The 57,671-nt window shown below is 66.0% G+C and carries 42 protein-coding genes (1 of these 42 only partly in view); 20 read left to right on the forward strand and 22 right to left on the reverse strand.

The window, feature by feature from the left end:
• The first annotated feature begins 94 nt into the window (after positions 1-94).
• The 5 genes from AC1Z3O_RS14010 (at position 95) to AC1Z3O_RS14030 (ending at position 5,841) form a co-directional block, all read left to right on the forward strand.
• Positions 95-1,300, forward strand: a complete 1,206-nt coding sequence (locus tag AC1Z3O_RS14010) for a CpaE/TadZ family protein (RefSeq protein ID WP_483516314.1) — start codon at positions 95-97, stop codon at positions 1,298-1,300.
• A gap of 25 nt (positions 1,301-1,325) precedes the next feature.
• Positions 1,326-2,687, forward strand: coding sequence for a TadA family conjugal transfer-associated ATPase (locus tag AC1Z3O_RS14015; protein WP_483516315.1), 1,362 nt, complete (start codon positions 1,326-1,328; stop codon positions 2,685-2,687).
• Between the two features lie 57 nt (positions 2,688-2,744).
• On the forward strand, positions 2,745-3,722 hold the full coding sequence (locus AC1Z3O_RS14020) for a type II secretion system F family protein (RefSeq protein ID WP_483516316.1): 978 nt from the start codon (positions 2,745-2,747) through the stop codon (positions 3,720-3,722).
• A gap of 67 nt (positions 3,723-3,789) precedes the next feature.
• A complete protein-coding gene (locus AC1Z3O_RS14025) occupies positions 3,790-4,743 on the forward strand; it encodes a type II secretion system F family protein (RefSeq protein ID WP_483516317.1) in 954 nt (317 codons plus the stop codon).
• 309 nt (positions 4,744-5,052) lie between these two features.
• A complete protein-coding gene (locus tag AC1Z3O_RS14030) occupies positions 5,053-5,841 on the forward strand; it encodes a metallophosphoesterase (protein ID WP_483516318.1) in 789 nt (262 codons plus the stop codon).
• Between the two features lie 167 nt (positions 5,842-6,008).
• Here AC1Z3O_RS14030 and AC1Z3O_RS14035 read toward each other — a convergent pair whose 3' ends face one another.
• From AC1Z3O_RS14035 to AC1Z3O_RS14060, 6 genes are all read right to left on the reverse strand, one after another.
• Positions 6,009-6,470, reverse strand: coding sequence for a TadE/TadG family type IV pilus assembly protein (locus tag AC1Z3O_RS14035; RefSeq protein WP_483516319.1), 462 nt, complete (start codon positions 6,468-6,470; stop codon positions 6,009-6,011).
• Positions 6,463-6,948 (reverse strand): TadE/TadG family type IV pilus assembly protein, encoded by a 486-nt coding sequence (locus tag AC1Z3O_RS14040; RefSeq protein ID WP_483516320.1) that lies wholly within the window; start codon positions 6,946-6,948, stop codon positions 6,463-6,465. The genes AC1Z3O_RS14035 and AC1Z3O_RS14040 overlap by 8 nt, the downstream gene beginning before the upstream one ends.
• An 8-nt stretch (positions 6,949-6,956) precedes the next feature.
• Positions 6,957-8,171 carry a Tad domain-containing protein gene (locus AC1Z3O_RS14045; protein ID WP_483516321.1) on the reverse strand — a complete coding sequence of 405 codons (1,215 nt, stop codon included), beginning with the start codon at positions 8,169-8,171 and terminating at the stop codon, positions 6,957-6,959.
• Positions 8,172-8,460: 289 nt separating this feature from the next.
• Positions 8,461-10,104 carry a chaperonin GroEL gene (gene groL, locus AC1Z3O_RS14050; protein ID WP_483516322.1) on the reverse strand — a complete coding sequence of 548 codons (1,644 nt, stop codon included), beginning with the start codon at positions 10,102-10,104 and terminating at the stop codon, positions 8,461-8,463.
• A 137-nt stretch (positions 10,105-10,241) separates the two neighbouring features.
• Entirely contained in the window at positions 10,242-10,532 is a 291-nt protein-coding gene (gene groES, locus AC1Z3O_RS14055) for a co-chaperone GroES (protein ID WP_483516323.1), read from the reverse strand.
• A gap of 478 nt (positions 10,533-11,010) precedes the next feature.
• On the reverse strand, positions 11,011-12,054 hold the full coding sequence (locus AC1Z3O_RS14060; RefSeq protein ID WP_483517604.1) for an AraC family transcriptional regulator: 1,044 nt from the start codon (positions 12,052-12,054) through the stop codon (positions 11,011-11,013).
• Between the two features lie 238 nt (positions 12,055-12,292).
• Here AC1Z3O_RS14060 and AC1Z3O_RS14065 point away from each other — a divergent pair, with 238 nt between their 5' ends.
• Both AC1Z3O_RS14065 and AC1Z3O_RS14070 read left to right on the forward strand, forming a co-directional pair.
• The gene (locus AC1Z3O_RS14065; RefSeq protein ID WP_483516324.1) at positions 12,293-13,138 is read left to right on the forward strand and encodes a TauD/TfdA dioxygenase family protein; all 846 of its coding nucleotides are present in this window, start codon (positions 12,293-12,295) and stop codon (positions 13,136-13,138) included.
• A 37-nt stretch (positions 13,139-13,175) separates the two neighbouring features.
• Positions 13,176-14,180, forward strand: a complete 1,005-nt coding sequence (locus AC1Z3O_RS14070) for a Bug family tripartite tricarboxylate transporter substrate binding protein (protein ID WP_483516325.1) — start codon at positions 13,176-13,178, stop codon at positions 14,178-14,180.
• Positions 14,181-14,309: 129 nt separating this feature from the next.
• Here AC1Z3O_RS14070 and AC1Z3O_RS14075 read toward each other — a convergent pair whose 3' ends face one another.
• The gene (locus AC1Z3O_RS14075; RefSeq protein ID WP_483516326.1) at positions 14,310-14,879 is read right to left on the reverse strand and encodes an RBBP9/YdeN family alpha/beta hydrolase; all 570 of its coding nucleotides are present in this window, start codon (positions 14,877-14,879) and stop codon (positions 14,310-14,312) included.
• A gap of 277 nt (positions 14,880-15,156) precedes the next feature.
• Complete coding sequence (locus AC1Z3O_RS14080) at positions 15,157-16,317, reverse strand: porin (RefSeq protein ID WP_483516327.1); 1,161 nt, start codon at positions 16,315-16,317, stop codon at positions 15,157-15,159.
• Positions 16,318-16,400: 83 nt separating this feature from the next.
• Between AC1Z3O_RS14080 and AC1Z3O_RS14085 the strand changes: the two genes are divergently transcribed.
• The gene (locus tag AC1Z3O_RS14085) at positions 16,401-16,577 is read left to right on the forward strand and encodes a hypothetical protein (RefSeq protein WP_483516328.1); all 177 of its coding nucleotides are present in this window, start codon (positions 16,401-16,403) and stop codon (positions 16,575-16,577) included.
• 116 nt (positions 16,578-16,693) lie between these two features.
• Here the strand turns inward: AC1Z3O_RS14085 and AC1Z3O_RS14090 are convergent, their stop codons facing one another.
• The 5 genes from AC1Z3O_RS14090 to AC1Z3O_RS14110 form a co-directional block, all read right to left on the reverse strand.
• On the reverse strand, positions 16,694-17,686 hold the full coding sequence (locus AC1Z3O_RS14090; protein WP_483516329.1) for a Bug family tripartite tricarboxylate transporter substrate binding protein: 993 nt from the start codon (positions 17,684-17,686) through the stop codon (positions 16,694-16,696).
• Between the two features lie 223 nt (positions 17,687-17,909).
• Positions 17,910-18,977 carry a beta-keto acid cleavage family enzyme gene (locus AC1Z3O_RS14095; protein ID WP_483516330.1) on the reverse strand — a complete coding sequence of 356 codons (1,068 nt, stop codon included), beginning with the start codon at positions 18,975-18,977 and terminating at the stop codon, positions 17,910-17,912.
• A 75-nt stretch (positions 18,978-19,052) separates the two neighbouring features.
• Positions 19,053-20,033: a quinone oxidoreductase family protein gene (locus tag AC1Z3O_RS14100; protein ID WP_483516331.1), complete on the reverse strand. Its 981-nt coding sequence runs from the start codon at positions 20,031-20,033 to the stop codon at positions 19,053-19,055.
• A gap of 481 nt (positions 20,034-20,514) precedes the next feature.
• Positions 20,515-22,125: an ABC-F family ATP-binding cassette domain-containing protein gene (locus tag AC1Z3O_RS14105; protein WP_483516332.1), complete on the reverse strand. Its 1,611-nt coding sequence runs from the start codon at positions 22,123-22,125 to the stop codon at positions 20,515-20,517.
• Between the two features lie 307 nt (positions 22,126-22,432).
• Positions 22,433-24,226, reverse strand: coding sequence for a cytochrome c biogenesis protein DipZ (locus tag AC1Z3O_RS14110; protein WP_483516333.1), 1,794 nt, complete (start codon positions 24,224-24,226; stop codon positions 22,433-22,435).
• Positions 24,227-24,455: 229 nt separating this feature from the next.
• Between AC1Z3O_RS14110 and AC1Z3O_RS14115 the strand changes: the two genes are divergently transcribed.
• Both AC1Z3O_RS14115 and AC1Z3O_RS14120 read left to right on the forward strand, forming a co-directional pair.
• A complete protein-coding gene (locus AC1Z3O_RS14115) occupies positions 24,456-25,199 on the forward strand; it encodes a response regulator (protein WP_483516334.1) in 744 nt (247 codons plus the stop codon).
• A 65-nt stretch (positions 25,200-25,264) separates the two neighbouring features.
• Positions 25,265-26,500: an ATP-binding protein gene (locus AC1Z3O_RS14120; protein ID WP_483517605.1), complete on the forward strand. Its 1,236-nt coding sequence runs from the start codon at positions 25,265-25,267 to the stop codon at positions 26,498-26,500.
• Between the two features lie 110 nt (positions 26,501-26,610).
• Here AC1Z3O_RS14120 and AC1Z3O_RS14125 read toward each other — a convergent pair whose 3' ends face one another.
• The 3 genes from AC1Z3O_RS14125 to AC1Z3O_RS14135 form a co-directional block, all read right to left on the reverse strand.
• On the reverse strand, positions 26,611-27,735 hold the full coding sequence (locus AC1Z3O_RS14125) for a hypothetical protein (protein WP_483516335.1): 1,125 nt from the start codon (positions 27,733-27,735) through the stop codon (positions 26,611-26,613).
• A gap of 183 nt (positions 27,736-27,918) precedes the next feature.
• A complete protein-coding gene (locus AC1Z3O_RS14130) occupies positions 27,919-29,619 on the reverse strand; it encodes a hypothetical protein (RefSeq protein WP_483516336.1) in 1,701 nt (566 codons plus the stop codon).
• 474 nt (positions 29,620-30,093) lie between these two features.
• Positions 30,094-30,387, reverse strand: coding sequence for an ArsR/SmtB family transcription factor (locus AC1Z3O_RS14135; protein ID WP_483516337.1), 294 nt, complete (start codon positions 30,385-30,387; stop codon positions 30,094-30,096).
• 774 nt (positions 30,388-31,161) lie between these two features.
• On the opposite strand from AC1Z3O_RS14135, the gene AC1Z3O_RS14140 reads away from it, so the two are divergent.
• From AC1Z3O_RS14140 to AC1Z3O_RS14150, 3 genes are read left to right on the forward strand one after another with little or no spacing between them, the layout of a single operon-like run.
• The gene (locus AC1Z3O_RS14140) at positions 31,162-32,670 is read left to right on the forward strand and encodes an efflux transporter outer membrane subunit (protein WP_483516338.1); all 1,509 of its coding nucleotides are present in this window, start codon (positions 31,162-31,164) and stop codon (positions 32,668-32,670) included.
• A gap of 46 nt (positions 32,671-32,716) precedes the next feature.
• Positions 32,717-33,901: an efflux RND transporter periplasmic adaptor subunit gene (locus AC1Z3O_RS14145; protein WP_483516339.1), complete on the forward strand. Its 1,185-nt coding sequence runs from the start codon at positions 32,717-32,719 to the stop codon at positions 33,899-33,901.
• Entirely contained in the window at positions 33,898-37,059 is a 3,162-nt protein-coding gene (locus AC1Z3O_RS14150) for an efflux RND transporter permease subunit (RefSeq protein WP_483516340.1), read from the forward strand. The genes AC1Z3O_RS14145 and AC1Z3O_RS14150 overlap by 4 nt, the downstream gene beginning before the upstream one ends.
• A gap of 24 nt (positions 37,060-37,083) precedes the next feature.
• On the opposite strand, the gene AC1Z3O_RS14155 is transcribed toward AC1Z3O_RS14150, so the two are convergent.
• Positions 37,084-38,472 carry a cytochrome-c peroxidase gene (locus tag AC1Z3O_RS14155; RefSeq protein WP_483516341.1) on the reverse strand — a complete coding sequence of 463 codons (1,389 nt, stop codon included), beginning with the start codon at positions 38,470-38,472 and terminating at the stop codon, positions 37,084-37,086.
• Positions 38,473-38,778: 306 nt separating this feature from the next.
• On the opposite strand from AC1Z3O_RS14155, the gene acpA reads away from it, so the two are divergent.
• Positions 38,779-40,923, forward strand: coding sequence for an acid phosphatase (gene acpA / locus AC1Z3O_RS14160; RefSeq protein ID WP_483516342.1), 2,145 nt, complete (start codon positions 38,779-38,781; stop codon positions 40,921-40,923).
• Positions 40,924-41,047: 124 nt separating this feature from the next.
• Here the strand turns inward: acpA and AC1Z3O_RS14165 are convergent, their stop codons facing one another.
• On the reverse strand, positions 41,048-41,440 hold the full coding sequence (locus AC1Z3O_RS14165) for a cupredoxin domain-containing protein (protein WP_483516343.1): 393 nt from the start codon (positions 41,438-41,440) through the stop codon (positions 41,048-41,050).
• Between the two features lie 111 nt (positions 41,441-41,551).
• Positions 41,552-42,439: a metallophosphoesterase family protein gene (locus tag AC1Z3O_RS14170; protein ID WP_483516344.1), complete on the reverse strand. Its 888-nt coding sequence runs from the start codon at positions 42,437-42,439 to the stop codon at positions 41,552-41,554.
• 183 nt (positions 42,440-42,622) lie between these two features.
• Between AC1Z3O_RS14170 and AC1Z3O_RS14175 the strand changes: the two genes are divergently transcribed.
• On the forward strand, positions 42,623-43,234 hold the full coding sequence (locus AC1Z3O_RS14175; protein WP_483516345.1) for an RNA polymerase sigma factor: 612 nt from the start codon (positions 42,623-42,625) through the stop codon (positions 43,232-43,234).
• Complete coding sequence (locus AC1Z3O_RS14180) at positions 43,221-44,105, forward strand: anti-sigma factor family protein (RefSeq protein ID WP_483516346.1); 885 nt, start codon at positions 43,221-43,223, stop codon at positions 44,103-44,105. Before AC1Z3O_RS14175 ends, AC1Z3O_RS14180 begins: the two co-directional genes overlap by 14 nt.
• Before the next feature lie 110 nt (positions 44,106-44,215).
• Here the strand turns inward: AC1Z3O_RS14180 and AC1Z3O_RS14185 are convergent, their stop codons facing one another.
• The 3 genes from AC1Z3O_RS14185 to AC1Z3O_RS14195 form a co-directional block, all read right to left on the reverse strand.
• On the reverse strand, positions 44,216-45,211 hold the full coding sequence (locus AC1Z3O_RS14185) for an IS110 family RNA-guided transposase (protein WP_483515946.1): 996 nt from the start codon (positions 45,209-45,211) through the stop codon (positions 44,216-44,218).
• Positions 45,212-46,424: 1,213 nt separating this feature from the next.
• The gene (locus AC1Z3O_RS14190) at positions 46,425-48,677 is read right to left on the reverse strand and encodes a xanthine dehydrogenase family protein molybdopterin-binding subunit (RefSeq protein ID WP_483516347.1); all 2,253 of its coding nucleotides are present in this window, start codon (positions 48,675-48,677) and stop codon (positions 46,425-46,427) included.
• 13 nt (positions 48,678-48,690) lie between these two features.
• Entirely contained in the window at positions 48,691-49,149 is a 459-nt protein-coding gene (locus tag AC1Z3O_RS14195) for a (2Fe-2S)-binding protein (protein ID WP_483516348.1), read from the reverse strand.
• Positions 49,150-49,671: 522 nt separating this feature from the next.
• Here AC1Z3O_RS14195 and AC1Z3O_RS14200 point away from each other — a divergent pair.
• From AC1Z3O_RS14200 to AC1Z3O_RS14215, 4 genes are all read left to right on the forward strand, one after another.
• Positions 49,672-52,671 (forward strand): EAL domain-containing protein, encoded by a 3,000-nt coding sequence (locus tag AC1Z3O_RS14200; protein ID WP_483516349.1) that lies wholly within the window; start codon positions 49,672-49,674, stop codon positions 52,669-52,671.
• Between the two features lie 492 nt (positions 52,672-53,163).
• Entirely contained in the window at positions 53,164-54,474 is a 1,311-nt protein-coding gene (locus tag AC1Z3O_RS14205) for a dicarboxylate/amino acid:cation symporter (RefSeq protein ID WP_483516350.1), read from the forward strand.
• A 165-nt stretch (positions 54,475-54,639) separates the two neighbouring features.
• Positions 54,640-56,547: a sensor histidine kinase gene (locus AC1Z3O_RS14210; RefSeq protein WP_483516351.1), complete on the forward strand. Its 1,908-nt coding sequence runs from the start codon at positions 54,640-54,642 to the stop codon at positions 56,545-56,547.
• Positions 56,537-57,671, forward strand: the 5' portion of a protein-coding gene (locus AC1Z3O_RS14215) for a sigma-54-dependent transcriptional regulator (protein ID WP_483516352.1). It continues 203 nt past the right edge of the window; 1,135 of the gene's 1,338 nt are visible here — the first part of the coding sequence; its start codon is at positions 56,537-56,539; its stop codon lies off the right edge, out of view. The genes AC1Z3O_RS14210 and AC1Z3O_RS14215 overlap by 11 nt, the downstream gene beginning before the upstream one ends.

A 57,671-nucleotide genomic window follows, 5' to 3' on the forward strand; every position in this document is an offset into this window, starting at 1 on the left:
CCCCTGCTTCCCACGACTGCCGTGCCGAGCCCGCCTGCCAACCTGCCAATGCGCGAACCGCGAAACGAATGACACTGACCCAGGAGCTCTAGTCATGCTCAACATCCTGATCGCGTCGGAAGACGCCGAGCGGCTCGCAGAAATTTCCCGCATGGTAGCCGCATGCGGCAGCTACCGGATCATGTGCCTGCAGGACGCGCCGGCCAACCTGCCGATGCACGCGGCACAACTGCGCAGCGCGGACGGCCTGGTGATCGACCAGTCTCTGGGCGGGTCCACGCAAATGCTCGGTATCGAGATGCTGCGCCTGCAGCACCCCGACCTGCCCTGCATCCTCGTGAGCCAGGTACACCAGTCCGACGTGCTGATCCGCGCGCTTCGCGCCGGTGTCAGCGACGTCCTCGCGTGGCCATTGGAGCGGGGCCAGTTTTCCGACGCGCTGCGCCGCCTGGAAAGCAACCATACACCGAGGACGCGCGAAGAGGCGAAGATCATCTCCTTCATCTCATCCAAGGGCGGTGCCGGCGTCAGCTTCATCGCCAGCAACCTGGGCCATGTGCTCGGCACGAACGCGCACAAGCGAGTACTGCTGATCGACCTGAACACCCAGTTCAGCGACACCCATTTCATTCTGAGCGACAAGGATCCGCCCGCCACCCTGAGCGAGGTCTGCGCACAGATCGACCGGCTCGACGATGCCTTCCTGGATGCCTGCCTGACGCACGTCGAGGGCAGCTTCGACATCCTCGCGGGCCCGCGCGATCCGATCAGAGCCAGCGAGATCAAGAAGGAGAAGATCGAATACATCCTGTCGCTGGTGGCCGGCAGCTATGACTATGTGCTGATCGACATCGGGCAGGCAATCAGCCAGCTCTCGATCCCCGTGCTCGATCGCAGCGACACGATCTTCATGGTGACGCAGCCCAGCATCGCGCACGCACGCACGGGACGCCGGCTGCTGGACATCTTGCACGGTCTGCACTACCGGGACGAAAAGATCCGCATCCTGCTCAACCGCAGCGGCAGCCGCGACGAGCTGACGCGGGCCAATCTCGAGAACGTATTCGGCACGAAGATCTGCCATACGCTTCCGGACGACCCCGCGGCCGTCGATACCTCGATCAGCCACGGTGTACCCCTGCTGCGCGAGAACAAGCGCTCCGCCATGTGCAAGTCGCTGCTGGCGCTGAGTGAGAGCTTCATGACACATGGGGGAGAACACCGCGCCGCGCAGGAAAGAGCCTTCACATTGAGCAGGTTCTTCCCGAAAGCCAAGCCGTCTTCGCCGAACGTAGCCTGATTCCCCTCGGAAACCGGAGTGCATCATGTCGATCCGCGAACAACTGTCTGTGCCTGAGCACGCGCCCCTCTCCATGAACGGGCATGCGGCCATCCAGCAGACATCCCATAATTCGTCCTACCACGCATTCAAGAAGACCGTGCATGAAGCCGTGCTCGACCGCGTCGATCTCGAACGGCTGGCGCGCTTCCCGCTGGAGCAGGTCCGCCACGAGATCGGCATCCTCGTCAACGGGATCATCGACGAAGAAAAGCTGCTATTGAATGACGCCGAACGCAAGCAGCTCACGGGCGACATCTATGACGAAATGTTCGGCTTCGGCCCGCTCGAACCACTGCTGCGTGACCCCAGCGTATCGGACATCCTGGTCAACACCGCCAGGCAGACCTACGTCGAGCGGCGTGGCAAGCTGGAGCTGACCCAGATCAGCTTCTATGACGATGCCCATCTGATGAAGGTGATCGAGAAGATCGTCTCGCGCGTCGGCCGCCGCATCGATGAAACCAGTCCGATGGTCGACGCCCGCTTGCCGGACGGCTCACGCGTCAACGCGATCATCCCCCCTTCCGCCATCGACGGGCCCCTGCTCTCCATCCGCCGCTTTTCGGTCAATCCGCTGCAGGTCTCGGACCTGGTGTCGCTCAAGAGCCTGACGCCACCGATGGCGCAGTTGCTGCAGGCGCTCTCGAAGGCCAAGGTCAACGTGGTCGTCTCGGGCGGGACCGGCAGCGGCAAGACCACGCTGCTCAACATCCTGTCCGGGTTCATCCCCGAGGACGAGCGTGTGATCACCATCGAAGACGCTGCCGAACTGCAACTGCGCCAGCCCCATGTGCTGCGCCTGGAAACGCGCCCGCCCAATATCGAAGGCAAGGGGGAAATCACCCAGCGCGCCCTGGTGCGTAACGCGCTGCGCATGCGCCCGGACCGCATCATCCTGGGCGAGGTGCGCGGCGGCGAAGCACTCGACATGCTCAATGCGATGAACACCGGGCACGAAGGCTCGCTCACCACCATCCACGCCAACTCCCCGCGCGATGCGCTGACGCGCATGGAGAACATGGTGAGCATGGCCGGCCTCAATCTCCCGCCCAAGGCCATCCGGCAACAGATTGCCTCCGCCATCACGGTCATCGTGCAGGCATCGCGGCTGACCGACGGACGGCGCAAGATCGTCAGCATCCAGGAGATCACCGGCATGGAGGGCGACGTCATCAATGCCCAGGAGATCTTCACCTTCCAGCGCAGCGGCGTGCAGCAGGATGGCACGGTCAAAGGCTACTTCCGCGCCACGGGCGTCTATCCGAAATTCGCCGAGCGGCTGCGCGTGTTCGGCGTAGGGCTGCCGGACGAAACCTTCGATCCCGCCAAGCGCTTCGAGGTCTGAGGCCAGCGCAATCGTCAGCGGCGCCGCAGAAGCGCCGCAAATCCCGGGGGAAAAAAAATGGACTTCGTCTTCTACGCTTTCATGGTCCTGATGTTTGCCGCGGTAGTGCTCTGCATCGAGGGCGCCTACCTGTGGTGGAACAACTACCATGGCCCCACCGCCAAGCGCATCGACGCGCGCATCCGCGCGCTGTCGGCCGGCGGGCAGGTCGGGCAGGAAAAGCTTTCCATCCTGAAGAAGCGCATGCTCAGCGAGTCGCCGCGCGTGCAGCGCTGGCTGATGAGCTTGCCGCGCGTGACCGTGGTGGACCGCTGGCTCGAACAATCCGGCAGTTCATGGTCTGTCGGGCAATTGCTGGGGTACAGCGCCACAATCGCCGTGCTGGCGCTGGCTGCCGCGCCATGGCTGCCGCTGGCGCCCTTGGTAACGGCAGGCGGCGCAGTCATGCTGGGCACGCTTCCCATCGTGTACATCGCAGGGCAACGACGCAAGCGCATGAAGAAGCTGGAGGCGCAGTTGCCCGACGCAGTAGACATGATCAGCCGCGCCTTGCGTGCGGGCCATGCCTTCGCCAGCGCCATCGGCATGGTTGGCCAGGAGCTGAAGGAACCGATGGGTCCTGAGTTCCGCACGACCTTTGAGGAGATCAACTACGGCGTGGCGCTGGACGATGCCATGACCAACCTGGCGGTGCGCGTGCCTGTCAACGATCTGCGCTACTTCGTGATCGCTGTGCTCGTGCAGCGCGAGAGCGGCGGCAATCTTGCCGAGATCCTGGATACCATCGCCAACCTCGTACGCGAGCGGCTCAAGCTGTACGACAAGGTCCGCGTGCTGTCGGCGGAGGGCCGCCTGTCTGCCTGGATTCTCGGCCTGCTGCCTTTCGCCACCGCCGGCATGATCATGCTCGTGAATCCCCGCTTCATGCGCGTCCTGTGGGAAGACCCGATAGGCTTGAAGTTGATATGGGGCGCACTCGGGCTGATGCTGAGCGGCGTGTTCTGGATGCGCAAGATCATCCGCATCCGCGTATGACGCCCGGCCTGCGCATGGCTTGAGAAGAGATAGTCAAAGGTCAAGAGAAGAGATTGGGGAGGCGATCATGCAAGGCATTATTTCCGAGCAGGGCCTGTTGCTGGTCCTCGTATTCGTCGCAGCCTTCGGCACAGCCCTCGGCTTGATGCATCTGTTCTCACCCAACCGGACGCGCGGCCGGCTCGAGCAGGCCACGGCCGGCACGGGCACGGGGAGCGACCTGGACAATGCCTGGGTCGAGAAGCTGGCGGAATGGGCCAAGCCGGTCTCGCGCCTGTCGCTGCCAAAGGAGGGCTGGGAGCAGTCGCCGTTGCATATCCGCTTTATGAATGCCGGCTGGCGCAACGCTTCCGCCGCATCGCTCTACTTCGGCGCAAAGACCTTGCTCACGCTCTCCCTTCCACTGCTGGGCCTGACCCTGCTCAATGGTCGGCCGATGATGCAAGACAAGCACCTGATGTTGGCAGTGCTGGCCATGCTCAGCGCCATCGGCTACTACCTGCCCAATCTCGTGCTGGCACGCAGGGTGGAGTGGCGGACTCGGGCAGTGTTCGAGGAATTCCCTGACGTGATCGACCTGCTCACCGTCTGCGTGGAGGCCGGTCTCGGGCTCGATGGGGCGCTGCTACGGGTATCGGAGGAGCTCGCGCTGCGCTGCCCCGTGCTGGCTGAGGAACTGGACCTGATGCTGCTTGAACTGCGCTCCGGCTTCTCCAAGGAAAAGGCGCTGACCAATCTCGCACTGCGTACCGGCGTGGAGGATGTGGACAAGTTCGCCTCCATGCTGATCCAGGCCGACCGCTTTGGTACCAGCCTCGGGGAGTCCTTGCGGGTGCTGTCCGACATGCTGCGCACCAAACGCAGGATGCGCGCCGAGGAAGCCGCGGCCAAGATCGCCCTGAAGCTGCTGTTCCCGCTGATCTTCTTCATCTTCCCCTCCCTGATGCTGGTGCTGCTCGGTCCGGCTTTCATCCAGATCCACCGCATCCTGCTGCCGACCATGACCGGCCAGGGAGGCTGACATGAAAAGAAAACGCTAGCCAGGCGCTGATGACCCCCGGACCGTCATCCGGCGCGCAGCGCCGGAGCGGTGGTCCTTTTCCCGGACGCGCGCCGGGCTTTCTCATTTGTGCCGACCGTAGTGCCGACCGGCGCCCCCTTCCCCGCTCCCGCCCCCGCGCTTTCGCTTGCCACCGCCGCCCCGTACTCGGCCCCGCCGGTGGCACTGCGGCCGCCGACTCCCCACCCCTTGACCATCGCGGTGTTATTCTGAAAAATTGATGCAGTTCAACGCATCGGCTCCGCCGCAGGAACCGAACGGAGATCCTCGATGAAACTGCGCATTCTCAGCGACCTCCATCTCGAGCATCACACGCCGGCATCGATCCCGGATTGCGCAGCCGACGTGGTGATTCTTGCCGGCGACATCGCCAACGGCCGTGACGGCATCGATTGGGCGGCCCGCCATTTCTCCACGCCCGTGGTGTACGTGCCGGGCAACCATGAGTATTACGAAAACAATATCGGCGCGGTCGATGCGCTGATGGCCGTGGCCAGCACGCAGGCCGGCCACGTGCATCTGCTCAACCACGCGGTGCTGACGCTCACGCCGGCTGGCGAGCCGCCGGTGCGCTTCATCGGCGCCACCTGGTGGACCGACTACGCCCTGTTCGGCATGGACCGGCGCGAGGCTTCGATGCAGGCCTGCGCAGGCGTGATGCTGGACCACAGGCTGATCGAGCTGCAGGAGGCGGATGGCCGCAAGCGGACCTTCACGCCGCAGGATGCGCTGGCCCGCCACGAGGCCGCATCAGACTGGCTGGCCCGGGAGCTGGCCCGGCCATTCGCCGGGCGCACGGTGGTGGTGACACACCACGCGCCCGACCTGGGCAGCCTGGATCCGCGCTTCTCGCACGACCTGGTATCGGGCGGCTTCATTTCGCGACGCCCTGACCTCGTGTCGCACACGAATCTCTGGGTCCATGGCCACACGCACACGGGGTTCGACTACCGCCTCGGCGACAGCCGGGTAGTCTGCAACCCACGCGGCTACGTGCGGCGCAAGACAGGGGAGCTTGAGAATACGGCGTTCGACTGGAACTACACCGTGGAAATCTGAAGCGCCGCGGCGGAAAAACGTAGACACAGGGGGCGCGCGAGCGCCGAACGCGGCGCGTGGCGCCCGACTGCGCCCCGTGGCACGCGTGACGAATGCCCCTTTAGCACCAGTGAGGCGCCCTTGAGGCGCCTACTGGCCTCGGGCTGGTGGCCAGCTCGTGCAGGCGGCTAGGAGCAGACGCTGCTGCTGTCGGGATCCTGCCCCATGATCTCGCGGGGCAGATAGGTCGAGAAGCCCGGCACGGTCAAAGTCGAGAACCCGACGAAGAACGGCGCGACAGAGGTCACGGTCAGGCCGCTCACGCTTACGGCCACGCCCGCGCAATTGGTGGTGTCGCAGGTCGTGCTCACCGCGCCATTGCCGTCATACCACTGGATCGAGACATTGGCGGCGGTCAGGCCCGGCATGATGTTCTGCATGCGGGACAGCACCGACGGCGATCCCTGTGCACAGACCACGGCCTGCCTGGCGCCCCAGCGCGTGGCTTCGGCCACGGCATTCCACGTGTAGAGCACGCGCCCGAACTCCAGGATGCCCAGCAGCACGCTGAAGAAGACAATGGACACGAGGGCGAACTCGACCGCGGTCGTGCCCTGCTGATGCCCGCTCAGCCTATTCAGCCTATTCATAGGATTGCCTCATGGTGACCGAGATGCTGCCGAAGGGAAGCGAAGTCAGCGTGGCCGTGCCCTTCGTGTAGAAACGGGTGAAGGCGAACAGGTCCAGGACCGGGTTGAACGTGTAGCCGCTGATCGTCACCGTCACGGTGTTGATGGCGGGAGTGTTGCCTACGAAGATGTTCGAGGTACAGGCAGGATTGGCCGCGTCGCAGATGGACACCATGCCCGCCGTCAGGCCCGGCACCAGCGGCGTCCCGCTGCCCGTGGGCTTGCCGTAGACCACCAGGTTGGTCGCCGTGGCCTGGGCCGTCGTGCTGCCGGCGGCCTGCGTGCTCAGGTAGCGCGCGGCATCGCGCGCCGCCTTGGCCAGCGTATTGTAGGTGTAGATGGCTCGGCCGAATTCCGTGATGGCAAACGTGATCGCCAGCAGCAGGCACAGGGTGAGGCCGAGCTCGACCACCGCCACGCCTTGTTGTCGTCTTCTCATCTCGCCTCCTATTGCACGAGGGCCGGAATCAGGGGCCCGACGCTGCCGCCGGCGAGACCGTTGGCGGTGCATGGACTGTTGGTCGCGCCCGCATTGCCTCGGTATTCGAACTGCACCGTGGCGGTAGGACTGGTGATCGGCTGCAGCATCAGCATGCAGGCGAAATCCTGGATCTTGCTGGACGAATCGAGCACGGGCACCAGCACCAGACGCCGGTTCATGCCGTACTTATCCATGTCGCCGCCAGGGCCCGCGACGCCGAGATTCTTGTAGCCGCCCGGCATGCTCAGGCCGGTGATCTTGTCGCCATCACTGACCTGGCTGCCTGTGTCGTCATAGTTGGCACGGGCCGTGCGCTTGGTCAGGAAATTGGCCGCCGTGGCATCCGAACCTGTGGCCGGCGTGCCGTTGAAGGCGTTCTGCGGCACGCTGTTCTTCCAGTTTTTCGAGGTATAGGCATAGCCGCTGTAATCCGGCCGCAGCGTGGCGGGATCGCCCTTGTTCTTGTAGATGCCGAAGCGGCCGTTCCACTGGTCATCGACGGACATCTGCGCGCCCGGCGTGCGCAGGGTATCGCCAACCTTGGAGCCGCAATAGCCCACTTCCATCTCGTTCTTGGTGTCGCTGGCACTCTGGGTGCCACTGAGGTTGTACCAGCCCATTTCCCCCGGCGACGCCGTCTTGGTGCCGTCATAGAGGACGTTGACCCACTCGCCGACCTGGAAGCCGTAGTCGGGCTTGCCCTGGCCCGTCTTGGGTATCAGGCCGATCGGGATCGGGCAGGCGCTCTGCGCATGCGTGAGCGTGGCCACGCCGACCGCGGCGACGGCATTGGTCGAGGCGCCGCCGACCAGCGTGATCAGGTAGGCCACGATGCCGCCGGTGGTATGGCTGCACTTGGCGTAGCGTGCATTGGCGGCCGGCGAAAAGGTGGAACTGAAGGCCCCACTCAGGGTATCGCTGAAGGTGATGTCCGCGGCGGCAAGCGAGGCGGAGACCTTCTGGTACGTCACGAAGTTGGCATTGCCCGCCGTCAGGCCGGCACTGGTCGCGCGGGTGAGCGCATCCGACGCGCCGTTGAGTTCCTGCGCGGCGGCCAGGGCGCAGCTGTCCACGGAGGACTGCAACTCCGTCTTCGCGACGAACAGCCCCCCGAGATCGATGACCAGTCCGGCCATGCCGAGCAAGACTGCCAGGATCAGGCCGACGATGGGGAGGACCACCCCGCTTGCTTTCCGTTTGCTGTAGTAGTGCATAGCGCATCGACCATCGAGTATGGGTGGCCGGACGGCCGTCCCGCAGGTATGCATTCACCGGAGGCGGACCGGCCAGCGGCCGGCTGCTTACCGTTATTTGTAGTCGCAGCGCCCCCAGACGAAAACCGACCGAATGGATGATTCAGCACTGAAACGTGGCACACAAGCGGACCGCGCGCACAAACAAAAACCCCCGCGGGTTCGCACCCGCGGGGGTTTTATCAGACAGGCTGCCTAAGCTGGCAGTCCGGCAGATTTACATCATGCCGTCCATGCCGCCCATGCCGCCCATGCCGCCCGGCATTGCCGGAGCCGACTCTTCCTTCGGCGATTCGGCAACGGCGCAGTCGGTGGTCAGCATCAGCGACGCCACCGAAGCGGCGTTCTGCAGCGCGGTGCGGGTCACCTTGGTCGGGTCCAGCACGCCCATTTCCACCAGGTCGCCGTACTCGCCCGAAGCGGCGTTGTAGCCGTAGTTGCCCTTGCCTTCGATGACCTTGGCAACGACGACCGACGACTCTTCACCGGCGTTCAGCACGATCTGGCGCAGCGGCTCTTCCATCGCGCGCAGCACGATCTTGATACCGGCGTTCTGGTCGGCGTTTTCGCCAACCAGGCCAGCGATCGCAGCGCGGGCACGCAGCAGGGCCACGCCGCCGCCGGGGACGATACCTTCTTCCACGGCTGCGCGGGTCGCGTGCAGTGCATCTTCCACGCGGGCCTTCTTTTCCTTCATTTCGACTTCGGTGGCAGCGCCAACCTTGATCACGGCAACACCGCCGGCCAGCTTGGCCACGCGCTCTTGCAGCTTCTCACGGTCGTAGTCCGAGGTCGCTTCTTCGATCTGGGCGCGGATCTGCTTGACGCGCGCTTCGATCGAGGCTGCGTCGCCGGCGCCGTCGATGATGATGGTGTTTTCCTTGCCGATCTCGATGCGCTTGGCTTGGCCCAGGTCCTGCAGGGTCGCCTTTTCCAGCGTCAGGCCGACTTCCTCGGCGATCACGGTGCCGCCGGTCAGGATGGCGATGTCTTCCAGCATGGCCTTGCGGCGGTCGCCGAAGCCCGGAGCCTTGACGGCGGCGGTCTTCAGGATGCCACGGATGTTGTTGACCACCAGGGTCGCCAGGGCTTCGCCTTCGACGTCTTCAGCGATGATCAGCAGCGGGCGGCCAGCCTTGGCCACTTGCTCCAGCACCGGCAGCAGGTCACGGATGTTCGAGACCTTCTTGTCGAACAGCAGAACGAACGGGCTTTCCAGCTGAACAACCTGCTTTTCCTGGTTGTTGATGAAGTACGGCGACAGGTAGCCGCGGTCGAACTGCATGCCTTCCACGACTTCCAGCTCGTCGGCCAGCGACTTGCCGTCTTCGACGGTGATCACGCCTTCCTTGCCGACCTTGTCCATCGCTTCAGCGATGCGCTCGCCGATCGAGGCGTCGCTGTTGGCGGAGATCGCGCCGACCTGGGCGATTTCCTTGCTGGTGGTGGTGGGCTTGCTGATCTTCTTCAGCTCTTCCACGGCAGCGCCGACAGCCTTGTCGATGCCGCGCTTCAGGTCCATCGGGTTCATGCCGGCGGCAACGTACTTCATGCCTTCGCGCACGATCGACTGGGCCAGCACGGTTGCGGTGGTGGTACCGTCACCGGCGTTGTCGCTGGTCTTGGAAGCGACTTCCTTGACCATCTGGGCGCCCATGTTCTGCAGCTTGTCCTTCAGCTCGATTTCCTTGGCCACGGACACGCCGTCCTTGGTCACGGTCGGGCCGCCGAAGCTGCGCTCCAGCACGACGTTGCGGCCCTTGGGGCCCAGGGTCACCTTCACTGCGTTGGCGAGAATGTTCACGCCTTCGACCATCTTGGCACGGGCGGCGTCGCCGAACACTACGTCTTTAGCTGCCATGTTCTGTTACTCCGAATCTTGCAGGGACCTCCCGGAGGGGAGATCGCGAATGTTGGATAAGTCTTGGAGACTCAGGCATCCCGCCTGGGCGGGCATGTCAAAAGCAGGGCCCGGGCGCACGGCGCCCGGCAGCCGCATTACTTGTTGATCACCGCCATGATGTCTTCTTCGCGCATGACCAGCAGTTCCTGGCCTTCGACCTTCACGCCCTGGCCGGCATACTTGCCGAACAGCACACGGTCACCCACCTTGACGTCGAGGGCGATCGAGTTGCCCTTGTCATCCTTCTTGCCGGGGCCAACGGCCAGCACTTCGCCTTGATCGGGCTTCTCGGCGGCATTGTCGGGAATCACGATGCCGGAAGCGGTCTTGGTTTCGTTGTCCAGACGCTTCACGATCACGCGGTCGTGCAGAGGACGCAGATTCATACGGACTCCTTAGTACAAGTGAGCTTTATTTCACAAATTGAGGCCACCAGCAGGGACGGCCAGCAGAATTGGCTCGCCGGAAAGGGCTGTTAGCACTCCCCCCAGACGAGTGCTAATTATAGGGACGGGGGTTTACGTTTTCAAGACAAGGCCTGAATGGGGGTTTTCCCGGGGGGGCTTGTTGCCGAGATCCGCGTGGCCTTGAATTTCGAACCCTCGCGTGACTGGCCCGGCAAGGTCAGCGGCAACAATTATCTATATATATCAGTCGCTTACGACACATCATCAGCCGCCTCAATGGCCACAAAAACCGTCCAGCAAGCCGGCAAGCCAGCACGTGATATCGCACGCGCATGAGCTCGCAACGCGAAGGATACGAGTGAGCTCAAACATTGAGGGGAGCAGCAAGCGAGACATCGCAGCCTGGCGTGATGTCACAATGCCGCCGTCGACATCACAGGGGCAGCTTCGGCCAGAGTTATGCTCTGCTCGCCCGCGAAGGTGCTGCCTGACGGTGCACCGTGCCACTTGCGGCCCGGCTCTCCTTGGGGCTGCAACCGAATTGCGCGTGATACCAGCGCGAGAACCCACTTGGCGCAGAAAAGCCGAGCAAGGTCGCCACCTCGGTCAATGGACGATCGCTCTCGATGACATGGCGCGTCGCGAGTTCCGTGCGGATTTCGCTAACGATCGACGAGAAGCTCTGTCCCCGTTCCGCGAGCCTGCGCTGGACCGTGCGGCACACCACGCCCAGGTGATCGGCGACCTGTTCGACGCTGCAGCGCCCACTGGGCAACAGCAGGAGGATCGTGCGCCGCACGTCCTCAAGCATTGTTGCCTGCTGCAAGACGGCCGACTCGTCTATCAGCTGCTGCGCGTAGCGCGCCATAGCCGGATCGGCCCACGGATTGCGCGCATCGAGATCGGCCTTCGCGCAGATGATGCCGTTGAAGTCACAATCGAATTCGACGTGCGGACCAAAAAACCGTTGGTGCGCAGTCAGGTCACGCGGCGCCGGGTGCTCGAAGCATACGCGCTGCGGCTGCCAGTCGGCCTTGATGAGCTGGCGTATCAACCGCACCATTACCCCGAGCGCCAGCTCAACCCTTTGGCGAGTGGGCTGATGTGCGTTGCCAGCGATCAGCACCTCGCGAATGATGACCCGGCCACCACATTCCTCGACCGCCAGCGACTGCGCACCGTTGAGCATCGGTTGGTAGCGCATCAGCGTGTCAAGGGAGCCGCGCAGCGTCGCCTGGTCGCGGACCAGCATGCCTACCGGCCCAAGATTGGACAACCGGCGCGACTCGGCCATGCTCAAGCCGAAACCCTCGTTGCCCGACAGGGTTGCAGAAGCGTGGAGCAGGCGTCCGAAACGCTCGACCGGAATCATCAGGTCCGGCTCGCGAAGTACGCTCGGACTGATCCCTGCGTCGAACATCATCCGCACCGGATCCAGCCCGGCGGCACGAGCGACCTCGCTGTAGTTGGTGAGCGCTGCGGCGCGGACAAGTAACGACATCGGGAGCTGACCAGGAAGTGACAGCTCATGGTAAATGGCAGTCATGTACTGTCAAGCGGGAATAACCCGCGACGCCTAGCCTCTGCGCCCTCCCCTATGTGATCCAGTGCTTCCTGCGCCAGCGCCGCTGTCGTGAATCGCCAAGTTCGCGGCGCGCTAGGCCAAGCGGGAAGTCTCGCCAGGCAGGATGATTCGATACGGGAATCCGCACATTCACCTGACTGTAGGAGACGTAGCAATGAAGATCAGGCAAATCACCCCCGCCATCGGGGCCGAGATTTCTGGCGTCAACCTCGGCGAGGCGGCGCGCGATCCAGCGCTCTTCGCCGAGATCAGGGCGGCGCTGCTCAAGCACCGGGTCATCTTCTTTCGCAAGCAGGAGATCACGCGTGCCGATCACGTGGCTTTCGCGAGCGGCTTCGGCAAGCTGGAAGACCATCCGGTAGTCGGCAGTGTTCCCGAATACCCGGGCCTGGTGAAGGTCTACCGGAGCGACAACCCGCACAGCTTCGAGAACAGCTATCACTGCGACGGCCTGTGGCGTCCCAATCCGGCCATGGGGGCCGTGCTGCGCTGCCTCGAATGCCCCGAGATCGGCGGTGACACCATCTGGGTGAACATGGTGAAGGCGTACGAGGAGTTGCCCGAGGAGATCAAGGTGAAGATCGACGGCCTGTGCGCCAGGGCAAGCATCGAGCATAGTTTCGGTGCGGTCATGACACCGGAAAACCGCGCAAAGCTGGCCCAGGATCATCCGCCGGTGGAGCATCCGGTGGTACGCATCCATCCAGAGACCGGGGAAAAGATCCTGTTCGTCGGCGCCTCGTTCACGACGCACTTCACCAACTACAGCACGCCGGCCAACGTGCGCCACGGCATCGACAAGTCGCCCGGCGCCTCTCTGCTGCTCAACTACCTGACCAGCCGCGCCACCATTCCCGAGTACCAGGTGCGCTGGGCCTGGCAGGAAGGCGACGTCGCGGTCTGGGACAACCGCAGCACGCAGCACTACGCAGTCAACGACTACTATCCGGCACCGCGCAAGATGGAGCGCGCTGGCATCGTGGGCGATATCCCGTACTGATTCAAGAGCACGATTTCTGGCGTGAAAGGAGACTGCAATGCATTGCTTGACCGGGGCACTTCGCCGGGCAGTTCGCCCGGCCCTGGCGCTTACGCTCGCCTTTGGCTCACTGATGCCGGCCATCGATGCGGCCCAGGCCGCCGAATGGCCAGGCAAGCCTGTGCGGATACTCGTAGGCGCGCCTCCGGGCGGTACCGCGGATATCCTGGCGCGCCTCGTTGCCCGTGAGCTGCAGGGTCCGCTTGGCCAAACTGTCATCGTCGACTACAAGCCTGGCGCGGGCGGCACCATCGCCGTCCAGAGCATGCTGTCTTCGCCGCGAGACGGATACACCTTCCTCCTGATCCAGAAGGGGATCGCTGCGGAAGTGCCTCACGCCATCAAGGTGTCGTATGACCCGTTCAAGGACATCGTCCCGATTGCCCAACTCACGCAGTACGGCCTCGTTCTTGTCGGGAATCCCAGCCTGCCCGCGAAGAATCTTGGGGAGCTGGTCACGTACATCAAGGCGAGGCCGGGCAAGATCGACTACGCAAACTTCGGGGTCGGCACGCGCGGCCAGACGATGGGCGTGCAATTCAATCGCCTTGCCGGGCTCGATGCGGGCACTGTGAGCTATAAGGGCTCGCCGGCCGCGCTGCAGGATGTCATGGGTGGACAAGTGCCTCTCATGTTCGACGGCCCGGCGACATCCATGCCGTTCATCAAGTCCGGGAAGCTCAGGGCTTATGCGGTGGCGTCCCCAAAGCGGATGGCTGCACTGCCCAACGTTCCCACCTTTTCCGAGTCGGGATATCCCGACCTGCACGACGTGAGCTGGATGGGGCTCTGGTCCGCGTCTGGCGTACCGCCGGCCGTGATCGCCAAGATGCGTGACGCTATGCTCAAAGTCACGCAATCGGCCGCACTCCGGCCAAGGCTCGAGGAAATGGGGATGGAGCCCGGTTTGCCGGCTACCACTGAAGAGCTCTTGAAGGATGTACGCGAATCCTACGAGCGCCAGGGCGCGCTGTTGCGCTCCATCAACTTCACTCCGGACTGACGGCGGCGAGGTTGTGGAAGGCGCGCTTGCGCGTCTTCCACAACCCTTGCATATCCGCGCAACCGAGCTACGCCTACGCGACAGCGTCGTTGGCTACCGTTGGCTAACAACGCCGCACCGCGCTCCCGCTCAGAGTTGCTGAATGAGTTCCTCTGCCAGTGGCCATGTTCCATAGCCATCCGCCGGCCCGAGATGCCCGACTTCCCCGGCGTCGACGAAACGGCTGCCCCAGGCCTGCGCCAGCTCGCGGATGCGTTCGAACGTCCCGAGCGGATCATTGCGGCTCCCGACCACGATGCTCGGGAATTTGAGATGCCGCCGTGGAATCGGGGTCCAGCCCTCCTCCGCCAGCGTCTGCGGATCCTTGTATCCGGGCGGCAAGGGGCTGTCGTAGTCGGTCGGCCCGGCAAGCAGTACGCCCTGCACGGTGCGCTCCGTCTCCTGCGCCCAGTGAACGGTGATCAGGCAGCCCACGCTATGCGCAACGAGGATGACGGGCCCTGAGATGCCGCTGACGACACGGTCAAGGTTCGCCACCCTGGCACGGCGCAACCTCTTGTCCTGATCGATCTGGGGCACGATGCGCACCGCTCGCCCCTGCTGCTGTAGACGCTCTGCCAGCAGCGATTGCCAGTGCTCCGGCATGTGATCGCGAAAGCCGGGAACAATCACAACCGTTGGTTGATTTCCGGAAGTCATGAGATTCGAATTCCTCGTTTGGTTTGAAGACGTGTCGCCGAGCTTGGTGCCCGCTTCGACAAATGAAGAGGCGTATTGGCCGGATCAAAAAAGAAAAGGTTCCACAGGGTTGCCTGTCGAACCTTTGAAACCGGAAATGCCGAGGAAAGTGCCAATCGGACGGGAGATCAGCATTCCCGGATGCGCTTATGTAGATTGGCCTCCAGAGCCGCCGTGAGATTCAACCCATACGGCCGGTAGCGCGCTCTCGCCTTGCAGATCGCTACCCCCACCGCCATCAGAACACATGGCGGATACCCACAGCAGCGCCGAACATCGAACTCTGGCCATTGGAGAGCGTGTAGTTGTTGACCGTAAGACTGGTAGCGAAATTGCTCGCTGCCGATTCCATGGCCAGGCCAGCGTTCTTTGAATAGGCCATCGTCAGATAGACATCTGTACGCTTCGAGAACGCGTAGTCGGCAATCAGGGCAACCTGCCAGGGATTGGCAACGTGCGTATTGCCGCCGAGGCTCTTCACGTTCTGATAGTCATACTCGAGCGTGAAGTCGAGCGCAGGAGACAGCCGGTACTGACCGCCTACCCAATAGAAATCGTCACGCATCGTCAGGACACCGTTCTGATCCTTGTTCTGGCCCCAGCGATAGCCGCCCATTACCTTCGCCGTGCCATTGAAGGCGTAGCTGGCCATGACGGCAGCCTTCTTGAAGGACCCGCTGCCAGTGCCGATCGTCGGATTCCATTGGTCATAGCCAATGCCTACGCCGAAGGGCCCAGTCAGATAGCTCAATCCTGCGCCATAGGCAGTGTCGCGGCGGAACTGCCCAGGCACTTCACCGTTTCCACCAGCAGGCGGAACGTTGGGGTTGACTTGCGGAAGCGCCGTACCTACGCCGAACGACATATTGGCCTGTGCCGTCAGGCCGCCGAACACGCCGACGTACTTCACGGCATTGTCTTCGCGGAAATTGGCACCGGCGACCACGCCAACGGGTTCATACTGGGTGGCATATCGAGCCGGGACAAAGTTGGCCAGCGTGGAGAACAACGACTGGTATTGCCGACCGAAGGTGAGCTGGCCATATTTCGAGTCAAGACCAACAAAGGCCTGGCGACCAAACAGGCGGCCGCCTTGCTGCAACGTGCCGGTATCGAGACTGAAGCCACTTTCCAGAACGAAGATGGACTTCAGCCCGCCGCCCAGGTCTTCCGTGCCGCGAAGACCCCAGCGCGAGCCGGAGTATCCACCGGAGTCCATACGGACGACGCTATGGCCAGCACCGGGATTGAAACCGTTGGCGGCCGACGGCACGGCGGCGCCGACGCGGTTGACATACTCAATGTTCACATCGGTCACACCGTACAGGGTCACGCTGGATTGCGCACTCGCAGCGCCACACACACAAACAGCAGCCAAGGCAAAAATCTTCTTTTTCACCAGAACTCCTCCACGTTCATCGTTTTAGTCTCCAACCTGGTGACGCCCAGTGGCCACGAGGTCAAAGCGTTGCCAGGGGACGAATGAAGTTCGTTCCCCTTTTTTGCGCAGAACAGACGCGCATATTCATGGACGAGTGCGGCCTCTCGCCCTTCGAGGGGGCGATTGCGCTTCGTCCTGATTTGGAGCTTGAAATTGCTGCGGGTCTGCGGAGGGAGCAGATCGAGCGCGCGTTGAGAGCACCTGAATCCGCGGATTGAATTCAGAGATTGCCTGACAGTGGTCGCTTGCTCCAGATACGGCGCCCAACCACTGTCAGATCACGTCTTGTCTCTGATACCACGCTACCAGCAAGCAGACAGCACCCCACTGCGCATCAATCGATCTGGATCCCCGCATCGGCTGCGATCTTCGACCAGACCTGCAGATCGTTGCTGACAGTCTCGCCGAACTGCACCGAGGTCTTCACAGGTGGCGGCGCAAAGTTCATGGCTTTCATCGTGGCTGCGAGATCAGGGGACGTCTGGGCCTTGTTGACTTCATCGGCCAGCCGCTTCACGATCGCCGGGTTGGTTCCCGCCGGTGCGAAGATGCCGAACCAGCCCACCGCATCGAACTTGTAGCCCTGTTCACCCATGGTCTTGACCTCGGGCAGCTGCGGTGCGCGCACATTGCCTGCAATGGCAATGGCGCGGACCTTCCCGGAGCGCAGGAAGGGGACTGGCGCGCCCGGATCGGTCCAGCCGATTTTCACGACACCTGAGGCGAGGTCCGTCAACAGCTGGGTCGAAGTCCGATATGGGACGTGATCGGTCTTCATGCCGGTCTGCTTCTTGAGCCATTCCATCATCAGCTGCCCCGAAGATCCCATCGACCAGGTAGCGTAGCTGTACTTGTCCGGATTCGCCTTCACCAGCTGGATAAGCTCCGGCAGGTTGTGGACCGGCAGATCGTTGCTGACCAGCAATACCACGCCACCCTGAGCCGTCTCGGCGATCGGTACAAGGCTCTTCTTCGGATCGTAGGGGATGGTCTTCAGTACCGCTGGGGCGACGACCATGTTCGATGCCGTGGTGTAAAGGAGCGTGTATCCGTCGGCCGGCGCCTTGACAACAGCGTTCGTCCCGATGACTCCACTGCCACCGGGCCGGTTGTCGACAATGACCGGTTGCTTCAAGGATACCGACAGGCGTTGCGCCATCAGGCGTGCCAGGGAATCGGTGCCTGATCCTGCCGACGACGCTACGATCATCTGAATCGGGCGCGTGGGCCAGGCATCCTCTGCCAGCACCGGCCCTGAAGCGCACAACGCCAGAAACGCCGCCGTGCCCAGCGTGACCGCAAGCGGCTTTTGCATTCGCAATGCCATTGTCATCCTCCATGTACTTGGTCTGTTGACGTGCCGCTCGACCCGCGCTCTTTCCACGTGCATCGCCCTTGCAGTACGGCAACGCCAATGACAGGTCCAATCGGTTCAATGCGGTGCGAGCTACGCCGGCCCGCTTGAACCGTTGGCCAAGAACTGCACGAGATGAGGACGAGGACGAGGTCAGCTTCCGGCTTTGACCGGCGCCAGGATTCGTTGGCTAAGCTCAGGACGGCAGATTTTCTTGCTTGTGCAGGAAGCCCTGGTTGCCACCGTTGCGATTGGGCGAGAAGCCATTGGCCTCAAGCGTCTCTTCCACGGTGTCGTAGAAGACCCCAAGCTTCAGGATCTCGCGCGTCTGTTTCGCAGTCGCGATGGGGCGACCGAACTCGCGTGAGATCCGCACCAATTGCTTGATCTGCTCAACGGAGCTCATCTTTCCCGTGCGGGTCTGGTTCCAGAGCACATCCTCGATGCCGCACCGGACATGCAGGCCCAAAGCAATGCCGATCATATTGATGGGCAGCACATTCAGCACCGAACTCTCCACCGTTACCACGGCTCCGTCCGGCACGGCACGCAGCATGTTTGCCAGGTTGAAGATATTCGCTTGATCCATGCCGCCGCTGATCGCCACCCAGTTCATCACCAGCGGGCCCTTGTAGACGCCGCGGCGAATCATCCGCTCAATCGTTTCGAAGCTATTGATGTTGTAGCACTGGAACTCACTTTGGATGCCGGCCGCCGTCAGTCGCCGGATGTGCTCCTCGGCCCAGCTGGGATTCGAGGGCACGATCATGTCCTTGTAGGTCTTGTAGAGGTGCGGGAATCCCCGCGAAACGCCATTGAAGTCATCCAGTCCCGCATGCTCCGTCACATTCATCTGCGTAGTGTTGACGGTCACCGTCACCTGGTCGGGCTTGGGATCGAGTTCGGCCAGCATATGCCGCGTGTCATCGCTAAGCCATTTAGCTTCTTGGCCCTCTTCAGGCGCGAAGCTGATGGAGCCTCCCACCTGGATGACCATGTCTGGCACGGCGGCGCGCACACCGGCGATCAGCTCATTGAACATGGACAGGCGCTTGCTGCCCTTGCCGTCGGCCTCGCGCACGTGCAGATGCAGCACCCTGGCACCGGCTTCGTAGCAATCCACCGCCTTCTGGATCTGCTCCTCCATGGTGACAGGGATATCTTCCGGGAAGTCTGAGGGAATCCAGCCCGGCGCATAGGGAGCGGCCGTGATGATCAGAGGTTGCTGGTTCTCGGGATACAGGTGGCCGTCAAGGAAGTGCATGGTGATCGTCTCCAGGATGAATCTTGAATAGTGAGAATGCCGAACTAGATGAGTGAGTTTCCCTGGCGGGCAAAGTCAAATCACGAAGATGGAAGAGCCGGTGGTCTTTCGACCCTCGAGATCCCGATGTGCCTGCACTGCATCCTCCAGGGCATAGCGCTGATTGATCTCGATGCGGATGCGGCCTGCCGCCACGTGGCCGAACAGCTCGTCGACCAGCTCCGCCTTTTCGGCAGGATCGGCGATGTAGTCGGCCAGGCCCGGGCGCGTCAGGTATGCCGAGCCTTTGCGGGCGAGAATTGCCGGATCGAACCCGGTGACTGCGCCGGAGGCAAAACCCACGCATACCAGCAGGCCGCGGCGCTTGAGCGAGTCCAGCGAGGACATGAAGGTGTCCTTGCCCACGCTGTCGAAGACCACGGACACGCCCACTCCATCGGTCAGTTCCCGCACGCGCTTGGCCACGTCCTCATGGCTGTAGTTGATCGTGTGATCACAGCCATGGGCGCGCGCCACTTCGGCCTTGGCATCGGTGGAAACCGTTCCGATCACGGTCAGCCCCAGCAGCTTCGCCCATTGCGAAATGATCAGGCCGGCGCCACCTGCCGCGGCATGCAGCAGAATGGCGTCGCCCTGCTTGAAGGGGTAGATCCGGCGCATCAGGTAGGCGGCTGACAAGCCCCGCATGGTCATGGCCGCGGCGACTTCGCAACTGATTGCCTGCGGCAACTTGATCAACGGTGCGGCAGAGATCAGCCGCTCCGTGCTGTAGGCGCCCAGCGTGGGGGTAAAGCCCGTATAGGTCACGCGGTCGCCGACCGCCAGTTGGGTGACGCCGGCACCGACTGCCTCGATCACGCCGGCGGCTTCATTGCCGATGCCGCTGGGAAGCGGAATCTTGTAAGTCCCGCTGCGGAAGTAGGTGTCTGCGAAATTCAGGCCGACGGCCACGTGACGGAGGCGGACCTCCCCCGGCCCCGGCTCACCAATAGTGGCGCTCTCACAACGAAGGACGTCGGGCCCGCCTGTTTCGTAAATCCTAACGACTTTCGCCATGTCGTCTCCTGTCTTCTTTCGAATATGAACGTTCACCTGCGGCTTGCCGATCGAGCTCGCCAGAGGACAAACCAGTGAGGTGAATCATCTGACCTGGCTCAACTTTCCGCTTTCCCGTGCACGTCTTGAACTTTCCCTTTTCTGACAAGGACCCGCCGGGGCACTGTCACGTTGGCGTAGTCAGCACGCAGGTGTACAGGCACGAGCCGGCGCCTCATGCGGCAGAGGATTTCGGATGACTTCGGGATTTCGCGCCAGGCCAAGAACCGAGGGGCGAGTGTTTGCGGTACAGCGAAGCGGGCAGCGGTTGCTGTGTCTGGCGATCCGCTAGTGGACTCGTCAACGACACAGCCGGCGAACAGGAGGGAGCGAGGCAGAGCAGCACCAGGCCGCTGCGCGGGTGCGCGAGTCAGGCGACAGCGGCTAACATCACGTCCCGGACCACATCACAGCTATGCCAGGGATCAACTACCGCTTCATCTCACCAGGGCTCAAGCCGCCAACCCTGCCCGGTAGCCAGCAGGCGATCCGTCAACCCAAGGTTGTCCATGAATACATCATCGTGTGACACGATGACCAGGGCGCCCTGGTAGCTGCGCAGCATGCCCTCCAGTGCCTCCAGCGAAGGAAGATCGAGGTGATTGCCCGGTTCGTCGAGCAACAGCAGTTGCGGGGCCAGATCGGCGTAAAGCGCGCAGGCCAGCGCCGCCCGCAAGCGCTCTCCGCCGCTGAGCGAGCCACTGGGTGCCACGATCTTCCGCGCATCCAGGCCGAGTTGTGCAAGGCGCATGCGCAGCTCGCCTTCCGGGGCGGTGCGGTTGGCCGCCTGCATCTGTTCAAGCACCGTGCGCTCCGGGTCCAGGTTTGCCAGCCGCTGGTCGAGATAGACGTTCGCGACCGCGGCCTTGCAGGTCCCGGCGAGGGGCTGTAGCCGGCCGGCCAGCACCTTGAGCAAGGTGGACTTGCCGCAGCCGTTGAGGCCGACCACGCCTACGCGTTGCTGCCTGGTCAGCGTCAGGCTGATGTCACGCGTGGCAGCCGGTACAAAAGGCAACGCCACCTCATCCAGTTCCGCGACGCGTTGCGCGGTGTTGGCCGCCCGCATCGCGACAAAGGAAATGGACGCGTCGTTTTCCACCTGCCTCGCGGCTTCTTGCACTTGCTGGTCGAGTTGCACCATGGCGGCGGCTTGCTGCTGGCGCAGCTTGCCTGCCGAACTCTCGCTGCGCCCCTTCTGCCCGCCGAGCAGGATCTTTGCCTGGTTGGCTTCGTGGCCGTGCCGGTTGCCGCGGACCTGACGCCGGGCCTGCCGCTCGTTCTGCTCGCGCATGGCCAGCGCCTTGCGCTTGCGTTCGAGCTTGCGCTGTTCGAGCTGGTCGAGGGCATTCTGCCGGTCCTGCGCCTTGCTCCGGGCGTAGAACGTGTAGTCCCCCCCGTAGCTGCGCAGTCCCAGCGGGGAAAGCTCGACGATGCGTTTCATCGTCTCCAGTAATTGCCGGTCATGACTGATCACGAGCAAGCCACGTGGCCAGCGCCGCAACTGCTCGATCAGTGCCCGCCGGCCTGGCCGGTCGAGATGATTGCTGGGCTCGTCCAGGATCAGGAAGTCCGCATCCGAAAGCATGGCGCCGATCAGGGCGACACGCATGGCCTCACCGCCGCTCAGTGTGCTGGCTGGTGTCGAAGCATCGAGATGACCCAGCCCATTGCGTTCCAGCTCGTGCCGGAGCCGCTGGCCGATGTCCCATCGATCGCCCAAAGTGTTGAAATCCTCGAGCGCGATGCTGCCTGCCTCGATGCGTGCCAGTGCATCCATCGCGTCCTTTACGCCCGCCAGGCTGGCGACGGATGCATCCGCTGGAGGCGCCACCTGCTGGGCCAGGTAGTGCACGCTGCCGGTGCGTACGCAGCGTCCGGCCGTGGGCTGCAATAGCCCGGCCAGGATTCGCGCCAGCACTGTCTTGCCGGCGCCATTCCGCCCGACCAGGCCCGTTGGCCGCTGGTCGAACTGCTCGTCGAGATCGGAGAAGAGCGTACTGCCGTCCGGCAGTACGAAAGACACGCCTTCCAGCGCGATGTAAGGATTCGCCATAGGTATTCCAAAGATGCCAGGACCTCCCCCCTGCTGATGGGGACCGGTGGGAACTAGCCGTCATGCAGACGGCGGCATCAATGGCGCATCACATCGAACGAATACCTCGAAGATTGGATGAAGAAGCCGGAGTATAACCGCGGTCGCAGCAATGCGCATGGCGGCGACAGAATCCATTGATCATCGTCGCCGCACTCAACAGTGCACCTCCGGATTGATCGTTGGCCCCCCGATGGCCAGCGCAAACGACATAGTGATAACAGTCCAGGCTTCCTATTCGATGGCGTGGAAATGCGGACCGGCCCCATCAACCGAAGGTGAATGCGTAAGCGTGGGCACCGGCGTCCAGAAAGCGAATCTCGAACGTGTGTTCGCCGACCTTGCCTGCCTGCCGCACCAACTGGTAGAGCCGCGTCTGCGTAACTGCACCGTTGCCGGCAGCATCGGTATCCGCGCCGTGGCTGTCGCCAGGGGGCTTACCGTCGACCTTCACGAGGAAGCGCACGGCGCGGCCATCGGCGGCTGGTCCGAGCACAAGGTGCAGATCGCGCGCATGGAAGCGATACACGATGCTGCCGTCGGCACGATCGAGCGTGGCCTGCTCGGCGCCGACTGTCCACTGGCCTTTCAGGCCCCATTCGTTCAATTGCAAATCCCCGACGGTATAGGCGCGCGACGCATGCTGGCGGATACCGCCGGGCGACACGAAGTTCGACGCCTGGCCGTAGCCGATGTAGGTCTCGCCGGAGCGCACGTTAGGCAGGTCGGGGGCGGCTTGCGCACCCTGCGCGTCCGGCACCACCACATCGCGCGACGTGGACGGATGACCCGCTTCGGCCAGCAGCGCCTGGATCACGCGCTCCGAGTTGGCATAGTCGCCCTCGCCGAACCGGTGATGGCGGATGTTGCCCTGCGCATCCACGAAATAGGCGGCGGGCCAGACGCTATTGTCGAACGCGCGCCAGATACGGAAATCGCTGTCCACGGCCACCGGGAAGCCGATCTTGAAATCGCCGATCGCGCGGCGCACGTTCTCCGGGTTCTTCTCGAACGCGAACTCGGGCGTGTGCACTCCGATCACCGTCAGCCCCTGGTCCTTGTACTTGTCGGCCCACGCGCGCAGGTACGGCAGCGTGCGGATGCAGTTGATGCAGGAGTAGGTCCAGAAATAGACCAGCGTGACCTTGCCTTGCAACTGATCGCGCGATATCGGGGCCGCGTTGGGGCCTGTGTTGAACCACGTCACCGCACCATCGAGCGACGTCAGCCGGCCTTCCACGGGCAGGCGGCTGGAAAAGCCGACGCTGGTGTCGTTGGCCGCCAGCAGCATCGGTGCCTCGGCGGCTTGTGCATCGTTGGCGGCCTGAATGGCAGGCTGCGGCTTGTGCAGCCGATCGATCAGCGCCTGTTCCAGCCGTGCGGGGCCGCCCGTGGACAGGCGGGCCAACAGGCCGACGTCAGCACCGATGGCGATCGCCGCCACACCACCCAGCACGCCCACGCCAAGCCCGCGACGCAGCCATTCACCGGCGCCCATCGAACGCTTCATCGCCGTGAACACACGACCGCCGATGCCCAGCGCCGCCGCCAGCGACGTGGCCGCGCCCGCCGCATAGGCCACCAGCAGCAGGGAACTCTGCGCGCTTGCGCCTTGCAGCGCGGCCGTGGTCAGCACGATGCCGAGGATCGGGCCCGCGCACGGTGCCCACAGCATGCCCGTGGCCACACCCAGCAGCAGCGAGGCCCAGGCCGAAGCCTCCGCGCCGCTGCCGCCGCCGGCCAGCCGGTTGCCCAGCGCCACCACCGGGCGCGTCAGCGTATCGGCCAGCTTCGGCACCAGCAGCGACAGTCCGAATACCGCCAGCAGCGCCAACGCGCCGTAGCGGCCAACTTCGTTGGCGCGCACGGCCCACGCGCCGCCAACGGATGCCAGCGTGGCCACGGCGGCAAACGTCAGCGCCATGCCGGCCAGCATCGGCAGCCGGCCACGCAGGAATGGCTGGCCGCTGCGGCTGAGCACGAACGGCAGGACGGGCAGGATGCAGGGGCTCAGGATGGTGAGCGCACCCCCAAGGTAGGCGAGGATCAGCAGGGTCGTCATGATCGGGCTCCTTTCTTCGACAGGCTGGCCAAGGTTTTGGCATGCCCCCGATTTGGCGCCCCGCATCTATCTTGAATGTGTCGTCAAAGCGGGAAAGTTGTACCGCTTTGTGCGCCCGGCGCGGCCAGATACATTGCGATACACGGAAGCACGTCGACGCCCATACAATCTCTCCAACAGACGGATCGTCCACTTTTCCGACAAGAACCATTCTCCAGGGGTGACACAGATGGAAGCGCATGTAGACCATGTCCTGATCGTCGACGACGACCGGGAAATCCGCGAGCTTGTCTCGACCTACCTGACCAAGAATGGCCTGCGCGTGACCGTGGCACCCGACGGCCGCCATATGCGCCAGTTCCTGGAAGCCAACACGGTGGACCTGATCGTGCTGGACATCATGATGCCCGGCGACGACGGCCTGGTACTGTGCCGCGAACTGCGTGCCGGCAAGCACAAGGCCACGCCGATCCTGATGCTGACCGCGCGCGACGACGAGACTGATCGCATCATCGGCCTGGAAATGGGCGCCGACGACTACCTGACCAAGCCGTTTGCCGCTCGTGAGCTGCTGGCGCGCATCAAGGCCGTACTGCGCCGCACGCGCATGCTGCCGCCCAACCTGCAGATCACGGAAGCGGGTCAGATCCTGGCCTTCGGCGACTGGCAGCTCGACACCTCCGCGCGCCACCTGATCGACCGCGAAGGCACTATCGTCGCGCTGAGCGGGGCGGAATACCGGCTGCTACGCGTCTTCGTCGATCATCCGCAACGCGTCCTCAATCGCGACCAGTTGCTCAACCTGACGCAGGGCCGCGAGGCGGACATGTTCGAGCGCTCGGTCGACCTGCTGGTCAGCCGCCTGCGCCAACGCCTGAACGACGACGCGCGTGAGCCGGCCTACATCAAGACCGTGCGCAGCGAGGGCTATGTGTTCGCTATGCCGGTGGAGATCAAGGAGGTACGTCAGTGAACACCCGCCTCTGGCGCTGGCCGCGCTCGCTGGGGTCACGGCTGCTCCTGATCCTGCTGGCGGGCATGATCGTCGCCCATCTGATGTCGTTCGCGGTGCTGTTCTCGGAACGCTATATGTCGGCGCGTCAGGTGATGCTGGGCACGCTGGAAACGGACGTGGCCACATCGGTGGCGATCCTGGACCGCTTGCCCGCGGCGGAGCGCCCGCAATGGCTGCCGCGCCTGAATCGCGGCAACTACCAGTACATCCTGGGCCCTGGCCTGCCGGGTATGCCCGAAATGACCCAGCGTGGCAAGGACATCGCGCAACGGATCATGGACGCCAGCGGTGGCCGCTTTCCCGTCACGGTGCAGTCGATTCCCGGCGACGGCAAGCAGGTGCAGGCCCACCTGACGTTGAGCGATGGCAGCCCGCTGACCATCGACGTGCATCCGCGCATGACACCGATCGCAGAGTGGCTGCCCTATGTGCTGGTGCTGCAGTTGCTGCTGCTGATCCTGTGCTGCTGGTTTGCCGTGCGGCTGGCCATTCGCCCGCTGGTGGCACTGGCCGATGCCGCCGATGCGCTCAACCCGAATGCCAAATCGCCACCGCTCGACGAGAACGGTCCGACCGAACTGGCACGCGCGGCGCGGGCTTTCAATGCCATGAGCGACCGCATCGCGCAATTCGTCGCGGAGCGCGTGCAGATCCTGGCAGCTATTTCCCACGACTTGCAGACGCCGATCACGCGGATGAAGCTGCGCGCCGAAATGGCGGACGATTCGGAGGAAAAGCGCAAGATGGTCAGCGACCTGTCCGAGATCCAGACGCTGGTCCAGGAAGGGCTGGCGTACGCGCGCACCACGAGCGGAGAGGGCGAGAAAGCCTCGCGGATCGATCTCGGATCATTGGTCGAGAGCCTGGTCTACGACTACCAGGACACCGGCAAGGCCGTATCGATTGTGGAGAACGCCGACGGACCACTGATGACGCGGCCCAATGCGTTACGGCGCGTGCTGACCAATCTGATCGACAACGCCATCAAGTACGGCGGCGGGGCTGCCGAGCTGAGCGTACGCCGCGAGCAGAACGCCGTGGTCATCGATGTGATGGACCGTGGCCCCGGCATCCCCGAAGACAAGCTGGAGGCCGTATTGCAGCCGTTTGTCAGGCTGGAGGCATCGCGCAACCGCGAAACCGGCGGCACGGGCCTGGGCCTGGCCATCGCTCACCAGCTTGCCGCGGCTGCGGGTGGCTCGCTGAAGCTGCGCAATCGCGAAGGCGGCGGCCTGGTGGCGGAGATTCGCATCGGCTGACACGTGTCCCACTCGAAGGCATTGCACGGCAATATCCGCATCGAAACCGTGCTGGCCTGATCCATGTGTCCCTCGTCCGCCATGGCGGATGAGAGACATCGCACCCAACATCAGAAGCCCGAGAAGCGCACGCCGAAAGAGGCGTAGCCGTAGTAGCGGTCCAGCCGGCTGGCGGTAGCGGCGTTGTACAACATGGGGATGGTGCCGACGAAGTTGTAGTAGAAGGCCTGGCCGCGCACGAACAGCTCGACATTCTTGACGACCTTGTACGACAGTTCCAGACCGAGCGTGTGGTTGGACTTGATCGGCGAGACGCCGTAGCTGGCCAGCCGGTCGTCCAGGTCGCCACGCAGCAGGTACTGGAACTGGTAGCCGAGCTGGGCACCGAAGCTCTTGTATTGCCAGCGCCAGGAACCACCGAGGGAGAAGAAGCCCGCCGTGTAGTTGAGGTCCTGGCCGACATTGATGCCGAACTGCGAGGCGTCGGCGCTGAAGGAGGCCTGCTGCAAGTTGGTGCCGCCCGCCTGGCAGGGCGCTGCCAGCACGCCGTTGGCAATATTGTCCGAGCCGATGCTCACATTGAAGTTGCAGTTGCCGCGGCGCAGCTGCGCATTGAGCGTGCCCACCGTGACACGGCTGACGCCGGCGCCGATAAAGCCCGTCAGCGTGTTGTAGTCGTTCAGCTGGCCGGAGAACATCATGTCGACCTGGGCCTGGATGTCGTTCGGGTCGTGGACGGTCAGGTTGCTGAAGGTCGTGCCCTTCACCGTGGTCGGCGAGGACTTGCTGAGCGCGCCGGCATGGTCGCCCCACAGCGAGAAGCGGAACAGCACGCGGTCGCGCGCGCCGGGCTCGGCCAGCGGGTCGAAGTGCAGCGCCACCTGCCAGCTGTCGATGCCATTGGTGTCGGGACCATAGGTGATATTGCGGCGCCAGTAGGTGGCGGCCCCCGACCAGTAGGGAGAAAACTTGTAGCCCACCATCACGCGGCCGCCCTGGTAATCGCCCGCGCCGTCCGGCACCGGGCCCTGGGCGGTGCGCAGGTTGAACACGTCGAGCGTGCCGTTGACCACGTCGTAGCTGGCTTCGACACGGAAGCGATCGAATTCGCCCGTGGTCGGCTCGGCACGCAGGAATACATCCTCGGACGCGGCGTGAGCGCCACCGGCGGCTGCCGCCAGGGTGGTCACCGCGAAGGCACCGGCGGCATACCGGCGCGAAACGGAGAGGAACATCTTGAACTCCAGGGGCATGGCCGCCCCCAACTGCAGTTGTGCAAACGGGCCGGCGCAGGCCGCCCCGTAAACGCGAAAAAACCGGGCGCCCGATGCACGCCCCCCGGTCAACCGTGGCATGCGGGCGCCCGGCGGCACCTTGCCCCGCAGGGCAAGGCATCCGGCCAAAGCGATGGAACCGGCTTAGTTGAGCGACAAGTTGAAGCTCACGCCGTTGCCCTTGAGCGTGGTGCTACCTGCCGTTACGGTGGCGGGGCCGGTCTTCTTGGCGTTGTTGCCGCTACCGCTGGCCAGCGTGACCTTGCTGCCGTCGGTACCGACCACCGCGAAGGTCACGGCAGTGGTGCTGCCGGCCTGCGGCGTCAGCGAGGTGATCTGCGCATCGCTCAGGGCGCCGGCGCTCTTCAGCTTCGCCAGGAAGGTGTTGAACGGCAGGTCGAATGCACCAGCCGCGAACAGGTTGTCGGCCGCGCTGTTGGTCGCCGTCAGGCTGGCCTTGACCCCACCGGAGATGTTGAAGGTGTAGGTGGTACCGGCCGGCACGGTCGCGCCGGTCAGCGCGCCGCTGCCGTTGAAGGCCAGCGTGACGTTGTTGATGATCAGGTCGACGGTATTGTTGTTGAACGTGTAGTGCAGGCCTGCACGCACCGAACCGCCGGCGCTGCTGGCAAGCGGCGTGCCCACCGCGCTCAGCACCACCTTCACATCCGTCAGGGCGCCGGTGCCGCTCAGCTGCGAGCCGTACTGCTGGGGCAGGGACGAGTTGTTGACGTAGATGTTGCCGATCGAGATGTAGTTATTGAGCTTGGCGGCGTTGACGGCGTCGTTGGCCGCCGACTGGTTCACATTGCTGGCGCCCAGGTTCGTGATCGCGTTGCTGACATCGTTCGCGGAACCGGTAGCAACGGCATTGCCAAGCTGGGTGAGCGCGCTGGTCAGCGTGCTGTCAGCCAGCGCGGACGGGGCCACGACCTTGACCGCCGAGGTCGCCGCCGTCGAGCTGGCGCTGTCGGTCACGCTGTTCATCGCGCCCGAGTTCTTCAGCGCGTTCACGGTATCGTTCGCGGAAGCGCCAAGGGTGACGTTGCTCATGGCCGTGGACACGTTGGACACAGACGAGCTGATTGCCGGGGTCGCGAGCGCAGCCACGTTGGCGGCGACGGCGGTGATGTTGTTCTGCAGGCTCGACGGCAGGCTGGACGCGGCATTCTGCACAGCGCCCTTGACGGCGGTGGTGACCAGGGCCGCGCTGCCCAGGTCGACGGTGCCGCTGGAACCGCTGATCGCCGTCGCGACGGCCTTGGCGGCAGCACTGGCTGCGGCGGACGAGGAGATCGAGCCGCCCGCGCTGCTTGCCACGCTGCTCAGGGTCTTGGTGATCTGGTCGATCAACTGCTGCACCACGACTGCGGCCTTCAGCAGATTCGGGTCCGTCATCGGGTCAACGGTGGTCAGGTCATTGCTCAGGCCCAGCTTGGCAGCGATGGTCGCCGGGTCGACGCCCAGCGCGGCCGCCAGCGTGGTCAGCGGCGTCACCACCACCCCCTGGCCGGCCTTGTTTGCGGCCACTGCCTGCGCTTGCAGCGTGCCGGCGAAGGGCAGGCCCGTGCCGATATCGGTACCGCCAGTCACGGTCAGGGCGCTGCTGCTGCAGCCCGCCGGGAAGGTGAAGCCGCCGTTCGCGTCGGTCGTGGCGGTCTTGTTGCCGCAAGAGGTGAAGGTAACCGTCGCGCCGGACAGATAGAAGTCGACCGCCTTGCCGGTCACGGTTGCCGCCGGCGTTGTCGGCGCCGGCGAATCGTTGCCACCGCCGCAGGCTACCAACAGCGCGGCAGCGGAAGCCATGGTGGCCATTACCAGAGGTTTCTTGAGGCTCGTTTGCATTTCTCTCTCCTGATTGAGGATCGGGTCATCGTTGTCAGTGCCCGTATGGCCATGCAGCGCCAGCACCTCCGTGCGGTCCGCCGGTCGCCGCAAATCTACGCCAAGTAGCAGCGTAAATGTAAAAAATTGCAAAAATGATACATGCGACATTAATGCCCGATTTCGACAGGGGACGTCATCCCTCGAACGGGGGGACGCAGTGTGTGACGTAGGGGGGAGATAGCTGTAGAACGCCGCCGGCGGATGGCGGCACAGTGTGCGGATCGATGGCGAAGCGCCGCATGCGCCTCATTCAGGCTGACTGCTGCGCAACCTTGCGCCGCCAGGGGTGTGAGCTATTGGGGGGTGAAGCGGGACAGGCGGCCAGGCCGCCGGGGGAAGAAAGGCCGGGAGAAGAAAAGCCGGGCGACAGGGTTTCCGGCCCGGCCGGGCAACCGCCCCCTTGCGTCAGTGCGGCAGGGGTAGCCCGCCGGCTCAGCTCAGCAGGCCGGAACTGTTCAGGTAATCCAGCGCCTCGCGCACGGCGTGCCGCGCCTTGAGCACATAGTTGACCTGTCGTTCGTGCACGACAACAGCCACGACCCCGGCTTGCAGCAATTCCCTGAAATAGTGTGTGGCGCGTGGCAGGCTGAGGCCGGCAATGGCTGCCAGCTCACGCGCCGGCAGGCCCCGTTCACCCGCCTCGAGCAATGCGCGGCAGATGTCCATGCGCGCCGGCGCCGCCAGCAGGGCATAGGGAAGCAATGAGCTTGACTGATCGATCTCCATGGCAGCTACCTTGTTGGCTCGTGGGCGGCGCCTCCGTTGCCTCTGGCATGGGGCCGGCCTTCTGTGTCCACGTTCTACGCGGCCCGGTGGACAAATGCAACAGATCGGAAGCGGGGGATGCACTGTTTTCGTGCAATAGACAACAGACAGCAAAAGGCGCATTCCGGGTCGGCGGCGGAACACAGGGGCATCCCCCTCGCGCATCGCGCAAGGCAGGGGTGACCGACTGGCGGATGATCGCCGGCCATCATGCCGCCGCAGTGCAGCACGAGCCGCATGCCCGGCACTGCTCACCGTAGCACCAACCGCACAACGTCCCATATATATAGTGAAGGAAGGAGGCAGGCATGGCGCGACGATAGCGCCGCCCGCGCGGGCGCGTCCGGCGGGTATGCGTATGCGGCAGCCCGGCCGCAGGTGTCCAACGCCCGCTGTCGGCTGCAACAAACCGTAACGGCGTATTTCCGCGCAAGTGCGCCGATCGCCATCAGGTGTCGCGGCCACCACACCCTGGCATGGTCGGCCCGCACGCCCGTAACGCAGTGAAATATTCGGTAATGTTGAGCACATACCGAGGCCCGGCCACCCGCAGTATCCTTAGCTGCGAGGCGTGCGACGGGCGCACGCGCACCTTTGTGCGTACCCGCCAGCCACCGGATCACCGCCGCGGCCGCCAAGCGCCCGCGGCAGCCATGTCCCCCTGTGAGCACCGCCACCGGCGGTGCCCCATCAGGCAGCCAAAGAGCCTGCCATTAGCATTAGGAGTGTTGTCCGATGTTCCCGCGTCCCATTGACGCATCGCCGCGGCGCGCCGCCTTGCGCGCCGCCGGCGTGGCCATCCTGCTTGCCGGCCTGGGCGGATGCGCGGTCGGGCCGGACTACCAGCGTCCCGCCACCGCGATGCCCGCCGCCTACAGCGAGGCGGCCATGGATCCTGCCCAGTGGAAGGTGGCCGAGCCGCGCGCCGCGGAGGCCGGGCTCGAATGGTGGAAGCTGTTCGAGGACAGCCGCCTCGATGCCCTGGTGGACGAGGCCAATGCCGCCAACCAGACATTGCAACAAGCCCAGGCGCAGTACCGCCAGGCGCGCGCGCTGGTGCAGCAGGCGCGCGCGGGCTTCTTCCCCACCGTCGGCGCCAGCGTCGGTGCCAGCCGCCAGCGCACCAACACCCAGGGGGTCATCCACGTCGGCTCCCTCTATACCGCCGCGCTCGACGCGAGCTGGGAACCCGACCTGTGGGGCCAGGTCCGCCGCACGGTCGAGGCCGCCGGCGCCAACGCCCAGGCCAGCGCTGCCCAGCTCGCGGCAGCCCGCCTGGCGATCCAGGCCGAGGTGGTGCAGGACTACGTCCTGCTGCGCATCACGGATGTGCAGATCGCGCTTTATGCGCGCACCATCGCCGCCTACCAGGAATCCCTCAGGCTGACCCAGAGCCAGTTCCGTGCCGGCATCGTGACCGAGGCCGATGTCTCGCTGGCGACCGTGACGCTGACGTCCGCGCAAGCCCAGGCCACCGACCTGACGCTGCAGCGCAAGCAGATCGAGCACGCCATCGCGGTGCTGATCGGCCGCCCGCCCTCGGGCTTCGGCGTGCCCAACGAGCCGTTCGCCATGAAGGCGCTGGTGATCCCCGCCGGCCTGCCGTCGGCCCTGCTGGAGCGCCGGCCCGACATCGCCAGCGCCGAACGCGAGGCGGCGGCGGCGAACGCCAATATCGGTGTGGCGCGTTCGGCCTACTTCCCGCAGCTCATCCTCAGCGCCGCGCTCGGCGCCAGCAGCGGCAGCGGCAGCCTGGCCAACTGGTTCGGCCCGCCCGGCCGCGTCTGGTCGCTCGGCGCCGCGCTGGCCCAGACCGTATTCGACGGCGGCCTGCGCAGTGCGCGCAGCGACCAGGCCGTCGCCGCCTACGACGCCGCCGTCGCCAATTACAAGCAGACGGTGCTGTCGGCGCTGCAGGATGTCGAGGACAACCTGGCCGCGCTGACCGTGCTCGACCAGGAAGTGCTGCAGCAGGACCAGGCGGTCACGGCAGCCCAGGCGGCCGAGCGTGTCTCGCTCGCCCAGTACCGCGGCGGCACCGCCACCTACCTGTCGGTGATCACGTCGCAGGCGCTGTCGCTGACCAACCAGCGCACGGCCATCCAGCTGCGCGGCCGCCAGATCGCCGCCAGCGTCGGCCTGATCAAGGCACTCGGCGGCGGCTGGCACGCCGAAGACCTGCCGGATGCATCCGGCAAGGAAACCCTCGCCGGCACGGCCGCCAGGCCGGCCGGCACGCCCTAACCCCTGATAGGCGCCACCACAGGCGCAACAAGACCGAGACATTGTCATGGCGTTAAGCCCCAACCGCCGCAAGCATTTGCTGCTCATCATCGCCGCGCTGGTCCTGCTGGCCCTGATCTGGTTCGCCGCCGGCTCGCTGGGCCGCATGCGCGCGCCCCGCCCCGCCGCGGCCCCGCCGGCGGTCAAGGTCGCCACCGCGCTCGTGCAGCAGGAAGACATCCCGATCCGCCTGACCGGCGTCGGCACCGTGCAGGCCATGGCCACCGTCACCGTGCGCTCGCGCGTGGACGGCCAGCTCGACCGCGTGGGCTTCGTCGAGGGCCAGGATGTGAAGGAAGGCCAGCTGCTGGCGCAGATCGACCCGCGCACCTTCGAGGCGCAGCTACAGCAGGTCCAAGCGCAGAAAGCGCGCGACGAGGCACAGCTCGCCAATGCACGCCTGGACCTGCAGCGCTATGAGGGCCTGATCAAGGAAAACGCCACCACGCAGCAAACCCTGGACACCCAGCGCGCCACCGTCAACCAACTCTCCGCCGCAGTGAAGAACGACGAGGCGCAGGTGAACTTCGCCCGCGTTCAGCTTGCCTTCACCACCATCACCGCACCGATCTCCGGCAGAGTCGGCGCCCGCCTGGTCGATCCCGGCAACATCGTGCACGCCACCGACGCCAACGGCCTGGTGGTGATCCGCCAGATTGACCCCATCGACGTGGTCTTCACCCTGCCGGAAGAAACCTTCCAGCGCATCAACCGCGCCATGCGCGCCAGCGACAAGCCGCTGGCCGTGATCGCCAACGAGCGCACCACGGGCGAGGCCCTCGGCACAGGAGCGCTGATCCTGCTCAACAACACCATCGACACCACCTCGGGCACGATCCAGCTCAAGGCGCGCTTCGCCAACCCCACCCACCTGCTGTGGCCCGGCCAGTACGTCAACGCCTCGCTGGTGGTGGACACCCGCAAGCAGGCGCTGACCATTCCCGCCGCCGCCGTGCAGCGCAGCCAGAAGGGCCCCTATGTGTTCGTGGTCCAGGCCGACCGGACGGTGCGCCAGCAGGACGTCGCACTGGCGACGACCCAGGACGGCAAGGCCATCGTCGACACGGGGCTGAACGCCACTGACCGCGTGGTCGTCGACGGCCAGTACAAGCTCAAGCCGGGCTCGCGCGTGGCCGACATGCCGCCTGCGTCCACGGCCACAGCCTCGGCCGCCGGAGGCACGAAGTCATGAGCATTTCCACCGCCTTCATCAAGCGCCCGATCGGCACCACGCTGCTGGCGCTGGCACTGGCGCTGATCGGCGTGGCGGCCTGGCCGCTGCTGCCGGTGGCGCCGCTTCCGCAGGTGGACTTCCCCACCGTGCAGGTCTCGGCCAGCCTGCCGGGCGCCAGTCCGGAGACCATGGCGTCCAACGTGGCGCAGCCGCTGGAGCGGCAGTTCTCGCTGATCGCCGGGCTCACGCAGATGACCTCGTCGAGCTCAACGGGCACCACGCAGATCACACTGCAGTTCGACCTGAACCGCAGCATCGACGCCGCCGCCGTCGACATCCAGGCCGCCATCAACGCGGCCAGCGGCCAGCTGCCCAGCAACCTGCCCACGCCCCCCACCTTCCGCAAGATCAACCCCGCGGACGCGCCGATCCTGGTGCTGGCAGTGCAGTCCGACACGCTGCCGCTGACCGAGGTCAATGACTACGCCGACAACATCCTGGCCCAGCAGATCTCGCAGATCTCCGGCGTGGGCCTGGTCAATATCGGCGGCCAGCAGAAGCCGGCCGTGCGCATCCAGGTCGACCCCGAGAAGCTCTCGTCGATGGGCATGAGCCTGGAGGACGTGCGCGGCGTGATCGCCAACACCACGGTCAACCAGCCGACCGGCGCCACCGACGGCGCGCACAAGGCCTTCAACGTCTACACCAACGACCAGCTCACCAAGGCCGCGCAATGGAACGACATGGTGCTGGCCTACCGCAACGGCGCCCCGGTGCGCGTGCGCGATGTGGGTGTGGCCATCGACGGCCCCGAGAACATGAAGCTGGCGGGTTGGGCCTTCGCCGGTGCCGCCGCGCCGGCCGGCAATACGCTCGGCAATGGGCGCTCCATCATCCTGGCCGTCACCAAGCAGCCCGGCGCCAACGTGATCGAGACAGTGGACCGCGTGATGGCCGCCCTGCCCCGGCTGCAGGCATCGATTCCGCCCTCGGTGCGAATCAACACCATCGCCGACCGCACGCAGAACATCCGCGCCTCGGTGGCCGACGTGCAGTTCACGCTGACGCTGACCATCGCCCTGGTGGTGATGATCATCTTCGTCTTCCTGCGCAACCTGCCCGCCACGCTGATCCCCAGCGTGACGGTGCCGCTGGCGCTGATGGGCACCGCCGCCGGCATGTACCTGCTCGGCTACAGCCGCGACAACCTGTCGCTGATGGCGATCACCATCGCGGTGGGCTTCGTGGTTGACGATGCCATCGTGGTGCTGGAGAACATCTACCGCCACGTCGAGGACGGCATGGCGCCGATGGAGGCCGCCATCAAGGGCGCCTCGGAGATCGGCTTCACCGTGGTGTCGATCTCGGTGTCGCTGGTGGCCGTGTTCATCCCGCTGCTGCTGATGGGCGGCATCGTCGGCCGGCTGTTCCGCGAGTTCGCCGTGACGGTGGCGATGACCATCCTGGTTTCCGTGGTGGTGTCGCTCACGCTCACGCCGATGCTGTGCTCGCGCTACCTGCGCCACAACCCGTCCGAGCAGCACGGCCGCCTCTACCAGCTCTTCGAGCGCGGCTTCGACGCCATGCTCGCCGCCTACCGCCGCGGGCTGGACGTGGTGATGCGCCACCAGTTCCTGACGCTGTGCGCCTTCATCGCCACCGTAACGCTGTCGGCCACGCTGTTCGTCATCATTCCCAAGGGCTTCTTCCCGCAGCAGGACACGGGCTTCATGTTCGGCTTTGCCGAATCCGCCCAGGATGCCTCGTTCAAGTCCATGAACGAGCGCATGGTCCAGCTTGCCGACATCGTGCGCGCCGATCCCGACGTGGCGGCAGTCGGCATGAGCGGCGGCCAGAGCACCGTCAACACCGGCAACTTCTTCATCAGCCTGAAGCCCAAGGAGGAAGGCCGCACCAGCAGCGCGGACGAGGTCATCGCGCGGCTGCGGCCCAAGCTGGCCCAGGTGCAGGGCGCCAACCTCTTCCTGCAGGCCGGCCAGGACATCAACGTGGGTGGCCGCCTGTCACGCACGCAGTACCAGTTCACGCTGACCGACGCCAACCTGGACGAGCTCAACGACTGGGCGCCGCGCATCCTGGAGCGCTTCCGCAAGCTGCCGCAACTCGCGGACGTGGCCTCCGACCAGCAGAACGCCGCCGCCGCCGCGCACCTGACCATCGACCGCGCGCGTGCCTCCAGCTTCGGCATCACGCCGGCCTTGATCGACTCGACGCTGTACGACGCCATCGGCCAGCGCCAGGTGGCGCAGTACTTCACGCAGATCAACAGCTACCACGTGATCCTGGAGGCGACGCCCGCGCTGCAGGACGATCCGAGCCTGTTCAACAAGCTCTACATCACCTCGCCCATCACCGGCCAGCAGGTGCCGCTGTCCAGCTTCGTCAAGATCGACACCGACCGCACCGCCTACCTCTCGATCAGCCACCAGAGCCAGTTCCCGGCGGTGACCATCTCGTTCAACCTGGCCTCCGGGGTGTCGCTGGGCGAGGCAGTCAAGGCCATCAACGACGCGCTGGCCGGCATGGGCCGCCCGCAGACGCTGACCGGCGCCTTCCAGGGCACGGCCCAGGCCTTCGGCGCTTCGCTGGCCTCGCAGCCCTACCTGATCACGGCGGCGCTGATCGCGGTGTACATCGTGCTGGGCCTGCTCTATGAGAGCTACATCCACCCGCTGACCATCCTCTCCACGCTGCCCTCGGCCGGCGTCGGCGCGCTGCTGATCCTGATGGCCGGCGGCTATGACCTGTCGGTGATCGCGCTGATCGGCATCATCCTGCTGATCGGCATCGTCAAGAAGAACGGCATCATGATGGTGGACTTCGCACTGGTGGCCGAGCGCGAGCATGGGATGTCGCCACAGGAGGCGATCTACCAGGCCTGCCTGCTGCGCTTCCGTCCCATCATGATGACCACCATGTGCGCACTGCTGGCCGGCCTGCCGCTGATGCTGGGCCACGGCGCGGGCTCCGAACTGCGGCGCCCGCTCGGCTTCGCGATGGTGGGCGGCCTGCTGCTGTCGCAGCTGCTGACGCTGTTCAGTACGCCGGTGGTCTACCTCTACCTGGACCGCGCACACCACTGGTATATGCGCAGGAAAGCGCGCCGCGCCGGCGCCAGCGCCGACGCGCACGTGCCCGCCGGCACGCGCGAGTAGCCCACGCCGGGCCGCGCCCCCTCCCTACGGGCGCGGCCGGGCCGCCCCGGCGGCATGCGCTGCCGGCACGGTATAGCCGTCGCTTAGCGTCCTGAGGAAGGCGATCACGTCGCGGATCTCCGCATTCGTCATCGACGGCTTGCCACCCGGCCTGCCGCCGAACGGCGGCTCCATGTTGACGTTATCGCGATACGCGTCGGGCAGGTCGTCAAACTTGTCCACGCGCCCGTCCGCCCTGCGCGGATACCATTTCTCCGGCCGTGTATCGCGCTCGGCATAGAAGTGCAGCACCTCCTCCAGCGAATGGAACACCCCGTTGTGAAAGAACGCTCCGCGCGTCGCCACGTTGCGCAATGACGGCGTGCGGAACAGGCCGCAGTACTCGCGGCGGTCCTTCAGGTCGGTACGGTCCGGGCCGCACAGTCCCAGGTCATGGAAGTTCGGGTCGGCATTGGCGGCCAGCTTACGGTTGCGCGGCACGCCCAGCGCGATGAAGCCGAAGTCTGAGAAGGCCGGGAACGCCCCCTCGCGGATATCACCCGGGTGGCACGCTGCGCAATTTCCCTTGCGCGGATCGTTGAACACCCGCAGGCCGCGCGCTTCCTGCGGCGTGAGCCTGGCCTGGCCGCGCAGCACGGCATCGTACTTGCTGGTGTAGGGATAGAACTCCGCCGGCGTTTCCTGGAACACCTCCAGCGCCATCACCACGGCCTGGTACGCGGTGTCCTCGCGATCTAGGATGTCCTGCCCCAGCACATCACGAAAGGCCTGCGCGTGCGGGCCGGAGCGAACACGGGCCACTACGGCGGCGGGGGTTTCGTTGGCCATCTCGTGCGCGGACAACAGCGGCGCGCTGGCCTGCTCATGCGCCGACTGCGCGCGCCCGTCCCAGTCGTGGCCGCCGGTCGGCCCCTGGTCCTCGGCATCATTGCCGTCGTTCTCGTGATAGTGCTCGCTGAACGGCGGCACGTTCTGCACATAGCGCAGCGAAGGCGCGGCGCGCACGCCCGTGCTCGTCATCCGCGCACCGCCGATCTGTACCGATAGGCTGTTGGGCGGACCGTAGGCATGGTCGGGGCTGTGGCAGCTGGCGCACGACAGCTTGCCCGAGGCCGACAGCGCCGGATCGAAGAACAGGGACTTGCCGAGCGCCGCCAGCGCCGGGATGGACGGATGGCGCGCGGCCATGAGCGCGTAGAAGGCGTTGGCGTAGGCAGGCTGCGCGGCCGGCTGGCTGGCCGCGGACTGCGCTTCGGCCCGACTGTCTGCCGGCCTTTCCGCCGACCTGTCCGCCGGCTGCGCCTCCGGTTTGCCGCACGCACACAGCACGCTGGCCGCCAGCAGCAGCAACACCCTGCCGCTGACACGCCGCCAGGCCGGCGGCAAAGGTGACGAGGTCTGGGGCAGCGGCATGGTCGGTCGCGGGATAGCAGGGCAAGGCCAGACGGCACGGTGCCGGCAGGCGCGGAGATCGGAGCTGGCGGGCACGCCGCGCAGCGGCCGCAGAGGCTAGCAAGCACGCATGACAACACCGTGTCAGCCATCCGCCGCCGTGGCCGGTGTGAAGCGGCGCCCGCGCGGCGACAAAGCAGCCGCGCGGAAGGTTCCCGTCATCACGAATTTGACATGGACGCTCGCCAGACTTCTCCGGTCTCCGAAGCCAGGCCAACTGGCTCTTGTCACTGCAATACGAATAACCTCAAAAACCAAGGGGAAAACATGCGTCGCGCATATCAACTGTTCCCGCTCGCGGCCGTCGCCGCAGCCGCCGCAGCCACCGTTGCAGCCTGCTCCGGCGGCGATTCCGGCAGCAGCACCGCCACACCGGCAGCAACCACCTCCGGCGTCGTGACCGGCAGCTACTTCGAGCACGCCAAGGTCTGCATCGATACCAATGCCAACGGCAAGTGCGACAGCGGGGAGGCCAGCACCTATACCGATGCCCGCGGCGCCTTCACGATCACGGGTACGGGCGCGGTGGTGGCCGAGATCGGCACCGACGCCTTCCGCAATGAAGACGGCGGCGCGCACACGGCCGTGACGCGTCCGCTAACGTTCCGCGCACCGGCCAGCGCCAATGGCGTGGTCAGCGCCATTTCCACCGAGCTGACCGCGCTGATGGACAGCAACGGCGGCAGCCTGGATGCCGCCAAGGCGCAGCTCGCCGCGCGGCTGGGCGTGTCGGCCGACAAGCTGCTGTCCGACCACAACAAGGAGACCGACGCCAACGTCAAGGCCACCCTCCAGGCCGAGATCGACGAGGCCATCGAACTGATCGCCGATGCGGTCGCCGACGGCGGCGACGTCGGCAAGGCCGTGGGCGAGGGCGTCGCCAAGCACGTCGCACTGAAGAACATCCAGAACGTGGTCGTGATCTACGCGGAAAACCGCGGCTTCGACAACCTGTACGGCCTGTTCCCCGGCGCCAACGGCGTGCCGGGCGTGAACCCGACCTCCACCGGCACGGTGCAGGCACAGAAGGACTTCGACAGCAGCGAGCTGCCCTCGCTGCCGCCGACGTGGGGCGGCTTCACCGCGGCCGGCCAGGCCGTCACGATCCAGCAGGCCAATACCGTAGGCTGGTCCAACAAGCCGTTCCGCATCGATGACCCCAACGGCGTGCAGAACACCGGCACCCTGGTGGACCAGACCGTCATCACGCGCGACCTGGTGCACCGCTTCTACAACAACCAGATGCAGATCAACGGCGGCAAGAACGACAAGTACGCCGCGTACTCCGATGCCGGCGGCCTGTCGATGGGCTACTACGACGGCAGCAAGATGGCCATGTGGAAGCTCGCCCAGCAGTACACGCTGGCCGATAACTTCTTCATGGGCGCGTTCGGCGGTTCCTTCCTGAACCACCAGTACCTGATCTGCGCGTGCGCGCCGCAGTATCCGAATGCCGACACCTCGCCGGCCAAGAACTCGGTTTCGGCCATCGACGTGGATGCCAACGGCAACTTCGTGCGCCTGACGCCGGCTGACACGGCGCCGACCAGCGCCCTGGCCGGCGCGCCCAAGTACAAGAACGACAGCACGCTCACGCCGAAGGACGCGTCGGGCATGTACTACGCCGTCAACACCATGCAGCCCGCCTACCAGCCGAGCGGCAACAAACCCGCCGCCAGCGACACCGCCAGCAACTATGCCGACCCGAGCTTGGCCACCACGCTGCCGGTACAGACGCAGGCCACCATCGGCGACCTGCTCGACCAGCGCAGCGTGAGCTGGGCCTGGTACGCCGGCGCCTGGAGCAAGGTCTCATCCGACCGCACCGGCATCTATAACAACACGACGCCGAACTTCCAGCCGCACCACCAGCCGTTCAACTACTACGCCAAGTTCGACCCGGTCAGCCGCACCGACTACCGCAGCGCGCACCTGAAAGACTACGATTCACAGTTCCTGCAGGATGCGGCCGCCGGCAAGCTGCCGGCCGTGTCGTTCTACAAGCCGCAGGGCAACCTGAACCAGCACCCGGGCTACGCGAACGTGCTCGACGGCGATGCGCACATCGCCGACGTCATCGCCAAGCTGCAGAACAGCCCCCAGTGGAAGAACATGCTGATCGTGGTGACCTACGACGAAAACGGTGGCTTCTATGATCACGCGGCGGTGCCCAAGGCCGACCGCTGGGGCCCAGGCACGCGGATCCCCGCCATCCTGGTGTCGCCGTTCGCCAAGAAGGGCTTCGTCGACCATACGCAGTACGACACGGCGTCCGTGCTGCGTTTCATTACGCACCGCTACAACCTGCCGACGCTGCCGGGCCTCAAGCTGCGCGACGATGCGCTGCTGGCCAACGGCGGCAAGCGGATGGGTGATCTGACCAACGCGCTGGACTTCACCGCCGTACGCTAAGCCGTCCGGCGAAGGCCGGCAGCGCGTACGCCGCCGCGCGGCGGCTTGCAGGGATCAGGGCGGAGCCGCAAGGTACCGCCCTGCGTACTTGGAGGGCCGCCTGCGGGCGCGGCGAGGCGGAGCATCAAGGCAGGACCTCGATGATCCCGTGCATGTTCTCGTGCCCCGAGCCGCAGAACACGTCGCACAGGAAGGTGAAACTCCCGGCCGTGCGCGCCACGGCCGGCAGGCGCACGGTCTGCCCCGGTATCAGATCGGCGCGCACGCCAAGATCGGGCACGCTGAAGCCCATGAAGGTGTCCTCCACCGTCAGTTCGAACTCCACCGGCTCGCCCACCCGCATCGCAATATGGTCGGGGGTGAAGACAAAGCGGCGCGCGTGCACCTTGATCACACGCGGCGCGGCCGCCGCCCCGCGCACCAGCAGCGGTACGCCCGCCAGCAGCAGCGCGCCGGCCATCATGCGCCCCAATATGCGGCGGCGCCCCGGCGCCGCGATCCTGTCTGCATCGGCCATCTCGATCTCCCCGCCGGGCGGCGCGCCGGCGGCAAGCCGACCGCGCACCGCCCGTCTCGGCACATCCCCCCTCTCGGCTCCTCCCTCTTTGCTCCCCCCTTTCCCCCCGTCTCAACCCGCGCCCCGGATCGGGCTTTCCGCCAGGGCGAAGTCGCCGGCGGCGGGGCCCACCGTGACGCTGCGCCAGCCGAGCCCGCGGTAGGGCTGCGCCGCATCCCACGGCACCGGCTGGCGCTGCGGCTGCGATCCGGGCGCCGGCAGCGGGAACATCAGCGAGCGCGCCGCATGGTGCGCGATGTGGCCGGTCATGTGGTGATGCTCCTGGTGGATGTGGCCATAGAAGACCGTCACGTTCGTATGCGGCATAAGCCGCTCGATCACCTGCGCACCGTCACGCGTGGCCCAGTCCCATTGCGGGTACAGGTCGAACAGCGGCCGGTGCGTGAAGACCACGATGCGGGCGTCGCGCGGCTGGCGCGCCAGGTCCTGCGACAGCCAGTCCAACTGCTCTGCCCCCACCTTGCCTGCCGGGTCGGATACGTTGTCCAGCACGATGAAGTGCACGCCTTTGTGGTCGAAGACATAGTGGGTGGCGCCGAACAGTTCGCGGAAGGCCGCGCCGCCGTCCAGCCCGGCATCGTGCTCGCCCGGCATGAGATGCAGCGTGCGCGCGTTCAGCGGCGCGATCACGCCCTGGAACTCGCGCATGCGCCGGCGCCGCTCCTCGGGATCGTCGACGCTGTGGGTCAGGTCACCCGTGAACATGATGAAATCCGGCGGCGTGGGCAGGGCCATTACGGCCGCCACCGCCTTGGGCAGCGTGCCGCGTGCGTCCGGATTGGGCGGCCCCTGGAAGCCCCAGTGCGAGTCCGACAGCTGCACGAAATAGAAATCCTCGTCGCGCGCGCCGGCCCAGCCCGGCAAGGCCGACGCAAACACGGCGCCGCCCGCGGCGCCGGCCAGGCGCAGGAAATCGCGCCGCTTCCAAGCGTGGTTCATGATGCCTCCTTCGCGTAAAGGTGCTACACCTGTTGTACCGGTGCGCGCGCGGTTTTATTCCCGGACGGCCTCATTGCTGATGGGGGAATAAATCGCCGCGCCGCGCGGTATACGCTCAGGGACCAGCGCGCCGGAATGCCGGCATGCGGGAACGGGCAAACCCAGCGCAAGCGAAGGAGGCATGTGGACGCTGCCGAACAGCGCCGACGATTCGAGGCCCAGGTCTTGCCCCATCTCGACGCCGCCTACAACCTGGCGCGCTGGCTTTGCGGCGGCACCAGCGAAGCCGAGGATGTGCTGCAAGAGGCCATGCTGCGCGCCTATCGCTATTTCGACGCGTTTCATGGCGAACACCCGCGCGCCTGGCTGCTGGCCATCGTCCGCAATACCTGCTTCAGCGCCTGGGAGCGGCGCGATCCGGCGCAGGCGGGCGACGGCTATGACGAGACGCGCGACGGCAGCGAAGCCCTGCCCGGCTGGCAGGAAGACAGCCTGGCCGGCCCGGAGCAGTGGCTGCTGCGCGCCGAGGACGTGCGGCTGGTGCACCAGGCGCTGGCGCGCCTGCCGGTGGCGTTCCGCGAGGTGATCGTGCTGCGCGAACTGGAGGACCTCCCCTATCGCGACATCGCCCGCATCGCCGACCTGCCGCTGGGTACGGTGATGTCGCGCCTGGCGCGCGGGCGCCACATGCTGGCCGAGGCGGTGGCAGCGCTGCGCCGCGAGCCGGCGGGCGCGGTGCGCAAGGACATCGATGCTGGCATCGCCGGCAGGGAGACTGGCCATGGAATGCCATGACGCGCGGGCGCTGCTGCACGCCAGCGCCGACGACGAACTGGGCGCAACCGACGCGCTCGGGCTGGAGCAGCACTTGGCGGGCTGCCCGACGTGCCGCGCCGAGCTGAACGCGCTGCGCACGCTGCGCGCCCAGGTACGCGAGGGCGCGCCCTACTATCGCGCCGACGCCGCCCTGCGCGCCCGCCTGCTTGCAGCGCTGCCGGAACTGGCCGTGCCAGGGCGAACGGTTGCGCCGGCACTGGCGGAAGGGCCGCCGCGCGCGCACGGCGCCAGAAGCACAAAGTCGGGCGGCCGGCAGCCGCGCTGGCTGCGCTGGTTCGCCTGGCCGCCGGCGGCCAACGCGGCCATGGCCGCGCTCACGGTCGCCACGCTGTCGTTCGGGCTGCTCCGGTATGCGGAGGTCGGCGCTCCGGCCGACAGCCTGGCCAATGCCCTGGTCGACAGCCATGTGCGGGCCCTGCTGTCAGGCCGTACCTATGATGTGGCCTCCTCCGACAGGCATACCGTCAAGCCCTGGTTCAACGGCCGCCTCGACTATGCGCCCCCGGTCTATGACCTGGCCGCGCACGGCTTCCCGCTGGTGGGGGCCCGCCTCGACCATGTCGCGGGGCGCACGGTAGCCGTGCTGGTCTACCGGCGCAACCAGCATCCGATCGATGTCTTCGTGCTGCCGGAGGACACCGCGCGGCTGAGCAGCACCCGTCCCCTGCTGCGCGAAGGCTATGTGCTGGAAAGCTGGAGCGCCGGTGAGATGCGCCTGTGGGCCGTCAGCGACACCGGCATGCCGGAACTGCGCGGGCTGCGCGAGGCATGGCAGCAGGCATACCAGGCAGATCGGGCGGCTGCGAGGGAGGCGACGGAGGCGGAATAAGAGACCGCTCGGATCGGCGCATTCGGCAAAGGGGATGAGAGCGTGCTGGCGAGCGCCTGCCCTCTCCCCCGGCCCCTCTCCCGCAAGCGGGAGAGCAACTGTGTTTCAAGTCAAGGCTGGAGGGCCTGTGAAGCATGCCTGGTTGGATCCCATAGGGCGCCATCCCTGGCCATAGCATTGAGGATGGTCAGCAGCTTGCGCATGCAAGCGACGATCATGACCTTCTTGGGCTTGCCGGCGGCCAGCAAACGCTGCCGGAAAGCCGCGATCGCCGGGTTGTAACGCATCGCCGACAGGGTGGCCATGTAAAGCACCGCCCGCACGTCTGCACGCCCACCCCAGATACATCGGGTCCCCTGGCGCTTGCCGGAATCACAAGCCAGTGGCGCAACGCCAACGAGCTTGCTGATCGCCCGGCGCCCAAGCTTGCCCAGCTCCGGCAGCGCCGCCAGCAATGTCATGGTCGTCACCGCCCCGACACCCTTGACGCTATCGAGCAGCTTGCGCTGCTCCTTGAAGTGCTGCTCGATGTGGTCATCCAGATCCGAGTCGATCTCGGCAATCTGCTTGTCCAGCGTGCGTATCACTGCGCGGATGCTGCGCGCCGTCTTCGGCCCCGCCTTCTCCAGCCGATTGCCTTCGGCCACTCGCATCTCCACCAACTGGCGCCGCCGAATCATCAGCGCCGCCAGCGACTCCCGGTGCGCCTCCAGCGGTGCCGTGAGGTACTTGTGGCGATCCGGATGGCGTGCCAGTACATCGGCAAAGTCGCGCAACCCTCGCGCGTCGATCCGGTCTGTCTTGGCTAACTCGCCCATCGCCTTAGCAAAGTCGCGAGCCTGACGCGGATTCACCCGCGCAACTTCCACTCCTTCTTGCTGCAGCGCCCGTACCAGGCCTCGCTCGTAGCCGCCGGTCGCTTCAACCACAACCAGGTCGACATCGCACGCCTTGAACTTCGCTATCAACTCGCCCCATCCCGACGCCTCATTGCCTACCCGCAGCGACTGATCCATCCAGCAAGCATCAAGATGCTCCTTGGACACATCAATCCCTGCGGTGGGCCGTGGACGCCCGTCATTCGGTTCCCTGCCTTGCGGATGCATATTCAAAATTGGCAACTGTTCGGGTTATACGAAATGGATGAAGCGGACCCGTACGTTGACCACATGCTCTCCCGCGAGCTTCAGGCTCCGAGGGGTTTCAGGTTTGGCGTACCGGTGGCGAAGTTCCGCCCTATCGACAGCACTGTCCTATAAACCTTTGATCTTTCCTTGGCAATAGGACTGCAAATCCTGGCTTCGATTCGGGCTGATGGAAACATACAAGGGGAGCACACCGGCGTGGCGCGAAGCTCGTCGCGCGACCCGAAGCCGCGACAGGTGCACCAACGCCGTTGGCAAAACACGAGGTCTTGGCTCCCTCTCCCCTCATGGGGAGAGGCTTGGGGAGAGGGGTGGTCTAGCAAGGCGCCACGTACAGACGAAGCCGTCGGTGTGATTCAGCACACCAGCGCCAAGACGAAGCCACCGGTGTTGTCCAGCACGTCGCCGTTTGCCAGCGCCTGCCCTCTCCCCCGGCCCCTCTCCCGCAAGCGGGAGAGGGGAGCACACCAGCGTGGATCGAAAGTCATGGCGCTTGCCGAAGCCGACTGGATGCGCCAACGCCAATCGCCAAGCTTAGTGTCTTGGCTCCCTCTCCCCTCATGGGGAGAGGGTTGGGGAGAGGGGTGGTCTAGCAAGGCGCCACAACCAAACGAAGCCGTCGGTGTTATTCAGCACGCCAGCGCCAAGACGAAGCCGTCGGTGTGATTCAGCACACCAGCGCCAAGACGAAGCCACCGGTGTTGTCCAGCACGTCGCCGTTTGCCAGCGCCTGCCCTCTCCCCCGGCCCCTCTCCCGCAAGCGGGAGAGGGGAGCAAACCAGCGCGGCGCGAAAGTCATGGCGCTTGCCGAAGCCGACTGGATGCGCCAACGCCAATCGCCAAGCTTAGTGTCTTGGCTCCCTCTCCCCTCATGGGGAGAGGGTTGGGGAGAGGGGTGGTCTAGCAAGGCGCCACAACCAAACGAAGCCGTCGGTGTTATCCAGCACGCCAGCGCCAAGACGAAGCCGTCGGTGTGATTCAGCACACCAGCGCCAAGACGAAGCCAAAGGTGTTGTCCAGCACGTCGCCGTTTGCCAGCGCCTGCCCTCTCCCCCAGCCCCTCTCCCGCAAGCGGGAGAGGGGAGCAAACCAGCGCGGCGCGAAACCCAACACGCAAGCCGAAGCCGAAGCGACGACCTAGCCCATCGCCATCCGCAAGCCCCCCACCCCGCCTTCAAGCCACCACAAACGGCAACTGCCGCTGGCGCTTGCCCGTCAGCCGGTACAGCGCATTGGCCATGGCCGGCGCGATCGGCGGCACGCCCGGCTCGCCCAGGCCCGAAGGGTTCTCCTGCGAAGGCACGAAGAACACATTGACCACGGGCGCATCGGTGATGCGCGGCGGCGGGTAGTCGGGGAAGTTGTTGTTCTTCACCACGCCATCCTCGATCTCGATGGCGAAGCCCGGCTTGATCATCGCCAGGCCGAACACGCAGCCGCCCTGGATCTGCGCCTCGGCCGACATGGGGTTGACCACGCGATTTGCATGCACGCCCGCGGTCACCTGGTGCACGCGCGGCGCGCCCTTCTCCATCGACACTTCGGCCAGGTAGGCCACCACCGTGCCGAACGACTCGTGCACCGCCACGCCCCAGGCCTGCCCCTTGGGCAGCTTGCGCTTGCCATAGCCCGACTTCTGCACCGCGAGCTGCAGCGCTGCGCGGTGGCGTGCATGGTTGCCCTCGTCATAGCGCGCGAGGCGGAAGGCCACCGGGTCCTGCCCAGCCGCCTCGGCCAGTTCGTCGATCAGCGTTTCCTTGACGTAGGCGTTGTGGGTGTTGCCCACCGAGCGCCACCACAGCACCGGCACGTCCACCTGGGGATGGTGCACCGACAGCTGCAGCGGCAGGCCATATTCATTCTCGATGATGCCCTCGGTCATGGTCGCGTCGACGCCGCCCCTGACAAGGAACGACTCGAACGGCGTGCCCTTGAGGATGGACTGCCCGACGATGACGTGCTGCCAGCCCAGCACCTTGCCCTTGGCATCGAGGCCGATGCGCGCCTGGTGCAGGTGCAGCGGCCGATAGTAGCCACCGCGGACATCGTCCTCGCGGCTCCACATCAGCTTGATCGGGTCGGTATGGCCGTTCGCGATCCACGAGCGCATCACCTGCGCGGCCTCGACCATGTAGTCGGAGGTCGGCACCGCGCGCCGGCCGAAGCCGCCCCCGGCCATCATGGTGTTCAGCGTGACCTTGTCCGGCTTCAGCTCGAACACGCGCGCGATCGCCGCCTGGTCGACGGTCTGGAACTGCGTCCCCGCCCAGGCCTTGACCGCCGTGGCCTTATTGCCCGACAGCTCGGCCTGCAGCGTGCAGTTCAGCGGCTCCATCGGCACGTGGGCCAGATAGGGAAAGCGGTATTCCGCCTCGATGGTGCGCGCCGCGCCGCTCATGGCGCCCACGTCTGCCTGGCGCGCCACCGCGCCGGGCTGGGCGGCGAGCTTGTGGTATTCGTCGAACAGGGCCTTGGAGGAAGCCTTGGAACCCGCATCCTCCCAGTTGATCTCCAGCGCCTCGCGCGCCTGCTTGGCCTGCCAGTAGCCGTCGGCGACCACCGCCACGCCGTTGCCGCCACGATCCAGCGGCACCAGCATGATGTCGCGCACACCGGGCATGGCGCGCGCCTTGTCGGCATTGAAGGACTTGACCTGGCCACCGAAGCGGGGCGGCCGCGCCACCAGCGCCACGCGCAGATTGTCGAGCTGCGTATCGATGCCGAACGGGATGGCGCCGCTCAGCTTGCCGCGCGCATCCAGCCGCGGCACCGGCGTGCCGACCAGGCGGAAATGCGAGGGATCCTTCAGCGTCACCTGCTGCGGCACCGGCAGCGCCATCGCCGCCGCGGCCAGCTCGCCAAAGGTGGCGCGATGGCTGCCCGCGCTGACCACGCCCATCTCCACCTTGCAGGCGGCAGTCTCGACCTGCCACTGCTTGGCCGCGGCGGCCACCAGCATGGCGCGTGCCCGTGCACCCAGCTCGCGGTATTGCTGGAAGGAGTGATTCAGCGCGGTGGACCCGGCGGTGAGCTGCATGCCAAACACCGGGTCCTTGTACGCATCGCCGGCCGGCGCCAGCATGGCGCGCACATTGCGCCAGTCGGCATCGAGCTCCTCGGCCAGCGCCATCGGCAGCGCGGTATGCACGCCCTGGCCGAACTCCAGTCGGTTGACCGCCACCGTGATGGTGTTGTCCGGCGCGATGGTCAGGAAGGCCTGCGGCGGCGAGGGCGGCGCCTTGGGCGCGCCGCCTTCCTGCGCCATTGCCATGGCCGGCACCACGCCCAGCGCCAGCCCGCCGCCGGCGATTCCGGTCAGCTTGAGGAAGCTGCGGCGGTTCATGGTGGCCGCGCCGTCGCCGCTGCCGTCGCCTTCGCCGCCTTGGCCGTTGCCGCCGGCCAGCGCTTCGAGTTGTCGTATGCGCATGTCGGTCTCCGGCTCAGCCCAGGGCGCGGGCGGCATCCTTGATGGCGGCCCGGATGCGTTGATAGGTGCCGCAGCGGCACAGGTTGCCCGCCATGGCCCGGTCGATGTCGGCGTCGGTCGGATGGCGCTTGGCGCGCAGCAGCCCCACCGCGCTCATCACCTGCCCGTTCTGGCAGTACCCGCACTGGGCCACGTCATGCTTGACCCAGGCGTCGAGCACGGCACGCCCGATGTTGTCGCTGCCGACGTCCTCGATGGTGGTGATGCGCGCACCGGCCAGCGCCGATACCGGTGTCACGCAGCTGCGCGTGGCCTGCCCGTTCACGTGCACGGTACAGGCGCCGCAGGCCGCCACGCCGCAGCCGAACTTGGTACCGGTCATATGCAGGTTCTCGCGCAGCACCCACAGCAGCGGGGTGGCGGGATCGGCATTCACTTCATGCGGCTTGCCGTTGATTTCCAGGGTGGTCATGGGGACATTCCTTGGGACGCGTTGTTGTAGTTTCCAGCCCATCCGATGACTGCCGCGCGCCCGCCTGCGGTTTGGGCGCTCCCGGCAAAACGTTCTAAGAATAGTGCAATTTCCGGACCGTCGCGCCGCGCCCGCCGACCCGATGAAGTGACGCCGCGTGCGCGCTTTCGCCACCGTCCGCCGCGCGGCCTGGCTGCCGGGGCACCGGGCAGCCACGGCGCCCGCCCCTGTCGGGCCGCCGGCGCCCATAGCGCAAAATCGCCGCCAGCGCCAGCCCGAACACCGGCCGGCCACCCCTACTAATTCCGGGAAGCAGCCCTGAGGCTGCGTGACTACACTGCGGACTACCTTCGGGGCATTGTTTCGCCGCGATCCGCCCCCTGTTCCCGGCCCGAGGACCCCGATGGTCCCGACGGCCCCGATTGTCTAGATTGCCCGACCGGCCGCCCGGCCCCGCCGGTCTTTCGCGGCAGGAGCCGCAAGCACTGCAACCAGGACACCCCTCTTCGAGGCACGACACGAATGAAGCCAGATACGGCTTACCACCCGCCACCGATCGCCCTGCGCAGCCACCAGGCGGCGCTACTGACCGCCGCCGGCACCTTCGCGCTCGCCGTGGCCAGCATCGCGGTGACACGGCATCCGGGCGGGCTCGCCGCGCTCTGGATGGCCAACGCCTTCGGGCTCGGCGTGGTGCTGCGCCGCCCCCGCGCGGAAACGCCGGCCCTCTTGGCCGCCATTCTGCTCGCCGGCGTGTTCAGCAACTGGGCGATGGGCGACCGCTTCGGCGCGGCGCTGCTGTTCGGCTGCGCCAACACGGCCGAGATCGGCGTCAGCACCTGGCTGGCGCGCCAGTTGTCCGCGCGCGGCCACCAGTCCCGTTCCGGCCCGCTGGCCCTGTTCGCCGTGGTGATGGGGGTGGGCACCGTGCTGGGCCCCGCGGTGGGCGCCACCATCGGCGCCACCGTGATCGCCACCATCTACGATGGCGCCTATGCCCGGGCCTGGTGGGTCTGGTGGACGTCCGACGCGCTGGGCGCCGTACTGCTGCTGCCGCTGATCGCCACGCTCACCGCCGAGCGCATCCGCACCACCTTCGAGCGGCCCCGTTTGCGCCGGCTGGCGCTGCTGCTCGCCCTGTGCCTCACCACGGCCTGCGCCACCGTCTGGCTCGGCCACGAGCATTTCATGGTGCTGTCGATGCCGCTGCTGCTGGCCGCCCTCAGTACCAACCCGCTGGCCACCGCCGTGCTGGCGGTGGCCTCGGTCGTCGTCACCGTGACGCTGGACGCACTCGCCAACCATGCCGGCTGGCTGGCCACACCGTCGACGCTGCTGCAGACCGGCCACCTTTCGGCCGCGCTGATCCTGGTCTTCCCCATCTGCATCGCCTTCGTCGTCGAACAGAACCGGCGCGACCGCAACGAACTGCGCAGCAGCGAGCAGCGCTTCCGCCAGGCCATGGAGCACTCGGCCATCGGCATGGCACTGGTCAGCCTGGACGGCCGCTGGCAGATGGTCAACCACGCCATCTGCGATCTGCTGGGCTACTCGCCATCCGAATTCGCCGACCGCACCTTCCACAGCATCACGCACCCGGACGACCTCGCCGCCGACCTGCGCCAGCTCGAACGGCTGCTGGCCGGCGAGATCGATTCCTACCGGATGGAAAAGCGCTACCTGCGCAAGGACGGCCAGTACCTTTGGACACTGCTGGCGGTCTCGCTGCTGCGCGACGAAAGCACCGGCGAGCCGCTGCACTTCATCGCGCAGGTGGAAAGCATCCACGAGCGCAAGACGGCGCAGGAGGCGCTCTTCGAGGAAAAGGAACGCCTGCACATCACGCTGCGCTCGATCGGCGACGCCGTGATCTGCACCGACGCCCAGATGGGCATCAGCTTCATGAACCCCATTGCCGAGCAGCTCACCGGCTGGTCGCTGTCCGCGGCGCTGGGCGTGCCGCTGGAGCAGGTGTTCCGCGTGGTCGACGAAAACAGCGGCCAGGCCATCCCGAACCCGGTGGCCACCTGCCTGCAGACGCTGCGCCCGGTCTACCTGCAGGACGGCGCCGTGCTGCAGAGCCGCAGCGGCGAGCGGCACGACGTGCAGGACTCCGCCGCCCCCGTGCTGACCGCCGCCGGCGAGGTGCTGGGGGCCGTGCTGGTGTTCCAGGACACCACCCAGGCGCGCGCGCTGCAGCGCGAGTTGGCGCATTCGGCCACGCATGACGCGCTGACCGGGCTGCCCAACCGCAACTGGTTCGAGAAGCGGCTGCGCGAGGCCTGCGAGGCGGCGCGCCAGCAGTTGCAGCGCCATGCGCTGTGCTTCATCGACCTGGATCGCTTCAAGATCGTCAACGACACCGCCGGCCACGCCGCTGGCGACGTGCTGCTGCGCGAACTGAGCCATGTCATCCGCCACCAGGTGCGCACCGACGACGTGCTGGCCAGGCTGGGCGGGGACGAGTTCGCGCTGTTGCTGCACCACTGCACGGTGGAGCAGGCCGAGGCCGTCTGCCAGAAGGTCATCGACGCCATCCACGGCCAGCGCTTCCCCTGGGAAGGCCGTGTCTACGATCTGGGCGCCAGCATCGGCATCACCGCCATCGATGCCGAGGCGCCGCCGGTGGGCGAGCTGATGAGCCGCGCCGACGTGGCCTGCTACGCCGCCAAGGCGGCCGGGCGCAACCGCGTGTCGGTGTACCGCATCGACGCGAGCGACGCCCAGCGCCACCACCAGGAACTGCAGGTGGCGGCCGGCATCCACTCGGCGCTGGAAGCCAACCGCTTCCGGCTGTTCGCACAGGAAATCCGGCCGCTGCGGCCGACGCGCACCGACGCTTGCCACATCGAGATCCTGGTGCGCATGGTCGACGAAAACGACCAGCTGGTGATGCCCGGTGCCTTCATCCCCGCGGCCGAGCGCTACGACCTGATGGGCCATGTCGACCGCTGGGTGATCCGGCACGTGCTGCGCGGCTACGGCGCGCGCCTGCTCGCCGTCCCCGGACTGAAGGTGGCCATCAACCTGTCGGCCAACTCGCTGGGCGAGCCCTTCCTGCTGCCCTTCCTGCACGCGGAGCTGCACGAGTCGGTGCTGCCCGCCAGCCGCATCCAGCTGGAGATCACCGAGACCGCGCTGATCAACAATATGGCCGCGGCCAAGCGGCTGGTGGCCGAGATGCGGCACGCCGGCTGCACCGTGGCGCTGGACGACTTCGGCACCGGCCTGTCGTCCTTCGCCTACCTGAAGCAGTTCCCGGTGGACTACCTGAAGATCGACGGCAGCTTCATCCGCCACCTGGCCACCAATGCGGTGGACCGCGAGATCGTCAGTTCCATCAACGACATCGGCCACCGGCTCGGCGTCAGCACCGTGGCCGAGTCGGTCGAAGACGAGCAGACGCTGGAGGCGCTGCGCGTGATCGGCGTCGATTTCGCGCAAGGCTATGTGATTGGCCGGCCACAGCCGCTCGACGCTTTCCTGGACGGCTACCACGCGCGCCTCGCCGAAGACGCCTGATCCCCGCCCGCCGGCTGCCGGGTCTCCCGCCGCACTGGGAAGACCGGCAGGCCGCAAGCACCACTTCCCCGCCCCCTATCGTTCGGAAAGCCGAACGCCGCCAGCGGGCGCCAGGTCGGAAAGCCGAACCAAGCGCCTGGATCACTTTTTTTTCCTCTTTGTTTTCATCGACTTAGCCCCGCATGCGAGCGTATGCAGGGCTGGCACGGCTCGTGCAATACAAGGCGCCGCCGCCAAGGCATGGCGGACGGCAGTGCCGCTTCCGGCACCGCCCGAAGCCAACAACAGAGAGGAGGACACTTGACCCATTCCGCATCGCGCCCGCTGCGCCGTGCCACCGTCCACGCACGGCGCCTGCCGCAGCGCTGACGCCCCCGGCCAAGCTAGCCCGGCGCGTCACCAGCCCCGAACCCGGGTCCCGCGCCAGCCTGCCGCCCCCCCTGCAATACAGCCGTCCGGCGCCATGCGCCGGGCGCATCGTCCGGATCCACGATGAAATTGAACCGACTGCCCACCCTGATTTTCATTGCGATGCTGCTCGGCGTGCTGGTCGGCACCGCGGCGCACCACTACGCGCCGGATGCCGCCACCGCGAAATCGATCGCAGACCACCTGTCCATCCTGACGGATGTGTTCCTGCGCATGATCAAGATGATCATCGGGCCGCTGGTATTCGCCACGCTGGTGGCGGGCATCGCCGGCATGGGTGACGGCCGCGCCGTCGGCCGCATCGGCATGAAGGCGATGGCCTGGTTCATCGCCGCCTCGATCACCTCGCTGCTGCTCGGCCTGCTGATGGCCAACCTGCTCACGCCCGGCCACGGCATGAACCTGCCGCTGCCGGCAGCGGACGCCGCTTCCTCCGTGAAGACCGCGTCGCTGAACCTGCGCGACTTCATCGCCCACATGTTCCCCAAGAGCTTCGTGGAGGCGATGGCCACCAACGAGATCCTGCAGATCGTGGTGTTCTCGCTGTTCTTCGGCTTCGCGCTGGGAACCGTCAAGGACGGTGCGGGCAAGCCGGTGCTGGCTTGCATCGAGGGCCTGGGCCAGGTGATGCTGAAGGTCACCAACTACGTGATGGCCTTCGCGCCGGTGGGCGTGTTCGGCGCCATCTCGGCCGTCATCACGGCCGAAGGCCTGGGCGTGCTGACGGTGTACGCCAAGCTGCTGGGCAGCCTGTACCTGGCGCTGGCCCTGCTGTGGATCGCGCTGATCGCCGGCGGCTACTTCTTCCTGGGCCGCGACATTTTCCGCCTGCTCAAGATGATGCGCGCGCCGCTGATGATCGGCTTCGCCACCGCCAGCAGCGAATCGGCCTACCCCAAGGTGATCGATGCCCTCACCCGCTTCGGCGTGAAGGAGCGCATCACCGGCTTCGTGCTGCCGCTGGGCTACTCGTTCAACCTGGACGGCTCCATCATGTACACCTCGTTCGCGGCGCTGTTCGTGGCGCAGGTGTATGGCATCCCCCTGACGCTGACGCAGCAGATCACCATGCTGCTGGTGCTGCTGGTCACCAGCAAGGGCATTGCCGGCGTGCCGCGCGCCTCGCTGGTGGTGGTGGCCGCGGTGCTGCCGATGTTCGGCCTGCCCGAGGCCGGCATCCTGCTGGTGCTGGGTATCGACCACATCCTGGACATGGGCCGCACCGTGACCAATGTGCTTGGCAATGCGATTGCCACCAGCGTCGTCGCCAAAAGCGAAGGCGCAATCGGCGCGCCGGACCTGTCGGAGGAGGATGAACCCGCCGCCGACGCTGAGGCCGGCCTGACACACGCTCAGGTCTTGTCGGGCAAGTAAGCGCCCAGCAGCCGTGCCAGGGCCCGGCCGCCGACCAGGCGGGCGGGCCCTTATTCATTGTGCGGCACAGGATGTGGTAAAAATTGGCTCTGCCTTGCCGACGCCTGCCCTGATGTCCCCCCTCGCCCGACCTTCCCCGCCGCAACCTCCCCGAGCCACCGCCACATGACAGGCCAGCCCACCCCTTCCGGCAACCTCGCAGCCCACGGCAACGCGCCGGAGGCCGCGCGCCGCCCCCGCCTGCTGGTACCGGTGGCGGCCATGCTGGTGCTGGCCGCGCTGATCGGCGCCGCCAGCTGGCTCGGCTACCGCTTCAGCTACGACGCGGCCCTCACGCACCAGGCCGAGCGCGGGCAGGTGCAGCTGCGCCTGTACAGCCAGGCCCTGTCCAGCGAACTGGCGCGCTACGACTACGTGCCCCGCCTGCTCTCGCTGGACGATCGCATCGACGGCCTGCTGCAGCATCCCGGGGACGCCGCGCGCGTGGCCAGCGCCAATGCCTACCTCAGCGCGCTGAATGCGCGCGCCGGCACGCGCGTCGTCTATGTGCTCGACGCGCACGGCAATGTGCTGGCCACCAGCAACTGGCAGCGCCCCGACAGCTACCTGGGCGAAGACCTCAGCTTCCGCCCCTACTTCCAGGCCGCCATGGACGGACAGCTCGGCCGCTTCTACGGCGTGGGCACCACGCGCAGCGAATCGGGCTACTACCTGTCGGCACCGATCGGCAATCGCGACAAGCCCATCGGCGTGGCCGTGGTCAAGATCGGCCTGGATGCGGTGGAGCAGCACTGGCAAGGCACCGGCATCCCCGACATGCAGATGCTGCTGGCCGATGAGAACGGGGTAATCATCCTTGCCTCCGAACCCTCCTGGAAGCTCTCCGCGCTCAGGCCGCTCTCGCCCGAGAAGCGCGAACGGCTGATGCGCAGCCTGCAGTACAACCGCGCCCTGCTGACGCCGCTGGAACTCACGCCGGTGCGCGAGCTGCGCAACGGCGACAGGCTGGTGCGCATGCACAGCGGCCCGCCGATGCTGGCGCAGAGCGCGGCCCTGCCCGGCACCGACTGGGAGCTCGAACTGCTGTCGAACACCATGCAGGCGAGAGTCGCCGCGCTCAACAGCGCGGCGCTCAGCGGCGTGCTGGCGGCCTTCGTGCTGCTGCTCGGCGCGGCCTGGAACGTGCGCCGGCGCATCATCGGCGAGCGCCTCGCCGCGCGCGCCGCGCTGGAAGCGGCCAACAGCGAACTCGAGCGCAAAGTGGCGGAACGCACCGCCGACCTCTCGCAGGCCAATGCACAACTGCATGCCGAAGTGGCCGAGCGCATCCGCACCGAAGCCGTGCTGCGCCAGACCCAGGACGGCCTGCTGCAGGCCGGCAAACTCGCCACCGTGGGCCAGATGTCCACCGGCATCGCGCATGAACTGAACCAGCCGCTGGCGGCGCTGCGCACCTTGTCCGGCAATACGCAGAAATTCCTCGAGCGCGGCGACTACGACACCGCGCGCGACAACCTCGGCACCATCATCGGCCTGGTCGAACGCATGGGCCGCATCACCGGTGCGCTCAAGTCCTTCGCACGCAAGCCCGGCAATGGCAAGCGCAGCGCCGGGCTATCCGAGGCCGTCGACAATGCGCTGTTCCTGCTCGATACGCGCGTGCAGGCGCTGCACCCCGCCATCGTGCGCGACATCGAGCCCACCCTGGCGGTCATCTGCGAACCGAACCGGCTCGAACAAGTGCTGGTCAACCTGATCGGCAATGCCCTCGACGCACTGGAAGGCAGCGGCGCCCCGCAGTTGGAGCTGCGCGCGGACGCGGCAGCCGGCAAGGTCCACTTGACCGTGCGCGACAACGGCCCGGGCTTGTCGGAGGACGCCTTCGCGCGGCTGTTCGAGCCATTCTTCACCACCAAGCCGGCGGGACAGGGCCTGGGCCTCGGCCTGACCTTGTCGGCCGGCATCCTGAACGAGCATGGCGGCAGCCTGCGCGCCAGCAACCACCCGGACGGCGGCGCCTGCTTCACGCTGACGCTGCCGCTCGCCGAGCAAGAGAATTCGCATGGCGGCTGATCCCCATCCTCTTACCGTCCTGATCGTCGAGGACGATCCCGATGTGCGCCTGGGCTGTGAACAGGCGCTGCGGCTCGAAGGCATTGCCACGCGCGGCGTGGGCAGCGCCGAGGCCGCGCTGCGCGAAGTGTCCGCCGGCTACGCAGGCATCGTGGTCACCGACATCCGCCTGCCCGGCGACGACGGCATGACCCTGCTGGACACGCTCAAGGCACGCGACCCGTCGCTGCCGGTGGTACTGATCACCGGCCATGGCGACGTCACGCTGGCCGTGCAGGCCATGAAGCGCGGCGCCTACGACTTCCTGGAAAAGCCCTTCTCGCCCGAGCACCTGGTCGAGGTGGCCCGGCGCGCCCTGGAGCAGCGGCGCCTGACGCTGGAAGTGGCCGACCTGCGCGAACGCCTGGCCGGGCGCGAGAAGCTGGAAGCCAGGCTGATCGGTGTCTCGCCTGCCATCGAGCGGCTGCGCCGCCTGATCAGCGACATTGCCGACACCGCCGCCAACGTGCTCATCCACGGCGAGACCGGCACCGGCAAGGAACTGGTCGCACGCTGCCTGCACGAATCCAGCGCACGCCACAGCCGGCACTTCGTCGCCATCAACTGCGGCGGCCTGCCCGAGCAGTTGTTCGAGAGCGAGATCTTCGGCCACGAGGCCGGCTCCTTCACCGGCGCCGCGCGCCGCCGCATCGGCAAGATCGAGCACGCCGAAGGCGGCACGCTCTTCCTCGACGAGATCGAGAGCATGCCCATGCCGCTGCAGATCAAGCTGCTGCGCGTGCTGCAGGAAAGAGTGGTGGAACGCCTCGGCTCGAACCTGCCGGTCTCGGTCAACACCCGCGTGGTGGCGGCCACCAAGGCCGACCTGCGCGCGCTGTCCGACGCCGGGCAGTTCCGCGCCGACCTCTACTACCGGCTCAACGTCGTCACGCTGGAACTGCCGCCCCTGCGCGAGCGGCGCGAAGACGTGCCGCTGCTGTTCGAACACTTCGTCGCACAGGCCGCGCTGCGTTTCGAGCGCGAAGCCATTCCCGCGACGCCGGCCGAGCTGGCGGCCCTGGTGGCCTACCCCTGGCCGGGCAATGTGCGCGAACTGCGCAACCTTGCCGAGCGCCACGTGCTCG

Source organism: Cupriavidus sp. 09_S30, assembly GCF_056930435.1.

Excerpts from the sequence above, each read along its gene's own strand:
- AC1Z3O_RS14210 (WP_483516351.1), top strand. The coding sequence starts at position 54,640 with ATGACAGGCCAGCCCACCCCTTCCGGCAACCTCGCAGCCCACGGCAAC.
- AC1Z3O_RS14200 (WP_483516349.1), top strand. The coding sequence starts at position 49,672 with ATGAAGCCAGATACGGCTTACCACCCGCCACCGATCGCCCTGCGCAGC.
- AC1Z3O_RS14025 (WP_483516317.1), top strand. The coding sequence starts at position 3,790 with ATGCAAGGCATTATTTCCGAGCAGGGCCTGTTGCTGGTCCTCGTATTC.
- AC1Z3O_RS14145 (WP_483516339.1), top strand. The coding sequence starts at position 32,717 with ATGGCGTTAAGCCCCAACCGCCGCAAGCATTTGCTGCTCATCATCGCC.
- AC1Z3O_RS14010 (WP_483516314.1), top strand. The coding sequence starts at position 95 with ATGCTCAACATCCTGATCGCGTCGGAAGACGCCGAGCGGCTCGCAGAA.
- AC1Z3O_RS14095 (WP_483516330.1), bottom strand. The coding sequence starts at position 18,977 with ATGCACTTCCTTGACGGCCACCTGTATCCCGAGAACCAGCAACCTCTG.
- AC1Z3O_RS14075 (WP_483516326.1), bottom strand. The coding sequence starts at position 14,879 with ATGACTTCCGGAAATCAACCAACGGTTGTGATTGTTCCCGGCTTTCGC.
- AC1Z3O_RS14120 (WP_483517605.1), top strand. The coding sequence starts at position 25,265 with ATGATCGTCGCCCATCTGATGTCGTTCGCGGTGCTGTTCTCGGAACGC.
- AC1Z3O_RS14020 (WP_483516316.1), top strand. The coding sequence starts at position 2,745 with ATGGACTTCGTCTTCTACGCTTTCATGGTCCTGATGTTTGCCGCGGTA.
- AC1Z3O_RS14190 (WP_483516347.1), bottom strand. The coding sequence starts at position 48,677 with ATGCGCATACGACAACTCGAAGCGCTGGCCGGCGGCAACGGCCAAGGC.
- AC1Z3O_RS14060 (WP_483517604.1), bottom strand. The coding sequence starts at position 12,054 with ATGTCGTTACTTGTCCGCGCCGCAGCGCTCACCAACTACAGCGAGGTC.
- AC1Z3O_RS14030 (WP_483516318.1), top strand. The coding sequence starts at position 5,053 with ATGAAACTGCGCATTCTCAGCGACCTCCATCTCGAGCATCACACGCCG.
- AC1Z3O_RS14100 (WP_483516331.1), bottom strand. The coding sequence starts at position 20,033 with ATGGCGAAAGTCGTTAGGATTTACGAAACAGGCGGGCCCGACGTCCTT.
- groL (WP_483516322.1), bottom strand. The coding sequence starts at position 10,104 with ATGGCAGCTAAAGACGTAGTGTTCGGCGACGCCGCCCGTGCCAAGATG.
- AC1Z3O_RS14185 (WP_483515946.1), bottom strand. The coding sequence starts at position 45,211 with ATGCATCCGCAAGGCAGGGAACCGAATGACGGGCGTCCACGGCCCACC.
- AC1Z3O_RS14165 (WP_483516343.1), bottom strand. The coding sequence starts at position 41,440 with ATGGCCGATGCAGACAGGATCGCGGCGCCGGGGCGCCGCCGCATATTG.
- AC1Z3O_RS14135 (WP_483516337.1), bottom strand. The coding sequence starts at position 30,387 with ATGGAGATCGATCAGTCAAGCTCATTGCTTCCCTATGCCCTGCTGGCG.
- AC1Z3O_RS14115 (WP_483516334.1), top strand. The coding sequence starts at position 24,456 with ATGGAAGCGCATGTAGACCATGTCCTGATCGTCGACGACGACCGGGAA.
- groES (WP_483516323.1), bottom strand. The coding sequence starts at position 10,532 with ATGAATCTGCGTCCTCTGCACGACCGCGTGATCGTGAAGCGTCTGGAC.
- AC1Z3O_RS14015 (WP_483516315.1), top strand. The coding sequence starts at position 1,326 with ATGTCGATCCGCGAACAACTGTCTGTGCCTGAGCACGCGCCCCTCTCC.
- AC1Z3O_RS14035 (WP_483516319.1), bottom strand. The coding sequence starts at position 6,470 with ATGAATAGGCTGAATAGGCTGAGCGGGCATCAGCAGGGCACGACCGCG.
- AC1Z3O_RS14040 (WP_483516320.1), bottom strand. The coding sequence starts at position 6,948 with ATGAGAAGACGACAACAAGGCGTGGCGGTGGTCGAGCTCGGCCTCACC.
- AC1Z3O_RS14195 (WP_483516348.1), bottom strand. The coding sequence starts at position 49,149 with ATGACCACCCTGGAAATCAACGGCAAGCCGCATGAAGTGAATGCCGAT.
- AC1Z3O_RS14090 (WP_483516329.1), bottom strand. The coding sequence starts at position 17,686 with ATGGCATTGCGAATGCAAAAGCCGCTTGCGGTCACGCTGGGCACGGCG.
- AC1Z3O_RS14205 (WP_483516350.1), top strand. The coding sequence starts at position 53,164 with ATGAAATTGAACCGACTGCCCACCCTGATTTTCATTGCGATGCTGCTC.
- AC1Z3O_RS14170 (WP_483516344.1), bottom strand. The coding sequence starts at position 42,439 with ATGAACCACGCTTGGAAGCGGCGCGATTTCCTGCGCCTGGCCGGCGCC.
- AC1Z3O_RS14130 (WP_483516336.1), bottom strand. The coding sequence starts at position 29,619 with ATGCAAACGAGCCTCAAGAAACCTCTGGTAATGGCCACCATGGCTTCC.
- AC1Z3O_RS14125 (WP_483516335.1), bottom strand. The coding sequence starts at position 27,735 with ATGTTCCTCTCCGTTTCGCGCCGGTATGCCGCCGGTGCCTTCGCGGTG.
- AC1Z3O_RS14085 (WP_483516328.1), top strand. The coding sequence starts at position 16,401 with ATGAAGTTCGTTCCCCTTTTTTGCGCAGAACAGACGCGCATATTCATG.
- AC1Z3O_RS14180 (WP_483516346.1), top strand. The coding sequence starts at position 43,221 with ATGGAATGCCATGACGCGCGGGCGCTGCTGCACGCCAGCGCCGACGAC.
- acpA (WP_483516342.1), top strand. The coding sequence starts at position 38,779 with ATGCGTCGCGCATATCAACTGTTCCCGCTCGCGGCCGTCGCCGCAGCC.
- AC1Z3O_RS14105 (WP_483516332.1), bottom strand. The coding sequence starts at position 22,125 with ATGGCGAATCCTTACATCGCGCTGGAAGGCGTGTCTTTCGTACTGCCG.
- AC1Z3O_RS14150 (WP_483516340.1), top strand. The coding sequence starts at position 33,898 with ATGAGCATTTCCACCGCCTTCATCAAGCGCCCGATCGGCACCACGCTG.
- AC1Z3O_RS14070 (WP_483516325.1), top strand. The coding sequence starts at position 13,176 with ATGCATTGCTTGACCGGGGCACTTCGCCGGGCAGTTCGCCCGGCCCTG.
- AC1Z3O_RS14140 (WP_483516338.1), top strand. The coding sequence starts at position 31,162 with ATGTTCCCGCGTCCCATTGACGCATCGCCGCGGCGCGCCGCCTTGCGC.
- AC1Z3O_RS14155 (WP_483516341.1), bottom strand. The coding sequence starts at position 38,472 with ATGCCGCTGCCCCAGACCTCGTCACCTTTGCCGCCGGCCTGGCGGCGT.
- AC1Z3O_RS14110 (WP_483516333.1), bottom strand. The coding sequence starts at position 24,226 with ATGACGACCCTGCTGATCCTCGCCTACCTTGGGGGTGCGCTCACCATC.
- AC1Z3O_RS14065 (WP_483516324.1), top strand. The coding sequence starts at position 12,293 with ATGAAGATCAGGCAAATCACCCCCGCCATCGGGGCCGAGATTTCTGGC.